Raw genomic sequence first — 57,671 nt, forward strand, 5'->3', positions numbered from 1 at the left:
TATGATGCGCCGATAGGTGAATCGGGAAACATTACACCCAAATATCACGAAGTACGCAATCTATTAAAAAATTACTTGCCGGAAGGGCAAACCTTGCCGGAAATCCCGGATTCGATACCGACAATAGCCATCCCGGCTTTCGAACTGACCGAAATCGCTCCATTGTTTGACAATTTGCCTGATGCCAAGGAAAGCGAAACAATCCAATCGATGGAATTTTTCGATCAGGGTTGGGGTAGTATCCTCTACCGGACAAAGCTCGAAGCTTCTGATGAAGAACAAACCCTGATAATAACCGAAGCCCACGACTGGACACAGGTATTCCTGAATGGCGAACGGATAGCTACTCTCAGCCGCCTGAAAGGTGAGGGAACAGTAAAACTACCTCCGGTAAAAGACGGGGCGCAACTCGACATTCTGGTGGAAGCTATGGGACGTATGAACTTCGGAAAAGGTATCTATGACTGGAAAGGGATTACAGAAAAAGTGGAGGTACAAACAAGAACCGAGACAACCGAATTGAAGAACTGGCAGGTATATAATATCCCTGTGGATTATGAATTTGCCAAGAATAAGCAATACAAGAGAGAACCGAATATCGCAAAGTTTCCGGCATATTACAGAGGCACATTTACGCTCGACAAGGTTGGAGATACATTCTTCGACATGACTAATTGGTCTAAAGGTCTGGTTTGGGTAAATGGTTATGCCATCGGGCGTTTCTGGGAGATAGGTCCACAACAGACATTGTATATGCCGGGGTGCTGGCTCAAGAAAGGAGAGAATGAGATAATCATACTTGATATGATTTCTCCTGAAAAGCCGAAAACGGAAGGATTGAGGAAACCAATACTCGACGTATTAAGAGGCAATGGGGCGTATGCGCATCGTAAGTTGGGAGAAAACCTAAATCTGACAGGCGAAACACCAGTATATAAAGGAGCATTCAAGCCGGGCAACGGCTGGCAACATATCAAGTTTGGTAAAACTGTCGATACCCGTTTCTTCTGTATCGAAGCATTGAACTCGCACGGAGGGGATGATTACGCATCGATGGCTGAACTGGAACTGTTAGGTGAAGATGGTAAACCTATATCGCGCCAGCATTGGAAAGTGGTTTATGCCGATAGCGAAGAGTTGGATGAGGCTAATAATATAGCAACCAATGTATTCGACTTACAGGAATCCACTTTCTGGCATACCAATTATTCGACCACAAAAGCTAAATATCCTCATCAATTGGTCATCGATTTGGGGGAAGACAAGAAAATCACAGGATTCTCTTATCTGCCACGGGCAGAAGCAAACAAGCCGGGAATGATTAAGGATTTTAAGGTATATGTTAAGATGTCATCATTTAAAGTCAAATGATATGTCTTAACGAAGTCTCCTTTGAAATACGAGACAATAAAAAAGTCTTCTAAATAATGTTTAGAAGACTTTTTTGTGTCTTTTAGAAGGGTCTTTTTAATTCTGTTCCTCAAGTGAACCTCCTGCAACTGTTCTCGAACCAATTTATAGAGGATATGAGTAAATTATATCATGATTCTCTTTTCTTATATATTGATGGAAGTTCTCCATAAACGTCCTTGAAATATTTGGCAAATTGTTTTGGTGATAACCCAATTTTATATGCAATCTCGGAGACACTAAGCTGGCTCTTCTCAAGCAATTGTTTTCCTCTTTTAATGCGTATGGTACGGATGAATTCAATTGGGGACTTTCCGGTTATCATCATAAGCTTTTTGTACAAATGACCTCTGGTCATTCCAATGGCAGAACTAAGGTCTTCAACAGAAAAGTCTACTTTATCAATGTTCTCTTCTACGAGTGTTATTGCTTTGCTAATTAATTGCTCATCCAAAGAGCTTATCGTAATCTCATTGGGTTCTACCTCTATTGTCTTGAATTTTTGATGGTTATTCTTACCCCATTCCAACAGTTTTTCGATCCGTAATAATAATATTTCGAGATTGAAAGGTTTGGTAATATAGTCATCAGCACCTTCTTTCAAACCGCTCAATACATGTTCGTCAGCAGTACGCGCTGTCAGTAAAATAACCGGAATATGAGAAAAACGAAGGTCCCCTTTAATTTTATTACAAAGCTCAAGTCCATCCATTACGGGCATCATTACATCACTAATTACCATTCTCACTTGCTGCTGAGCCATTATAGCCAGTGCTTTTTTGCCGTTTGGAGCAGCAATGACAGGATAATGATCTTTTAAACAATCAATAATAAATTGCCTGAAATCGTCATTGTCTTCCACCACCAGAATTGGATATTCATTGCTGAGGTCTTCAGTACCCTCTGTTTTGCTGTTCTCTTCGTTTTCGATACCTATATATTCTTCAACAGTTTCGGTAATTGGCAATGTTACAATGAAAACAGAGCCTTGGGGGGTATTATCTCTCACTTCTATATCACCGCCATGCATATTGACATATTCTTTTACGATATGTAGACCGATGCCGCTTCCTATATAAGCCGAAGCATTTGTCTCCTGATAAAATCTCTCGAAAATGTGGCTTTTAGTCTCTTCCCGAATCCCAATCCCAGTATCGGCTACTTGTATTCTTACACTTTCGCCAAGCGTACTTGTAACTTTATCCAGAGTAACAGTTATGCTTCCATTGTCAATATTGAACTTGAAGGCATTCGACAGTAAGTTCATAAAAATGCGTCGTATCTTATTCCTGTCAAAATCCATTTCAATAGACGAAGCTTTCGAAATCAGCTTGATTTGTATCCCTTTCTTATTAGAATATGGTTCAAATGAACTGCATATCTCTTTGATGAATTCCAATAAGTTGCCGTGAGAAAGATTAAGCTCTGCCTTCCCATTCTCAAGCCTTCTCAGGTCTAATAATTGATTCACTTCACTCATCAGGATCAAGGCATTGCGGTGCATCAATTTCAAGTCCTCTTTAGCTTGATTTTCGGACACAGGCGATGATATAAGCTTCTCCAAAGGGCTGATGATAAGGGATAATGGCGTGCGCAAATCATGGCTCACATTTGTGAAAAAACGCATCTTGGCTTCATCCATCTCATGTTGTTGAGCCATTTCCATTTCTAATTTTTGCATCCGTATTTTAAACTTATCTTTTCTGCGCATATATATTATTATGGCAATAATGATAACACAGAAGAGAATAACATACAAGATATAAGCTGGTACAGACAGCCAGAAAGGAGGGTTAATATGAATCAGTAATGAAGCGTGTTTATTATCCTGATGTCCGTTGTTATTAACTATTTTGACCTGTAGATCATAGGTGCCGGGAGATAGCTCATTGAAATGAATGGTATTTCCACTGAGCCTGATCCATTCGGCTTCATCTCCCAAACGGTATGCGAATATTGCCTTATGCAATGACTGATAGTCTAAAGATGAAACATCGAGCGAGAAATTATTATTGGAATAGTCCAGATAAATTTCGTCAAGGAGCTGAATATTCTTGTGCAATATAATGCCTCCGCCATTTATCGATTCACCAACTTCAATTCTCTTGTTTGCAATATATAATGCTGTAAATTCTACCTTGGCTCTATAGAGATTGTTGGGTATAGATTCGGGAAATGCTTCGATATAACCACCAATTCCTCCCATAAGTATCTCGCCGTTTTTGCTGCACCAGAGCGAATGGTTGTTAAAGGCAATATCACCCAGTCCATCTTCTTCGTAATAACGATAGCACCTGAAGGTAGGCATAGGCGACATCGGATCATTTATAACCACAACGTGTGTAACGCCCAGATCGGTTGTAATCCATATATTCTTATTGTGGTCTTCGGCAATCGCTTTGATAAAGTTGTGAGACAATCCATTATCGGTATTCAAATAGATAATCGAATCTCTTGCCTCATCAAAGACCGATATTCCTTTTTTACCTCCTATCCACAATAACCCCCTGCTATCCCTGTACAGGCAATTTATAAAAGAATCGGCAAGAGATTGCCTTTCATCGGCAGTACCCGATATCTGGGAAATCTGACGGGAATATGTATCCATTACGCAAAGTCCGGCAGAAGTACCTATATACAATTTTTGCCCATACTGGCAATATAGGTCTGTAATACTACTCGATTGTAGCGGCGTTCCCTCTACGGTATAACTCGAAAATGTTCCACTCGTATCGTAGCAATACAACCCCTTAACGACTGTCCCGATCCAGATATTGCCGGCTTTATCCTCATCGATACTCCGTATATATTTCATTGGGTTCTCTATTCCGTCCGTTTCATCATAGCTGAGATTCACAAATCTGCCTTTGTCATAGAAACAGACTCCTCCTCCATAAGTGCCAAACCAAATCCTTCCTTTAGAATCCAAGAAAGAACAAACGATAAGATTCTCGGGAATATCACCATTACGAAAATTAAAATTTATATGCCTCTCGGTAGAAGCTTCTACTTTAGTAATACCTTCGCCATCAGAGCCTAACCATAAATTGCCTTCCCGGTCTTCCAATACACAACTGATATCGTCTTGTTCGGATATATTATACCTTCTGAAAAAAGTATTGTCGAGAGATGCATAAGCAACACCTCTTTTACTTGTTCCTACCCACATAATGTTTTGTTTGTCGTGATAGAAACACTTTATATGGTTAGACGGTATCGAAAATTGCCTGTTTTGTTTATAAGTGATTGCCGAATATTGGTTGGTGCTAGTATTATAAACTGTTATACCTGCATTATCTGTTCCAATCCAGATGTTTCCTTTGCTATCGTCTATCACGCATGTTACAAAATTATAATCTCGATTATTCCTATCCTTGAAGGTTTTCAGCTTTTTTGCCTTTGGGTTGTAGTATTTCAGCGCATCCTCGGGAGAATGCTCGGTATAAAACCATAAATTATACGCATAATCGAGGTACATTCTGTGCCGCGAATAGGTTGACAATGGTATGGAAGTTTCATGCAATATTTTCCCCGATTCAAAATCAATCTTCTTTACCTGCCCATTTGTAAATAATATATAGGCATGGCCGTCGCGGCATTCTAACCATTTTATGCTTTCATCCACAGATAGTTGGAATCGGAGTTGCTTTTGTTTTGAATAATCATGGTAAATCAATGTACTTCCATCGGAGCACCACAAATTTTTATCGTGGTCGACAAATAATGTTGCTATTTTTTCAGCAATATTTAATTCTTGTAATACCGGGCTGATGTCTTTTTCTATTATATCCTTTTCGCGGTTGTACAGGAAATAGTTTTCACCAGCCTGTATCCACATATTCTTATTGGCATCCTCACTGATATAATAAGTATCGTTTCCTTGAGGAGCGATTGGATAGTACTTGAAATTATAGCCATCATAACGGCTCAGGCCATTCGTCGTAATAAACCACATGAAGCCATAATCATCCTGTAATACATCATGTATATAATTGTCATATACCCCGTTTTTCACATCCAGCGTGCTAAAGTTGACCCCTTCGTAAGGATAAATATATATGCATATGATGCTGAGGCATAAGATTGATATATATCTTTTCATGCGATATTAGTATGTGAATAATTATTACTGCAAATAAAGATAATATTTTAAAACATGATCAAACTTCCCTTGTGTATCAAAATACCTCTTGATTTGTATCAATTGCTTAGAAATATAAAATAAATTAGTATACCCCTGAACTTTTTTTCTACTTTAAATTCATTCAGAATCAAGATATCTCCTTTTGTATTCAATAACTATCTCTTTTGTATTCTGAAACATATAGGATACTTCTGTAATTCATTTGGGAAGTTAGATATGTGAAAAGTTATTCATATTTGTAATGGAATCATAATACTATGTCGAATCAAGTCTTGTACTTTGATCTTATAAGATAAGTCCGAGTATAGATATGATAGAAGAATAAAAAATTACATTGTTAATAGTTAATATCTACATTATGAACAAAATCCTTTATTTTTTAATCCTGTTTTGTGCTGTACCTGTCATGATAAATGCACAATCATTGGAAATTACAGGTAAAGTTACAGATGCACTCGACAATTCTCCTTTGCCGGGAGTAACCGTGCAAGTGCAGAACAAATCTGCAACCCAAACTAATTTGGATGGTACTTATGTCATTAAAGCAGATGCAGGTGACATCATTACCTATTCTTTTCTGGGTATGGCATCGCGCTCTGTTACAGTAAAATCCGAGAAAGTTATTAATATAGCTTTGTCGGAAGATAATGTTGCACTGGACGAAGTGGTGGTCGTTGGATATGGTACTGTAAAGAAAAGAGATCTTTCCGGTTCTGTAAGCCAGATTAAGACATCAGAGATCTTAAAAGGAAATCCATCGCCAAGTATCAATCAGGCTCTGCAAGGGCGATTGGCCGGAGTAGTAGTTAGTCAGAATGATGGTGCACCGGGTGCCGGTATCAGTATACAAGTGCGGGGTGTTAACTCTTTCTCTACAAATACGCAGCCTCTCTATATTGTAGATGGAATACCCTATGACGTAGCATCTATGCCATCGAGCAGTGCTAACGAAAACAACAATCAGACTTCTAATGCATTAGCCGCAATCAACCCGAATGATATTGAGTCTATTGAAGTGCTGAAAGATGCCTCTGCGACTGCAATATACGGTTCGCGGGGTGCAAATGGTGTCGTGCTTATCACAACGAAGAAAGGAGAAAAAGGAAATGATAAAATTGAATTTACCTCCAACTTCAGTGTATCTACGATTGGTAAAAAAGTCAAAATGCTGAATCCTTACACGTATGCCAACTACATCAACGAGCAAACCGTAAACAGTGCATATTATGAAGGTATTGCCTACTCCAATTTACCATATTCAGGGACATGGAATTATCAAAAAGATAATAGTGGTGCGATTATAACTTCGACCGGCAAATATAACCCGTCGCCGGACGATTTTAAGAATCCGGGTATCTATACAGATATATATGGAAATCAAACATCGGTTGAAGGAACAGATTGGCAAGATGAAATCTATCAAACAAGCTTTTCGCAGGAATATAATCTTTCTATCTCGGGAGGAAGTGACAAAGGCTGGCACTCATTTTCAGGGAACTTTTTAGATCAGCAGGGATTTATCAAAAACTCCGGATATAAACGTTACTCTTTGCGCACGAATATAGGACGCAGGGTTAGGAATTGGGTAGAGTTAGGCATGAATATCAGCTACACAAATTCGACTACCGACTTTTCCAAATCCAATTCTTATGACTATGGAATTATTCGTTCCGCATTAATATTCCCTCCGACATACGCATCGAATGTGGGACCGGATGTATCGGACGAATTGAACTGGCTGGCTTCCAATCCTTCTATATATGTAAATACAGCAAAAGACCAATTGAAGTCGAGCAATATATTCAGCTCTTCCTATGCCGAATTAAAGTTTACCGATTATTTGAAATTCCGTCAGAACCTCGGGCTTGGATATTCAAACAACAATAGAGGAACCTACTATAACCGGCACACGCAGGAAGGCCGCCCTCCTGTGAATGGCAGAGCGGGACAAAGCGATAGCTGGTGGCAAAGCACAACTGCCGAATCGATAGTGACCTTTAGCAAGACTTTCAAAGAAATACATTCAGTAAATGCAGTTGCCGGATTCACTTACGAACAATCGGACTATGGTGGCAAATCCATCACGGCATCTAATTTCCCTACAGATATTACACAGGATTTCGACATCTCTCAAGGTTTGTCTCAGGATACCCCTACAAGCAATAGAGGAAGAAGTTCGCTTGTGTCGCTTCTCGGACGCGTAAACTATTCGTACAAAGGGAAATATATTGCTACAGCATCATTCCGCCGCGATGGTTCAAGCAAGTTCATCACAGGAAACAAATTTGCCAACTTTGCATCCGGGGCGCTGGCATGGCGTGTATCAGACGAAGAATTTATTAAGAAACTCAATTTCTTCGACAACCTGAAATTACGCTTGAGCTACGGTCAGACAGGTAATCAAGGTATAAACTCTTACCAAAGTCAGGCTTATCTTGCTACAGCCAATTATCCTTACGGGGGTAGTCTCTCAAGCGGATTTGCAGAAGTCGATTGGAGGGGAGCATTGAATCCTGACCTGAAATGGGAAACAACCGACCAGTATAACATCGGATTAGATATTTCTATATTGAAAGGGCGCCTCAATTTTACAGCCGATTATTACTTTAAAAAGACGAATGACTTGCTGCAAAGTGTAAGCATCCCGTCGAGTACAGGGTTTGCCAATATGTGGGCCAATACCGGATGGGTTAAAAATGAAGGTCTGGAACTTAGTGCAAAATTCTATGCTCTCACCGGGCCAACATTCAAATGGGATATTGATGCCAATATATCGTTCAATAAAAATACCATTGGTGGATTAAAAGGAGATCAGTTCGCAGCACGTCTCTGGTATCAGAAGGAAGAGATATTTATCCAGCGAAACGGAAAGCCTATCGGAGCAATGTTCGGCTTTGTTGAGGATGGAATTTATAATAACGAGGCCGAAGTGATGGCAGATCCGGTGAATAAAGGATTATCCAATCCAACAAGTATGGTCGGCGAAGTTAAATATCGCGATATAAACGGAGATGGCGAGATAACAAATGCCGACAGGGTAATAATAGGTGATGCCAATCCTGATTATGTTTTTGGGATAACAAATAACTTCAGCTGGAAAAACTTTACATTGAGTTTCTTCCTTCAGGGAGTTGTGGGTAACGATATATTTAACGGTAACCTGCTCGATGTGACAATGGGTAACATTGGCAATATCCCGGTGTCGGCTTACAATAGCAGATGGACGCCCGAAAACAAAGCCAACGCTAAATGGCCTAAGGCAATCGCCTCATACAACCGCGTGTGGAGGGTATCGGACAGATATGTGGAAGATGGTAGCTATGTGAGACTGAAAAACATAAACATCGGTTATAATTTCAAACCTAAGTTCAAAGGTGTCGATAACCTGTATATATATGCCAGCGCAACAAACCTCTTCACAATAACAGACTATAGCTGGTTCGACCCGGATGTAAATGCTTTTGGCGGGGATGCTTCCAGACGAGGTGTCGATATATATTCGTATCCAAGTAGCCGTACATTCTCTCTTGGATTCAAAGTAGACTTTTAATAACCATAGAAATACACATAAACAATGAAAAATAAAATAATACATATATTCAAACTATTCTGTATAGCAGGATTGTTTGCCATAGTCTCCACTTCTTGTGAAGATATGATAGAAGAGAAAAAATATGATTTCATTCAGCCCGAAGATATAGAAGATTCTGACGATGGAGCCAACCAATGGGTGACAGGCGTTTACAGTAAGCTATCAGACGATATTTTCAGATGGTCGGTATTTCCATCGGTATTGGAATTCGATTGCGATTATATGACAGGTCCCGACTGGTCTTTCGGCTCGTTTGGTGCAGGAAACTTCCAGTCGTCGGAGCATGCAACTACTATGTGGGAGAAATATTACAACCTTATCCACCGGGCAAATTATGCATTGGAGAACATTGATAAGATGCAGCATGTCTCCGAGAGACATCGGAAAAATGTTGTTGGTGAATTGTATTTTCTTAAAGCCTATGCATACTTTTCTTTGGTGAGGGCTTATGGTGAAGTTCCTATTCGCAAAGCCTCTATCAATTCGGGGCTCGAAGATCCGAATCAGCCTCGCCAATCTATTGAAAATGTTTATACGCACATTATCGAGCTATTGGCAGAAGCCCAGGATATGATGTATAAAAACACAGATGCCGGATTTGTGGAAGGGAGAGCTTCAGCCGGTGCTGCTGCATCTTTGCTGGCGAAAGTATATATTACGATTGCATCTGCTTCCAAACCTGCGGGAGAACAAATAAAAGTACGAGGAGGGACACCTTTCGTAATGAACGCTAATGATAAAGTGTATACTAATCCTGTAACACTAATTGCTACCAAAGAACAGGTAAAGGGTTATGAAGGTTATGATTCGATGGAATATTTCAGACTCGCACGTGACAAAGCAAATGAAGTAATTACAGGAATATACGGGACATACGATTTATTACCTTTCGATGACATATGGACACAGTCGTCGAAAAATAAAGTGGAGCATATCTGGAGCCTGCAAACCATATCGGGCGATGCTAAATATGGAATGACATACCCGAATGCATATTGTGGAACAGTGAATGATGCTGGGTTCATCATTAACGGTCTATGGTGGGGATGTCGCGATCATTGGTACAAATTATTCGAGAGCAAAGACTTCCGTATAGAAAAAGGAGTAATGCACCGTTGGGTAAGAGAAGGTTCGGACAACACTTCCGATTGGAAAGGCGGATCATTCTATCCCGACAATGAAGAATGGCGTAAGAAAGCGGTTGGGTATACTGATGCATATGGTGTGTTTATACCACCGGTTGCACCATTCAATGATGGCAGAGAATACCGGAGTGATAAAAATGCAAGCTTCCTCGCATTCCTTACCAAATATTCTTATGTGACAGACAACAAGATAGAAAGAACCGATGCCAACTGGCCATTCCTGCGCTTTGCTGATGTACTACTTATATATGCTGAGGCTGCAAATGAGGCGAACAATGCCCCTACAAATGATGCTCTTGCCGCTTTGAATAAAGTACGTGTCCGTAGCAATGCTACTCCGAAAGTGTTGAGTGGAAGCGGGAATATAGGAACTCTTGTAGACTTCAGATCTGCTGTAATAGAAGAGCGGGCAATGGAATTGGCACTTGAGGGAGACAGACGATGGGATTTGATCCGCTGGGGAATATATCTGCCCGTTATGAATGCAATCGGTGGTGTAGATGAAGTCAATGTGATGAAGAGCAGGCAAACCAAACACCTGTTATTCCCATTGCCAAAATCGGAAATGGATGCCAACAGTGCAATTACAGAGAATAATCCGGGATGGTAAAATTAACCTAAAAACTAAAAACAAATGAAAATCAAGAATATAATATATGCATTATCTCTTACAGTTGTTGCTCTATTTGCAACCTCATGTAACGATATCGTAGATTACAATGATAATTGGGACAATCAGCTTTCATCTTATGGGTCTCCTTCGATAAGGAAAATAGCTACGCCTTACGATACTCTTACTGCTCTTTCTACGGGAGCATTAACCCAAATGATTATTATACAAGGAAATAACCTCACCGATGTGAAATCTATCTTGTTCAATGATGTAGAGGTCGATTTGTCTACAATCTATGCAATGAGGCATAAGATAACACTGTCTATTCCACGCATTTTACCCGAGAATGTAACCAATACCCTCACAGTAGAAACAGAAAAGGGTATAACTACATTTCCTTTCGAGGTAACGATTCCCCCTTTGGTAGTCAAAGGCTTTTATAATGAATTTGTTCAACCGGGAGATACGGCGCAGATAGTTGGAGATTTCCTCGACCTGTATGAAATAACAGAAGAACTTGGAACTTTCACCTTGAACGGCTCGGATGTCAAAGTCTTAGAATTTACAGACAAAAGCTTCAGTATAATCGTACCGGAGGGAACTCCTGATAATTCTGTATTCACATTATCCAGTCCGAAGCTTGATAATCCAATGAACTTTAAATACCGTGATTTCGGAATTCAAATATTGAACTATGAAGACTTGGGTAGCAATGGTATGTGGGCAGGTGGTGAATACGTTACTGACGGGACAAAGCCCGGAGACCCGGAACCTTTGGTTGGTAAATACACAAGATTTGCAGGTTCTTTCGGAGCATGGGCATGGACTAATGTATTTGGAGGTGGCTTCAACCTGAATGAAGCTGATATAGCCAATAACCCTCAGGATTATTATATAAAGTTCGAAATTCTGACAAAACAAGATAAGCCTATCAATGATTTCGAAAAAATCATTATGCAGAATTTAGATTGGTATCCGAGTAGCGGCGGTCTGTCTTTCAATACATACGGAAAATGGATGACTATAACGCTGGAAGCTACTGATGTATTCAAGGATAACAATGCTCCAACAAAATCGTCACTTGCCATGGGATGGAATGGTTTTGGCATAGTTCACCAGCCAGCTAATGAGGTATCACCGGATTTCAGTATATGTAACTTTCGTTTTATAAAGAAATAAAGTTTATTGGTTGTCATTATAGCCTCATTCTTTTGAGGATGAGGCTATAATTTTATAATTAAAGTATTATGTATAGGCTATTAAAAAAAAGAATTCCCTTCCTTAACAAGTGTTGTATAATAGGCCTGCTGCTGTCGCTATATTCATTTACAGCATGTGGAGAGAATAACGAGAGTGAAGACGGAGGTGAATTTATACCTGGCGTTTCAGACATTGTAAGATACGAAGCAGAAGAAGCTACTTTATTAAATGGCGCTGCAATAGAAAAAAACATTTCCGGATTTTCCGGTTCAGGTTATGTGAATCAAAAAGACGGCGATATTTCATTTACAGTCACTGTTGCCGAGGCAGGCGCATATTCAATGAATATATCTTATTTCAACGAGAACCAAAGGAAAGAAAACGATTTATATATCAACAATGCCAAGGTAGCAAACCTTACTTTCGAACCTGCTGGTAAATGGAATATCTTCTCATTGAACAAAGTGATATTGAACAAGGGTAGTAATACCATCACTATAAAGAAAAACTGGGGATGGACTTATTACGATTATATTGAAATCCTCCCACAAGGAGAAGAAACACCGTTCGATATAGCACCCAATCTTGTAACAAACAATGCTTCGCCTCAAGCCATAAAGTTATATGATTTCCTGAAAGATAACTTTGGGAAGAAGATTATTTCGGGAAGTATGGAACTTAAAGAAGCCGACTGGATATTCGGGCAAACGGGAAAGCAGACAGCCCTCATCGGATTAGATTTCATGAATTATACCCGTAACTGGAATTGGGTAGATTACACCGAAGTGGTAAATACATCAAATAGCTGGTGGAGCAATAATGGCATAGTCACAATCATGTGGCACTGGAGAGACCCGTCGCTTACGACAGACGAGTTTTATACAGAAAAAACGGCATTTGACGTATCGAAGATAAATAATCCTGATTCGGAGGAATACAAAGCCATGATAAGGGATATCGATATAGTTGCCGGCTACCTGAAACAACTGAAAGACGCAAACATCCCTGTGTTGTGGCGCCCGTTGCACGAAGCTTCGGGAGAATGGTTCTGGTGGGGAGCCAAAGGAGCCGAACCTTGCAAAAAAATATGGATGCTTCTATACGACCGCTTAACAAATTATCACGGATTAAATAACTTAATCTGGATTTGGACAAGCGACTCTGCAAACGATGCCTTAGAATGGTATCCGGGCGACAATTATGTAGACATCATAGGTATGGATATTTATCCGGGTGAAAATCAGCATGGTTCGCAATATATATCCTTCAACAAAGTAAAAGAACTATTTGGTGGAAAAAAACTCATTGCATTGACAGAATGTGGTTCTACTCCCGAAATAGAAAAAATGTTCGAATATGGTGACACGTGGTCGTGGTTTATGCCTTGGGGAGGAGAATACACCCGTTCGGACAAACACAACGGAGCTAATTATTTGAGGAAAATAATGCAAAACAGCAATGTTGTAACCCGCGATCAAATGCCGGACTTGAAGTAAAAACATAAAACATATTACTCAATTAATAAGAACAAAAATGAAGAATCTTACTTTTTTAATCATATTCCTATCCGTATCATTAAGCACCTTTTCTCAAAAAATTGAAGGGTTAGCTCCAACCCCTCAAATGGGATGGAACAGTTGGAACAAATTCGGGACAGATATAAATGAGCAGATGGTCAAAGAAATGGCTGATGCCTTAATCGCCACAGGGCTTAAAGATGCCGGATATAACCATATATTGCTCGATGATGGTTGGATGGCAATGGAACGCGATGCACAAGGCAATCTTGTTCCCCACCCTGAAAAATTCCCCAATGGTATCAAGGTGGTAGCCGATTATGTACATTCCAAAGGGCTAAAATTCGGTCTTTATAATTGTGCAGGTTCAAAAACTTGCGCAGGATATCCCGGCAGCCGTGGACATGAATATCAGGATGCGCTGAAATATGTGGAATGGGGAGTGGACTATCTGAAATATGACTGGTGCAGCACCGGCAAACTCAATGCCGAAGAGGCATATATCACTATGCGTGATGCTATTTATAAAGCTGGACGTCCTATTTTACTAAGCATCTGCGAGTGGGGAGAAAACAAGCCTTGGGACTGGGCTCAGCCGATAGGCCACAGCTGGCGTATAACCGGCGATATATATAATTGCTTCGAATGCGAACACGATCATGGGGGCTATTTTTCATGGGGCGCCATGAATATATTGAATATGCGCGATCAGGAAATGCTTCGCAAAGTAGCAGGCCCTGACCATTGGAACGATATGGATATGCTCGAAGTGGGTAATGGTGGTTTGACTCCAAACGAAGAAAAAACACATTTTGCATTATGGGCAATTCTGAACTCCCCTTTGTTGTTGGGCAACGATTTGCGAAATATGTCGAAAGAAACATTGGATATACTTACCAATAAGGAAATAATCGCAGTCAATCAGGATGCATTAGGCATTCAGGGATTCAAATACAAAACCGAAGGAACAGTTGAGATATGGGTGAAACCAATGGTAAATAATGAATGGGCTATATGTTTCTTCAATCGCTCGCAAGACCCGGTAGATTTTATTTTCAACTGGGAAGGTCAAACAATAAAAGACAATGTATTTGACAAGGAAATCACTTTTGATAAGGGTAATGTGTATAAAATCAAAGATTTATATCTGCACAAAGAGATTGGAAACACAAAAAAAGCTCTTAAACGAAAATTAGAAAAGAACCAATCATTGGTATTGAAAATATATAAATAAACGACATAAAACATACAACGACAATGAACACTCTATTTAGCCAACGCTTAGAAGCCGTAACTGCCGAATACGAAAATCTGATTACATTAAAGAATGAGCCCGTATTGCCCGGCAACGGCATCTTCGAACGATATAAGAATCCAATATTGACAGCTGCTCACGCACCTGTATTCTGGCGTTATGATATGAATCCCGAAACAAATCCTTATTTTATGGAACGTTTCGGCATTAACGGGACTTTCAACGCCGGAGCTATCAAATGGAACGGCAGATACATACTTGCTGTACGTGTAGAAGGCAACGACCGCAAATCATTCTTTGCCATTACCGAAAGCCCTAACGGAGTAGACAATTTCCGTTTCTGGGATTATCCGGTAACGATGCCCGAAACAGAAGATCCCGACACAAACGTCTATGATATGCGTCTCACGGCACACGAAGATGGTTGGATTTACGGCATTTTCTGTACGGAAAGGAAAGAGCCGAATGCTCCGGCAGGCGATTTATCTTCTGCCGTAGCAGCTGCAGGAATAGCACGTACAAAAGATTTGAAAACATGGGAACGCCTTCCCGACCTGAAATCGAAAAGCCAGCAACGCAATGTCGTACTGCATCCCGAATTTGTTGATGGAAAATATGCATTCTACACCCGTCCGCAAGATGGCTTTATTGATGCCGGAAGCGGCGGTGGTATCGGTTGGGGGTTAGTAGACGATATTAACAATGCTGAAATAAAAGATGAAAAAATCATCAACTTCCGCCATTATCATACAATCAAAGAACTGAAAAACGGCGAAGGCCCGCATCCTATTAAAACATCGAAAGGTTGGTTACACCTGGCACATGGGGTACGTGCTTGTGCTGCGGGACTTCGCTATGTGTTATACGTTTATCTGACAGATTTGGAAGATCCAACCAAATTGATAGCTGAACCTGCCGGACATATTCTGGCTCCAAGTGGTAAAGAAAGAGTGGGGGATGTGTCCAATGTCCTATTTACCAATGGCTGGATAGCTGATGAGGATGGGACGGTCTATCTCTATTATGCTTCTTCTGATACTCGTATGCATGTTGCGGTATCGTCTGTTGACCGCCTGCTCGATTATTGCCTGAACACAGCACCTGATGCTTATCGTTCGGCAGCTTTGGTGGAAATCTTAACGACTTTGATAAAAAAGAACCTCGAAAAGTAGGGATAAAAGCCGTTGGCTATTAGCTAATAGCTAACGGCTAAAAGCTTTTTGAATAAATGATACCATGAATACAACAAAAGTCACATTAAAAGAAAAGGTCGGCTACGGGCTGGGCGATGCAGCCTCTTCGATGTTCTGGAAGCTTTTCGGGATGTACCTGCTTTTCTTCTATACCGATATATTCGGGCTGGAAGCAGGGATAGTGGGTACTATGTTCCTCGTAACGCGTGTATGGGATTCGCTGTTCGACCCCATTGTCGGAGTACTGGGCGACCGCACAGAAACCAAGTGGGGAAAGTTCCGTCCCTATCTGCTATGGGTAGCTGTTCCGTTCGGGATATTGGGTGTGCTTACCTTTACCACTCCCGATTTTGGTGCAACAGGTAAGATTATTTATGCCTATGTCACCTATTCACTGATGATGATGATTTACTCCCTTATCAATGTGCCGTATGCATCACTGCTTGGGGTTATGTCATCCAATCCGAAGGAACGGACAGCTCTGTCATCTTACCGCATGATATTCGCTTTCTTGGGGAGCATATTGGCTTTGGTATTGATTGAGCCGTTAGTTAAGTTCTTTGGTAATGAAGGAAAAAACCTTCAATTCGGCTGGTCTATGTCGGCCATTGTATTTGCCATTATAGCCGTGACCTTCTTTCTGTGTACTTTCTCATGGACGAAGGAACGCATACGTCCGATAAAGGAAACCAAAAATCCATTGAAGGATGATGTAAAGGACTTATTCAAGAATAAACCTTGGTGGATATTATTGGGTGCAGGTATTGCAGCTCTGATATTCAATTCCATCAGAGATGGGGCTGCCGTTTATTATTTCAAATATTATGCAGTTGCCCCTGATACGTTCGATTTGGGTTTTATAGGTTCAGCACTATCATTAACAACTATCTATTTGGTTTTGGGGCAAGCTGCTAATATTTTGGGTATCCTGTTTGTAACTCCGGTTTCTAATAAAATAGGAAAGAAAAAGACATATCTGTTCGCTATGGTTTTTGCCACAGTTTTCAGTGTTGCCTTCTATTTTGTTGACAAAAGTAATATCGCAATGATGCTCATTTTGCAAGTGCTTATCAGTGCTTGTGCCGGAAGTATCTTCCCTTTATTGTGGTCTATGTATGCAGATATTGCCGATTACTCGGAATGGAAAACAGGACGCCGCGCCACAGGCTTGATATTTTCATCTTCATCTATGTCTCAGAAATTCGGTTGGTCGATAGGAGGAGCTTTAACAGGCTGGTTACTGGCATTTTTCGGGTTTCAGGCTAATGTGGCACAGACAGCAGAAGCACAGGAAGGCATCCGCCTGATGCTTAGTTTCCTCCCAGCGATAGGAACCTTACTATCGGTAATATTCATCTACTTCTATCCATTGACAGAAAAGAAACTAAGTGAGATAACCACAGAACTAAACACTAAAAGAGGATAACAAAATGGCTGGATTCAAAAAAGAACTGACCCAGAATATACTTCCTTTCTGGATGGATAAAATGCAGGATGTTGAAAATGGTGGATTTTATGGGTGTATAGATGGAAATAACGAACTGCATAAAAAAGCAAATAAAGGTTGTGTACTGAACGCTCGTATCTTGTGGACATTCTCTGCTGCATATCGTATTCTCCAAAAAGAAGAATACCTGACGATGGCAACACGCGCCTATCATTATATTAAGGAATATTTCATCGACTACGATTTCGGTGGTTTATATTGGGAACTCGATTATAAAGGAAACCCTGTAAATACGAAAAAGCAAGTCTATGCACAAGGATTTGCCTTATATGGATTCTCTGAATACCATCGGGCGACAGGTGATCGGGAAGCATTGGATTTAGCTATCGGATTATTTCATCTGATAGAAAAATATAAGGATAAAGAACATGGCGGCTATTTTGAAGCATTTACCCGCGAATGGCAGACAATAGAAGATATGCGCCTGAGCGACAAAGATGCCAACGAAAAGAAATCAATGAATACCCACTTACACATTCTTGAACCTTATACCAATCTGTTGCGCGTATGGGATAACGAGGAATTAAGAACGGCTCAAAGAGAACTGATCGATATTTTCTTGGATAACATATTAGACCATAAAACGTACTACCAGAATTTATTCTTTGGTGAAGATTGGACGGCGAAATCATCGGCGATTTCCTATGGGCACGATATAGAGGCATCGTGGCTCTTGTATGAGGCGGCCGATATATTGGGTGACAGACCGTTATTGAATAAAACAAAAAGCCTGTCTCTGACAATAGCCAATGCAGCAGCGGAAGGATTGGAGGCTGATGGCAGCATGATATACGAAAAAGACGGGCAGCATACAGACAAGGAACGCCACTGGTGGGTGCAGGCTGAAGCCGTAGTTGGTTTTATGTATGCGTATAAGAATACAAAAAATATAATATATAAAGAAAAAGCTACGAGACTGTGGCAATATATACAAAATCAAATAGTGGACACCGAACATGGAGAGTGGATATGGAGCCGGAACGAAGATGGTGCTATTAATCATATCGACGACAAAGCCGGATTTTGGAAGTGTCCTTACCACAACAGCCGTATGTGCATGGAAATGATAGAAAATTTTAATCTCAAATAAGAAATAAGACATAATATGAAAAGATATTTAATCGCTTTAGCTGCATGCGTAATACTGATATCATGTAATCAGAAAAAAGAAGAAATGTACCAACATATGCCGATAGATAAAGACGCTACGACAGAAACGGTAAAGCTATATAACCGGTTATTAGATTTAGCGGATAAGGGTATCATGGTGGGGCATCAGGATGCGTTGGCATATGGACATAGTTGGTATAAAGAGCCGGGACGATCGGACGTGAAAGATGTGGCAGGAGATTATCCTGCGGTCATCGGCTGGGAACTCGGGCATATCGAAATAGGGGCGGAATTTAACCTCGACTCTATCTATTTTTCGGATATGAAACAATATATAAAAGATACTTACAAAAGAGGAGGTATTACTACTGCAAGCTGGCATGGAGATAATATAGTAACAGGCAATACCGCTTGGGATTGTGCGCAGGATTCGGTTGTAAGAACAATCTTGCCGAATGGTTCGAACCATGAGAAATATCTGACATGGCTCGATCGTGTGGGGGATTTCTTCCTTGACCTGAAAGATGAAGAAGGTAAACTTATCCCGGTAGTGTTCCGTATGTATCACGAACATACAGGCGCTTGGTTCTGGTGGGGAAGCGAACAATGTACTCCTGAAGAATATCAGCAATTGTGGATAATGACAGTGAATCATCTTCGCAATGAAAAGAATGTACACAACCTGCTGTATGCCTACTCGCCGTCTGAAACAAAGGATGAAATCGAATTTCTGGAGCGTTATCCCGGAGATGAATATGTAGATATCGTAGGCTATGACTGCTATGCAACAGGCAGTGATTCGGTTGCTGTAGCCAATTATAAAACAGCGATGAATCGCAATCTGGAAATCATTACTGCTTACGCTCAAAAATCAGGCAAACTACCTGTTGTCGGGGAAACAGGAATGGAGGCAATACCTTATCCTACATACTTTACCGAAGCCGTGTATCCTATAATAAGCCAATATAAAATTGGTTGGGTATTATTTTGGCGTAATGCATGGGAAACGAATATGCCGAATCATTTTTATGTTCCGTTTGAAGGACACTCTTCTACCCCTGATTTCAAGGAATTCATAGCAAAGCCGGATATATTGATGAATGCGGATATAAAGTAAAATGTAAATTTGGAATATATGAAAAATCTATTTAACATATTCATTATAACTGTAGTACTTCTTTTCTCTAATCTGGGAGTAAGTGCCTATGCCCAAAAGCAGTTTAAAGTCACTTCTCCCGACGGAAAAATAACGGCCAATATATCAGTGGGAGATATGATCGAATATTCAGTGTCGCACAATGGCGATTTGATGTTGGCAAATTCCCCTATATCCATAATGCTCGCGGATGGTTCTTCATATGGGAAGAACTCGAAGTTCTCAAGATCATCTACCCAGACAGTGAATCAAACCATTGAGGCCCCTATCTATAAACGTAATACGATTATTGACAACTATAATGAATTGACACTTCAATTTAAAGATGGTTTTGACTTGTTGTTCCGCGCTTATGATGATGGAGTAGCCTATCGCTTTATCTCTAAATCGAAGAAACCTTTCGAAGTGAAAGACGAACAAGCGATATTCAATTTTCCATCCGACCAAAGAATATTTGTAGCGTATGTACAACATCAACGCAACTCACTCGAGGAGCAGTTCTACAATTCATTTGAGAATACTTACCAACATATCAATCTTTCGCAATGGGACAAAAACCGACTGGCTTTTTCTCCGCTGGTAGCCGAAGGCATAAACGGGAAGAAAATAGCAATAGTAGAATCCGACTTGATCAACTATCCGGGAATGTACCTCTATAATGGCGACGCTTCAAACAGCCTGAAAGGTGTTTTCGCTCCTTATCCAAAAGAAATTAAACAAGGCGGACATAATATGCTTCAGGGAGAAGTACAGAGTCGGGAAAACTACATTGCCAGATATGAAAAAGGAGTTAGTTTTCCTTGGCGGGCGCTGATTATTTCGGAAAACGATTTTCAATTAGCTGATAATGACATGGTATATAAGTTGGCGGCACCTGCCGATAAAAATACTGATTACAGCTGGGTAAAACCGGGGAAAGTAGCATGGGACTGGTGGAACGACTGGAATTTGTATGGCGTTGATTTCAAAGCAGGAATCAATAATGAAACATATAAATATTATATAGATTTTGCTTCCGAATACGGAATAGAATATGTGATTTTGGACGAAGGATGGGCCGTAAATCTGAAAGCAGATCTCTATCAGGTTATTCCCGAGATAAATTTGGAAGAACTGGTTTCATATGCCAACAAGAAAAATGTAGGGCTTATCTTATGGGCAGGATATTATGCTTTCAATAAAGACATTGAAGGTATATGCAAACACTATTCCGAGATGGGGATAAAAGGATTCAAAGTAGATTTTATGGATCGTGACGATCAGCCGATGGTAGATTTCCATTATCGAGCTGCCGGAATTGCAGCCAAATATAAAATGATGCTCGATTATCATGGATCGTATAAGCCAACAGGGTTGCAACGCACATTTCCTAATGTTATCAACTTTGAAGGGGTACATGGATTGGAACAAATGAAGTGGTCGGATAAATCGGTAGATCAGGTGACTTACGATGTTACTTTTCCGTTTATCCGTATGCTGGCAGGGCCTGTCGATTATACTCAGGGAGCCATGCGCAATGCGACTAAGTGGAATTATCATCCTGTTAATAACGAAGCCATGAGCCAAGGAACGCGTTGTCGGCAATTGTCGGAATATATTATTTTTGAATCGCCCCTTAATATGTTGTGCGACAGCCCATCCAATTATATGAATGAAGCCGAATGTGCTGAATTTATAGCAATGGTACCTACAGTCTGGGACAATACTATCGCTCTGAATGGAGAAATAGGGAAATATATAACCATTGCCCGTCAGAAAGATGATATATGGTATGTGGGCTCTCTAACAAACTGGGATGGACGTACACTGACGTTGGATTTATCATTCTTAGGAGAAGGTAATTTCAAAGCAGAAGTATTTAAGGACGGAATAAATGCGAATAAAGCTGCACGTGATTACAAAAAAGAAACTATAATAATTCCTGACAATAGACAATTACCAATTTCGATGGCTCAGGGGGGCGGTTTTGTAATGAAGATACACCGATAATCTTTATAATCAGTTATGTATAATCAAAGGAACGAAATCTTACCGAATGAGGATTGTTTCTATATAGAAGACCGCTATATTGATAAATTTGATGTTCCTATTCGTAGGTACTTTGACTATGAACTGAATCTTGTAGTCAATGCACCCGGCGCGAACCGGATTGTAGGCTGTTCTGTCGAGGCAATCGGAGATTACGACTTAGTGTTGATTACAAATAGAGATTTGGAATATAATTTGGAGCAATACAATAATAATCGGCATATACGCAGAATATCGATACAATTTTCTCCTGATATATTCGGGAACTTATTATGCCGAAACGCATTTAGTCCCATACCCAAGATGTTCGACAAAGCTTGCAAAGGGCTTTGTTTCCCTATGAATGCAATCCTGAAAACATATCATCAAATTGATTCTTTGACAAAAAAAGAGAAAGATTTTTATTTTGTTATCAATCTCTTTGCTGTTTTGTACGACCTTTCATCTTTCGTTGGGGAAACACAGGAATTATCGTCATCCGTTAATCTTTCCAAGATAGACAATATTCATTTAAGAAATAGCAGGATACAAAAAATACAGGAATACCTCAGAATATATTATAAAGACAATATACGCTTAGAGTATCTGGCAAGTTTAGTTAAAATGACACCTGTTTCGTTAAGCCGGTTTTATAAGCAAAAAACAGGAATAAATATATCAGACTATCTGATAGATATCCGGTTAACTCATGCATCACATTTATTGAAAGAGTCTGAACTACCCATACACATTATATGCCGTGATGCAGGATTTAATAATATATCCAATTTTAATCGCATATTCAAAAGGAGAATAAATTTATCGCCTAAAGCATTTCGTATGAAATTTCAGGAATAAAATTACTCAAATTTTCAGTAATTTTGCATTCTAAAAAAATGAGTTAATTGAAAACAAGAAAAAACTTAAAAAAAGATATAGCCAGCATATTTGCTTTCCGCAAATCAGAAAGACACTGGCATATCCCAATTTTAGCAGGAATCTCGGTGGGGATTCCTCTTTTTGCAGGCTATTTATTCGATAACCTACCCAATGGAATCTTGGCCAGTACATCCGGATTATTGATTCTGTATATCCGTTATACGGCTATCGTAAATAGAATGATAACATTAATGACATGTTCTTTTATATTCATTCTATCTTATTTTATTGGAGCTATCGGGGCTTTTAACGTTTGGACTGCTCCATTGGTGCTTTCTGTATATGTATTCTTTCTTAATCTTATCATCCGGTACTTTAAAGTTAGACCTCCCGGCAATTTCTTCTTTATTTTGATATTTTCTTTAGCCATATGCCAAAAGTTCGACCTGTCATCGTTGCCGGAGAGGGTTGGAATAATAACATTGGGAACAATCTCTACATGCGCATTAGCTTTCATATATAGTATTTTTACGATTAAGAACTATTCACTGTCAGATGAAGCAATTTTATTTGAAAAAGCAAAACGGATAGATGTTGGAGAGTCTGCCATCTTTGCTATAACCATAGGAATAGCTTTGTTAGCAGCAACTGTCCTGAAATTGGAGAATCCGTATTGGGTTCCTGTTTCCTGTGCAGCTGTTATGCAGGGTGGCACACGCAGGCATATCTGGGAGAGAGGGATAAACCGGGTTATAGGTACATTTGTAGGAGCCGGATTCGCATGGTTTTTGCTTGGCTTACAAATTTCGGGATTAGCAATTTGTATTGTAATAATATTGCTCCAGTTTATTGTAGAAGTATTAGTGGTCAGGCAATACGCCATGGCTGTGATTTTCATTACAGCTTTAACTATCTTTTTAGCTGAAGGGGGACAGGCTAATCATTCGGAGGAACAATCTATTTATATCCGTTTCTTCGATATTGTATTGGGATGCCTTATTGGTGCGGTTGGTGGGTATATCCTCCATAGCAATAAGATAAGATGTAAGTTGGGACAATCCTCCTGATAGAAATGAAATGCCTGCGACGAACAACTACACAAGCCATGCTGCTAAGCTGGAAAGAGATTATTCGGCGGAATCACTTTATTCGGAATAATTGTTCTTTTGGGCATTCTGTTTACCTCTTATATGAAGCCAACATTCCATCAATTGCCCAAACTAAAGAATATATGGAAATATATGTGGGGAAAAGCATATAATAAATCCTGACCTAAAAAGAATAGCAAATTAAGGATATTAATATTGGTTTGAAATTCTTATATTTACAGGATGAAAACAGAACGTTCAATCTCTGAGTTCAATAACGAACTTAAACTAAAAGGCTTCAAGGCATTTCAGATCGACGATGACTGTAACGAGACACGTACATACAGTCGCAAAGATTTCTATAAGATTTGTCTTACCACCGGCAAAAGTATTATCAACTATGCCAATAGAAGTTTTGAGCAGGAAGGAACAATTCTGTTTTTCGGCAATCCGCATATCCCTTATTCATGGGAAACCATATCGACTACTTACAAAGGTTATACCTGTCTTTTCTCAGAAGATTTCCTGAAACAATCAGACCGTTCAGAGAGTCTGCTTCAATCGCCATTCTTCAAAATCGACGGAACGCCTGTTTTGGAAATATCAGAGGAACAAAGACTATTTTTAAACTCTCTCTTCCAAAAGATGATTGAAGAACAAGAGAATGACTATACTTTTAAAGATGAGCTTATCCGCAACTATATCAGCCTGATTATTCATGAGGCATTAAAGCTGCAACCCTCAGAACATTACCATCAAGCTAAAAAAGCCACAGCCCGGATTACCTCCGTATTCCTTGAATTACTGGAAAGACAATTCCCTATTGAGACATTCGACAGTCCATTGCAACTGCGGACAGCTCAGGACTACGCTAACTACCTGAATGTACACACCAATTATCTGAACCGTGCGGTAAAAGAAATCACAGGTAAGTCAACCACTGCACATATTACCGAACGGATTATTGCAGAAGCAAAAGCCTTGTTGCAGCATACTGACTGGAATATCTCGGAAGTTGCTTATGCCCTCGGTTTTGAATATCCGACTTACTTCAACAACTTCTTCAAGAAACAAACGGGTACAAACCCGAAATCACTTCGGGAAGCAATGGTTTGAATTTCTTAATTATCAGTTTGAATATCGTTAACCGATAAGCCTCATTAGTCCCGATCTTTGCACTAAATAATGCAAAGATGGATAAGATGGATATTTTCGAGCGGCTAAGAAATGGAGAAACCATTCCTGCTAATGACCCTCAAGGGTATAGAATGCGGGAAGCTTCATACAGTACGAAAACACTGTTGATGAAGATGAATAACTCAGCCGACCCGGCAGAAATCAGAAGTTTATTAAGCCAGATAACGGATAGTGTTATCGATGAGAGCGTAGCGGTATTTACTCCCCTGTATATCAATTACGGGAAGCATACCAAGATCGGCAAAAACGTATTTATCAATTTCAACTGTACCTTTTTAGATTTAGGCGGTATCACCATTGATGACAATGTGTTGATAGCTCCTAATGTCAGTCTATTATCCGAAGGTCATCCACTTTCGCCCGAAAACAGGCACTCACTTATTCCAAAGCACATTCACATCAAAAGGAACGCATGGATTGGTGCGGGAGCAACTATCCTGCAAGGAGTAACGGTTGGAGAAAATGCCGTTGTAGCCGCAGGAGCAGTCGTATCAAAAGACGTTCCCGACAATACCATAGTCGGTGGTATTCCTGCGAAAGTCATTAAAGCAATCTAAAAATAGAAGTTATAGAAGAAGAAAACAGATAAAAACATCATAGAAAAATGGAAAAGAAAATTGTTATGGTCACAGGTTCGGCAATGGGTATCGGGCTTGCCTGTGCAGAAGCATTTGCTCATGCGGGTGCAACCGTTGTAATGGCTGATATCCAAAAACCGGATGAACAGGCTCAAAAACTGGTTGATGCCGGATACAAAGCTGTTGCTTATCAATGTGACGTTTCGGATGTTCAGGCTGTCAAGGAAATGATAGATTGGATTGTTTCAACTTACGGACGTTTAGATGCAGCACTTAATAATGCAGGTATCCAGACTCCGCAACGTCCGATGGCAGAAATTACGAATGATGAATTTGACCGCACAGTCGCTGTCGACCTTAAAGGAGTATGGAATTGTATGAAATTCGAAATTGAGCAAATGCTGAAACAAGGCGGTGGAGCCATTGTTAATACATCTTCACAGGGTGGAGTAACCGCTTTTGCCGGACAGGCTGCCTATATTGCCTGTAAACATGGTGTAATTGGTATGACACGTACGGCAGCTATGGATTATGCGGCAAAAGGGATTCGCGTAAATGCTGTTTGTCCGGGTGTAATACTTACTCCGATGGCAGAAGATTTGATACGCAGGAATCCGAAATTGGAGGAAGAACTTGTCCGTGATATTCCGGCTGGTCGTTTGGGTAAACCCGAAGAAATAGCTGATGCCGTATTGTGGCTTTGCAGTCCACAGGCAAGTTTTGTTCATGGTCATGCTTTACTGGTAGACGGAGGATTTACCATACATTAAATTTGAACAAAAATATAGCATATGAAAAAAGTAGCAGTAATGGCTTTGCTTGTGAGCGGAATGTTCACGGCATGCGTAAACAATAAGACGACCGACAATAGTCAAACAAATGATAAGAATATGGAAAAGTTAGAGCTAACAACAGCATGGGATAAAGTATTCCCCAAAAGCGATAAAGTCAATCACAGTAAGGTAACCTTCCGCAACCGTTACGGCATTACACTCGCCGCCGATATGTATGTGCCAAAGAATGCCAGCGGTAAGTTGGCAGCTATTGCCGTAAGCGGGCCATTCGGCGCAGTGAAAGAACAGCTTTCCGGCCTATACGCACAAACAATGGCCGAACAAGGTTTCCTGACTATTGCTTTCGACCCATCCTATACAGGAGAAAGTGGTGGTGAGCCTCGCTATGTGGCTTCGCCCGATATCAATACGGAAGATTTCTGTGCAGCCGTAGATTTTCTTACTACATTGGATAACGTAGACCCGGAGCGTATCGGGATTATCGGTATTTGTGGCTGGGGTGGTTTGGGCATCAACGCCGCTGCTATGGATACCCGTATCAAGGCGACGGTGGCTTCTACTATGTACGATATGAGCCGCGTCAGCGCCAACGGCTATTTTGATTCAATGGATGCGGATGCCCGCTATAAACTTCGCGAGCAACTCAATGCCCAGCGTACAGCCGATGCCAAAAACGGCACGTATGCGTTGGCTGGTGGTGTGATTGATCCACTGCCGGAGGATGCACCGCAATTTGTGAAAGACTATCACAGCTACTATAAAACAGAACGTGGTTATCACAAACGTTCGCTCGGCTCAAACAATGGTTGGAATATAACATCATCTCTTTCTTTTATCAATATGCCGCAGCTTTCCTACGCCGGAGAAATCCGCAATGCTGTATTGATTATACATGGAGAGAAAGCCCATTCACGTTATTTCAGTGAAGATGCTTTCAAAATGCTCAAAGGAGATAACAAAGAACTAATGATAATCCCGGGCGCCAGTCATGTGGACTTATACGACCGCACCGACATTATTCCATTTGATAAGTTGGAGTCTTTCTTTAAAGAGTACTTGAAATGAAATCTCTATTTTGCTTATTACTAATCGTAACGATTTCAACAACAACGATTATGGCACAGACTAAAGTAAAACAAACAGCGGGGAGGGAGCAGTTGGGCGATTTCGCACCCAAGTTTGCTGAATTGAACGATGATGTTCTTTTTGGCGAAGTATGGAACCGTACAGATAAACTCGGTTTACGCGACCGAAGTATGATTACCGTAACCGCCCTTGTCAGCATGGGTATTACCGATACATCGCTAAAATATCATCTCCAGTCGGCTAAGAACAATGGGATTACACGTACAGAGATTGCTGAAGCATTAACTCATATCGGCTTTTATGCCGGATGGCCGAAAGCGTGGGCAGCATTCCGTTTGGCGAAAGAAGTCTGGACAGACAATACAGATGCTGCCGATGCAAAAGCCGCATTTGAGCAGGAGATGCTGTTTCCCATCGGCAACCCTAACGATGCCTTTGCACAGTATTTCATCGGTCAAAGTTATCTTGCTCCGTTATCGCAGGAGCAGGTCGGTATTTATAACGTAACCTTCGAACCTCGCTGTCGCAATAATTGGCATATACACCACGCCACCAAAGGCGGTGGACAGATACTTGTCTGCGTAGCCGGAGAGGGTTGGTATCAAGAGTGGGGCAAACCCGCGCAATTACTTAAACCCGGCGATGTGGTCAACATACCGCAAGGTGTAAAGCATTGGCACGGAGCGACAGCCGACAGTTGGTTTGCCCATCTGGCTATCGAAGTGCCGGGCGAGAAGGGAAATAACGAATGGCTGGAAGCCGTAAGTGATGAGGAATATGATAAATTAACAAGCAATGAATAATATGAAGAATATTTTAGTAGCCTACTTCTCTTGTAGCGGGACAACAAAGAGGGCAGCAAATAAATTGGCGACGGATATGGATGCCGACCTTTACGAAATAGTACCCGAAATACCCTATTCGGCAGCAGACCTGAACTGGAACGACCGGGCGAGCCGCAGTTCCGTAGAGATGCGCGACCCGTCATCACGTCCGGCCATAGCGGGAAGACTTGACAATGTAGAGCAATACGATACAATTTATATCGGATTTCCTGTATGGTGGTACATTGCGCCGACCATTATCAATACGTTTATTGAGAGCTACGACCTTTCGGGCAAGACTCTTATACCCTTTGCTACTTCCGGAGGCAGCGGAATTGAGAACTGCGAGAAGAATCTTCGCAAAGCCTATCCCCAGCTCGGCTGGACAGCAGGCAAACTCCTGAATGGATAACTGTTTTTTACGCGAATGTAACCTCTGGTAGAACAATATATGTATTACCTTTTCCCTAAGCTTTTCCGTTTATAAGTAAAACTTTCATCGTTGTTTTGGTTGATCTTTATTTACGAAGATATTCAATGTTGCGAAAACAAGTTTATCTTTGTGCTTCAATTTTAAAACAGAAAAACGATATGAAAAATTTAGTAGAAAACTTGAATCAATTATTTGCAGAATTCGCAAAAGATGCAACAGCACAAGTAGAAAATGGAAACAAAGCAGCAGGGACAAGAGCGAGAAAAACATCTCTGGCTATCGAGAAAGCTTTGAAAGAATTCAGAAAAGTGTCTATCGAGGATTCTAAGAAATAAAAAAAGGTGCATTTGCACCTTTTTTATTTAGCCCACTTTCAGATTTATCCTTTTCGATAAGTCCTCCATGTCTTTACTTATATCCCGCTTCCTTAGGGAAATAGGACAATAAAAAAGTCTTCTAAACTAATGCTTAGAAGACTTTTTTGTGTCTTTGGCGTCGAACTGTCATTTTAGTTCTGTTCCTCAAGTGATCCGACCAGGATTCGAACCTGGGACCCTCAGCTTAGAAGGCTGATGCTCTATCCAGCTGAGCTACCGGACCTCACCATCTTTGCAAAATTGCGAATGCAAAGATAATAGTTTTTTTAGAATATGAAAAACTATGATTGTAAAACTTTGCAAGAAGAATAATAGCGCCGTTAAAAACTTTTAATGTTGAAAACTTTAAAAGGGAAGATTTCAGCGACTGGCTATAAAGCTTTAACTTTAAACTCTCAAAAATGTATTTTCTGATATGGCAAACTTTGTTCATTTACACGTTCACTCCCAATATTCATTACTCGATGGTCAGGCCAGTATACAAAAACTTGTAGACAAGGCACACGATGATGGTATGCGGGCCTTGGCCCTCACCGATCATGGGGCGATGTTCGGGGTGAAAGAATTCTATAACTACGTAAAAAAGAAGAATTCGAAAGTCGAAGGAGCAATCAAAGAACTGAAAGCAGAGCTTAAAAAACTCGATGCTTCTGCTGCTGCTGATAAGGATGCCCAGATAGATGCTTTGAAGCTGAAAATCATTGAGCAGGAAACGAATCGTTTCAAGCCTATTATAGGGTGCGAATGCTACGTTGCCCGCCGTGCTCGGAAACTGAAAGAAGGCAAGCCCGATATGAGTGGCTGGCACTTGGTGGTACTGGCTAAGAATAAACAAGGGTATAAGAACCTGATTAAAATGGTTTCTGTCAGCTGGACGGAAGGCTATTATATGCGTCCGCGTATCGATAAGGAACTGCTGGAAAAATACCACGAAGGACTAATTGTCAGTTCGGCATGCTTGGGAGGAGAAATTCCGAAAAAGATACAAGCAGGCGATACCGAAGAGGTAGATAAGGCTATCGAATGGTTTAAGAACCTTTTCGGGGATGATTTCTATCTCGAACTGCAGCGCCACGAGACCACCCGTCCCGATTCCAATCTCGAAGCTTATCCGTTGCAGCAGAAGGTGAATGCCGAGCTTATCCGTTTGGCAGAGAAGCACAATGTGAAACTGATAGCGACCAACGACGTCCATTTCGTGAACGAAGAAGATGCCGATGCGCATGACCGGCTGATTTGCCTCAGTACAGGTAAGGATTTGGATGATCCCAAGCGTATGCGCTATACGAAACAGGAATGGCTGAAAACTACGGCCGAAATGAACCGCATCTTCGCTGATGTTCCTCAAGCTTTGGCAAATACGTTGGAAATAGCCGATAAAGTGGAATATTACTCTATCGATTCCGATGCGTTGATGCCATTCTTTACGATCGACGAATCGTTCGGCACAGAAGCACAATATAAAGAGAAGTTCGCTGAAGCAGATTTAATACAGGAATTTGGCGAACAGGCCTATAACCGCCTTGGTGGATACGATAAGGTAATCCGTATCAAGCTCGAAGCCGATTATTTACGTTATCTGACGGAAATTGGGGCTAATAAACGATACGGCGCAGAGCGTGACGAGGAGCTGACCGAACGCATCGAATTCGAGTTGGAAACCATGAAAACAATGGGTTTTCCGGGATACTTCCTCATTGTGCAGGATTTCATTGCTGCAGCCCGCGAAATGGGTGTTTCCGTAGGGCCGGGACGTGGTTCGGCTGCCGGTTCGGTAGTTGCCTATTGCCTCGGTATTACCGATATAGATCCGATAAAATATGATTTGCTGTTCGAGCGTTTCCTGAATCCCGATCGTATATCCATGCCCGATATCGATATCGACTTCGATGATGACGGGCGCGGGAAGGTACTGGACTGGGTGACGCAAAAGTATGGTAAAGAGCGTGTAGCTCACATTATAACATACGGAACGATGGCGACAAAGTCGGCTATTAAGGACGTGGCACGCGTGCAAAAGCTCCCGTTAGCCGAGTCGAACAGGCTTGCCAAGTACGTTCCCGATCGTATACCGGATAAGAAAAAAGTGACTTTGAAAGATGCTATCGAGTATGTTCCCGAACTGAAAGAAGCGGCCGTAGGTCACGATCCTATTGCACGCGATACGTTGAAGTATGCCCAGATGCTCGAGGGGAATGTGCGCAACACGGGAGTACATGCCTGCGGCATTATTATCGGGCAACAGGATATTTCGGACGTAGTGCCTGTAAGTACGGCGGAAGATAAAGAAACCGGCGAAACAATGCTGGTTACACAATACGAGGGTTCGGTAATCGAAGAAACCGGCCTTATCAAGATGGACTTTCTGGGATTGAAAACCCTATCCATCATCAAAGAAGCTATTGATAATATCAAAGATACAACAGGTGAGGCGATAGACATCGATAATATTTCGCTCGAAGATCCCAAAACGTATGAGCTTTATAGCCAAGGGAAAACGACCGGAACGTTCCAGTTCGAGTCCGCCGGTATGCAGAAATACCTGAAAGAGCTTCAACCGACTAAGTTTGAAGACCTGATTGCCATGAATGCCTTATACCGTCCGGGGCCGATGGACTATATCCCATCGTTTATTGCCCGTAAGCATGGACGCGAAGAAATCACCTACGATATCCCCATTATGGAGCGCTATCTGGAAGATACCTATGGCATTACGGTCTATCAGGAGCAGGTCATGCTTCTATCGCGCCTGCTTGCTAATTTTACGCGCGGCCAGTCTGACGAGTTGCGTAAAGCAATGGGTAAGAAGCTTATAGATAAGATGAATGCCTTGAAAGAGAAGTTCCTCGCAGGGGGAGCGGCTAACGGGCACGACAAAAAGGTGCTGGAAAAAATCTGGGCAGACTGGGAAAAATTTGCATCCTATGCCTTCAACAAATCGCATGCGACTTGTTATTCGTGGGTGGCCTACCAAACGGCTTGGCTCAAAGCGAATTATCCGTCCGAATATATGGCTGCTACTCTCTCGCGCAACTTATCCAATATCACGGAAATCACCAAATTTATGGATGAGTGTAAGGCGATGGATATCAATGTTCTCGGGCCGGATGTGAACGAGTCGGTGCTCAAATTCTCCGTCAACAAGGAAGGACATATCCGCTTCGGTATGGCTGCCATAAAAGGAGTAGGAGAGGGCGCTGTGGCCAGTATCATTGCCGAGCGCACTCAAAATGGCCCGTTCAAAAGTATTTTCGATTTTGTAGAGCGTGTCAGCCTGAGTTCGTGCAACAAGAAGAATATAGAATCGTTGGCATTGGCGGGAGCTTTCGACAACTTCGCCGAAATTACCAGGGAGCAATTCTTCGGTTTGAATAGCAAAGGCGAAACTTTTATCGATCAGCTTATCCGTTATGGAAATAAATTCCAGACAGACAGGGATCAGGCACAAAACTCCTTGTTCGGGGGAAATGAATCGGTCGAGATAGCCCATCCTGAAATCCCTAAGGTAGAGAGATGGTCAGACCTCGAACGTCTTGGAAAAGAGCGCGATTTGATAGGTATCTACCTTTCGGCACATCCGCTGGATGAATATTCGATCGTCCTCAATTATGTGTGCAACATGAAAATGTCGGAACTGGAGGATAAAGATGCTTTCAAAAATAAGGAGGTAAAACTCGGCGGTCTGGTGACAGGCATGCGCGAAGGGTTCACCAAGAACGGAAAGCCGTTTATGATTATCAAGGTGGAGGACTTTACCGGTAGCGGCGAATTGCCTCTCTTTGGCGACGACTACGTCAATTTCGGCAAATACGGACGTCCGGGATTATACCTTTTTATTCGCGGGCGTGTGCAGCCAAGGCGTTATAATGAGAATGAATTCGAGCTGAAAATAAATACGATCGATTTGCTTCCGAATGTGAAAGATAAACTGATAGAGAAGATAACGATACAATTGCCTCTGCATGAGATGAACAAGCAAATAGTAGAGGAATTATCGTTGCTGACCAAAAACAATCCAGGTAATTCGTTGTTATATTTTGAAGTGATAGATGGCGAAAGAAATATGAAAGTAGACTTGTTTTCGCGTTCTATCAAAGTGGATGTAAAGAAGGAATTGATAGACTATATAACCGATAGCGAAAATCTATTGTTTAAAATAAATTAATCCTTTATTATCCGAAACCATTTTTGTACTTTTGCGCACAGAAAAGATAGAAATATTAACTAACTAAAATATATTTATTATGGCACTTGCAGTAACAGATGCAACAATAGAAGAAGTATTGAATTCGGGAAAACCTGTTGTTCTCGATTTCTGGGCAGAGTGGTGTGGTCCATGCCGGATGATAGGCCCTATCGTCGATGAGTTGGCTACCGAGTACGAAGGAAAAGTAATCATCGGTAAAGTAGATGTTGACAACAACGATGATGTGACTTCAAAATATGGCATCCGCAATATCCCTACTATCCTTTTTATCAAAAATGGTGAAGTAGTGGACAAACAAGTAGGCGCTGCACAAAAGGCAGCATTAGTGGAAAAAGTAGAGAATTTGCTGAAATAAAATTTCTCCAGATAAATGATGGAAATAGCTTTCTTTTCGAAGAAAGCTATTTTTTTGATCGCCGGTAAATTATTCTTTTTCTGTCTTTTCTCTAGCTATCTCTTCCAACACAGCGCAGGCAGCCTCGACTGTTTCTACATGCAGAATGGTGACCGAACGCTTGCCGTTTTTCTCTTTCAGCTCGCAATTGCGCGGATACTGCTGGATATAATTAAGCAGTTTGTCGAACGCTTTGGATTGATAATAAGGCGATTCGGGGTTGGAGACAAGGAAAAGGTTCATCCGCTTGTTTTTGAGCGTTACCTTTTCTATTCCTAATGCGCGGGCAAGCATCCGCAGGCGGACTACGCGAATCAGTTCGCGGCCTTCGGGCGGAATCTTACCAAAACGGTCTTCCAGACGCATTACAAACTGTTGAATATCCAATTCGCGCGTCATATTGTCCAACTCGCGATATAGCGTGATACGCTCCGAATCGTTCGGAATATACGTTGCCGGGAATAGTAACTCGAGGTCGCTCTCTATCTGTACATCGTCAACGAAGTTGTCGCCTTCGATTTTCTCGCCTTCCTCGGCTGTATGGTAAACGTCGGCAAACTCTTCATTTTTGAGTTCGGCAACTGCTTCGGTGAGGATTTTCTGATACACTTCATATCCCAAGTCGGCTATAAATCCGCTTTGTTCCGCTCCCAGCATATTTCCTGCCCCGCGGATATCGAGGTCTTGCATAGCGATGTGGATACCATGTCCCAAATCCGAAAAATTCTCGATCGCCTGCAAACGACGGCGTGCTTCGGGTGTAAGGCTACTCAACGGAGGGGCAAGCAGGTAGGCAAAAGCTTTCTTATTGCTGCGCCCAACGCGTCCGCGGAGTTGGTGCAAGTCGCTCAATCCGAAATTTTGAGCATTGTTTACGATGATAGTATTGGCATTTGGGATGTCTATTCCCGATTCGATGATAGAAGTCGCCACCAATACATCATATTCGTGATTGATGAAGTCTACGATGATTTGTTCCAGCTTGGCAGGTTCCATTTGTCCGTGACCGACCACTACGCGGGCATCAGGAACTTCGCGTCGAATCAGTTCGGTTAATTCTTCGATATTCTTAATGCGGTTGTTGATGACGAATACTTGTCCGTTGCGGCTCATTTCGAATTCGATAGCCTCGCGGATAACATTCGGGTCGAAGGTGTGTACCTCCGTCTGTATCGGGTACCGGTTGGGTGGGGGAGTGGTGATGGACGAAAGGTCGCGCGCTCCCATCAGTGAGAATTGAAGCGTTCGCGGTATCGGGGTGGCAGTCATCGTGAGCGTGTCTACGTTGGTTTTCACCTGTTTCAGCTTCTCTTTGACGGCTACTCCCAGCTTTTGCTCCTCGTCGACGATGAGTAGTCCTAAATCTTTAAATTCTACGTCCTTGCCCACAATGCGGTGTGTGCCGATAAGCACATCGATTTTGCCTTCTTTCAGGTTGAGCAGGATGTCTTTGATTTGCTTATTGGTACGGGCACGGCTGATATAATCGACCCGGCAAGGGAAATCCTTCAACCGCTCTTTGAATGTCTGGAAGTGCTGATATGCCAGTACGGTTGTCGGCACCAATACAGCAACTTGTTTATTGTCTGTTACCGCTTTGAAGGCGGCACGGATAGCCACTTCCGTTTTTCCGAAGCCTACATCGCCGCAGATAAGCCTGTCCATCGGCTTGATGCTTTCCATATCCTGCTTCACGTCGGCGGTAGCCTTCATCTGATCGGGAGTGTCCTCGTAGATGAAAGAGGCTTCCAGTTCGTTTTGCAGGAAAGAGTCGGGAGAGAATTTGTACCCCTCTTCGTGTTGCCTTTCGGCATATAGTTTGATAAGGTCGCGGGCGATATCCTTGACCTTCGATTTAGTCTTTTCCTTGATGCGTTCCCATGCGCCTGTCCCGAGCTTGTTGATACGCGGTGTTTCGCCTTCCTTGCCTTTGTATTTGGATATTTTGTGCAGGGAGTGAAGCGAGACGAAGATGATATCGTTGTTCTGGTAAATGAGCTTGATAAGCTCCTGCATCTTGCCATTCATATCGGAACGGACAAGCCCGCCGAATTGCCCGATACCGTGATCGATGTGGACGATATAGTCCCCGATCTGGAACTGTTGCAATTCTTTGAGAGACAGGGCAAATTTACCTGAACGCACGTGGTCGGATTTCAGGTTGTATTTGTGGAAACGGTCGAATATCTGGTGGTCGGTAAAACAGCATATCTTCAGGCTTTCTTCGTAAAAGCCTTCGGATAAGGTACGGTCTATCGGCGTGAAGGAAATATCGTCCTCTCTGTCCTCGAAGATAGCTTTGAGGCGCGACTGCTGTTTAGCGCTGTCGCTCAGGATGAATATCCGGTATTGCTTGTCTAAGAAGTCGCGGAATGTTTCACTTATCAGGTCGAAGTTCTTATGAAATTCGGGCTGCAATCCGGTCGAAAATTCAAGTGTAGCCTCGGGTGTACCGTATGCTTTTGCACCGAAATGGATTTGCCGGAATGAGGCTATCTTGTCCAAGAATTGTTGCTTATCTATCAGTTTTTGTTGGAAATCGGCGAGGTATTCGGGATTGTCGAGTATCGGCGTATCGGTGTAAATGGCATCGATTCGCTCTGCTACCCAAGTCAAATCCTTGAACCCAGTCAGCGTGTTTTCGGGTAATAAAGACAGAAGCGATTCCCTGTCCATATCCATGCGCTGCATGTCAGGTATTATCTGGATGTTTTCCAATTTCTCTTTCGAAAGTTGGGTGTCGACCTCGAAGGTACGGATGGTGCTTATCTCGTCTCCGAAAAAGTCGATGCGGTAAGGGTATTCGCTCGAAAAGGAAAAGACGTCGATAATGCTTCCGCGTATGGCATATTGCCCCGGCTCGTATACATAGTCGACATATTCGAACTGGAAAGACAACAATACTTCGTCGATAAACTGGCGGTCGATTTCCTGTCCTGCATACAACTGCAGGGTGTTTTTCTCCAGCGATTCCTGCGAAGCTACCTTTTCGGCAAGGGCATCGGGATGCGTGACGATGATGAAGTGTTTATTTTCGGTTTGCAGCTTACTTAATACTTCGGTGCGCAGTATCTCAAGGGCGCTGTCTATCTGTCCGTATTTGATAGCCCGTTTGTATGCCGAGGGGAAGAAGAAGACATTCGTATTGCCCAGTATCTGGCTGAGGTCGTGGTAGAAATAGCCGGCACTTTCGGCATCGTTCAATACATACAGGAAGCTTCCCTTGATTTTATTAAACAAGGAGGCGGCAAACATGGCGTCGGATGAGCCTTGTAGGCCTTTGATATAAATATTTCGAAACTTGGATAGAATATCTGCTGCAGCAGGGATATTCTTGTGGTTGTCAAAAAGTTGTTGTAATTCGGATAGTTTCAATGTCGTAGCCTTATTTTTTAGGCTACAAAATTAATAAAAATACAGCGATAATAATCATTAAAATTACTGAATAGTTACGAAGGGAATTATCTATGTTTATTTAGGGGGGGGGCAAGTTTATTAGTTACGAGTTTACAAGAAATAAGTATACTTGTGTTACTTTTTTGTCATGTCGACGATAGGAGGCATCTCTTCCCGATATACAAGGAAGAAAGAGGTAAACACTGAGTTTCACAGAGGAGGCACTGAGGTACACGGAGAAAAGTAACTCTACAAAAATGCTCAAAATGAATATACCTTTGTTACTTTTTAGTTGTCACTTCGAACGGATGTGAGAAGTCTCTTTTCAATTGTGCGATGAGATGTTTCGTTTCACTCAACATGACAAGAGAACAGCTAAATACAAAAAAGTAACTCAATGAAAAAATGTCGTTTCTTTGTACCGGTTTTAAAAATTCAAAGCGTTGACAGTCAGGTGAATGAGATTTTAAAGGCGCTAAAAAAAGTAACAAAAAGTAATACAAAAAAGCGACACATTTGTGTATTATCTGTTACGCGGATTAGGATGTACTGATTATTTTATACCTTTGTCCGTCTATAACTTCAAACAAAAAAGAATATGTCTACTTATAACGAAAATATACGCAAAGTCACTACACTTCACCTGCGTGAGATGAAGCAAACCGGAGAGAAAATATCTATGCTCACCGCTTACGACTATTCGATGGCGAAAATTATCGACGAAGCGGGAATGGATGTGATCCTTGTCGGTGATTCGGCCGCTAATGTTATGGCAGGATATACAACAACTCTTCCCATGACTATCGAACAAATGATTTATCATGCGCAATCGGTTGTGCGAGCGACCAAAAGAGCTATGGTGTTGGCGGATATGCCTTTCGGTACATGCTCGGGAAATCCCGAAAAATCGCTCGAGTATGCTATCTGCATCATGAAAGAAACAGGTGTGGATGGATTAAAGATAGAAGGTGGAGAGGAAATTATCGCCGATATCAGAAAGATAGTGGATGCCGGTATACCTGTGATGGGGCATCTTGGGCTGATGCCTCAATCTATCAACAAATACGGTTCGTATGGTATTCGCGCGAAAGGCAATGAGGAAGCGGCTAAATTACTGAAAGATGCGCAGTTGCTCGAAGAGGCAGGTTGTATAGGAGTGGTGTTAGAGAAGATTCCGGCGCAATTAGCCAAGGAAGTGACTGAAAAAATCTCTGTCCCGACTATCGGTATCGGGGCGGGCGCTCATACCGACGGACAGGTATTGGTGATGCAGGATATGCTGGGAATCAATAAAGATTTTGCACCCAAATTCCTTCGTCGCTATGCCGATTTGCATACCGTCATTACGGAAGCGGTCGGAAACTATATTAAAGATGTAAAAGAGAATACTTTTCCGAACGAAAAGGAAAGTTATTAGATTCTATGAAAAAGTTTCTTTTCCTGTCATTCTTATTTGCCTATACACTTTATGCAACTGCTCAGGATAAGGATCTTTTCTATGCCATTGACGGAAGTGAATGGTTGACTGAAGGATTGCGCGATGATAGAGAGAATACGCTGTGGGAAGAACTGCATCTGAATATCCGCTATCTTCGTGTTGCGGATAAAGAAACTGATATACAGGTTGATAAAGAGTCTCTCGCGGCCTCACTTCAAGAGCTTGCTGTAGTGGTGGAGGAGGCAATAAGATATTCGCGCCAACAAGATCAGACGTTGAATGAATTATTGACGCCGGAAGTGCGGAAATATCTGGAAGAGAAAGATATACATTTTGTCACGTCTGCGGCAGCCAATAAAGAACGCTTTATTATGAAGGAGTTATGTGAGCTGTATAATATATACCTGGAAGGATTTGATTATCTATATAAGAAAATAGCATTTATCGCCGACCCTTTGTCTGAAAAGTTTTATTTCACTGTTTTAGGCGATGGCTGGCTGAATACTTTTGTCAGTGAGATAAATACGAGGACAAAGAATTTTAAGGATAAAGCTTATTTCATTCGGGAAACAACAATAGAATAAAACTATGCGCATAGATATTATAACCGTATTGCCGCAGATGCTTACAGGACCTTTGGACTGTTCCATCCTCAAACGGGCACAGGATAAAGGGCTGGCTGAAATTGTCGTCCATAATCTGCGTGATTATACGACCAACAAACATAAGCGGGTAGACGATTACCCTTTCGGCGGAGAGGCGGGAATGGTTATTCAGATAGAGCCCGTTGATAATGCTATTGCTGCATTGAAACAGCAACGCGAATATGACGAGGTGATTTTTACTTCGCCCGACGGAGAATTATTCGACCAGCCCATGGCAAACCAGATGTCTACCTTGCAGAATATTATTATCCTCTGCGGGCACTACAAAGGGATCGATTACCGCATACGCGAACATCTGATAACCAAAGAAATATCCATAGGCGATTATGTATTGACAGGCGGCGAGATGGCTGCAGCTATCATTGCCGATGCCGTAGTGCGCCTTATACCCGGAGCTATCGGTGATGAACAGTCGGCGCTTTCAGATTCTTTTCAGGACAATCTACTGGCTCCTCCCGTATATACCCGTCCGGCAGAATATAAAGGCTGGAAAGTACCCGATATACTACTGTCGGGGCATCAGGCAAAAATAGATGAATGGAAGTTGCAGCAGGCTATGGAACGCACCAAAGCGTTGCGCCCCGACCTCCTGAAAGAAGATTAACAGCCTTATTATTTACTTTTGGATTGATAACGTTCGAAATCCTTTTCGGGAACGTAAATAGATATAACAGCAGTAGAATCCTCGGTTGAGGTAATCAGTTCTGTTGTGAAGTTATCCTTTTCTATATCAGCTTTGTGCTGCTCATAGACCATATCGGGGATGTAAATGGTCATGACCGATTTCTTCTCGTCCGAAAGAATTTCGCGTTCGCCCGGTGTAATGGTTGCGCTAACCTTTTCGTCAATCCTGAACGGCTCGATATAAGCTTTCAATACACTCTTGGTCTCGGCGTTCTTTTCGGCGATAATAGCACTGTTTTCCACATAGAATTCCTCCGGAACGTAAATGTCGATCAACAGGATTGGCGTTTCCTGCGCCACCAATTGCGAACGTTTTTCGTCCACGAACAAATATCCTCCCAGCCCGAAAACAAGCAGGAGAATGGCAGCAGCGGCTTTCCATGCAGGATGCATTCCGCCCGAACGTTTCGATTTAGACTGGATCTGTTTCTGCAGGCGGAGTATGTTCTGCACATGATTGTCTTCTATGCTATCGTATCCTTCGATAGCATCAGCAAGAAAAGGATCGCTAAGGGCTTCCCGCTCCGTGCGGTGGGCGTCCTTTCCTTTCCGGTTACCTTTTATATAGTCAATCAAGCTCATAAGTTCAGTTTTTTCTCAACACAAATCTTTAAATTACGCTTCCCGTTCTGCAGGAAGCTCTTTACACTTTTCAGGTTGAACCCCGTGTCATCTGCGATATCGGCATACGACTTTTCTTCGTAGAAGAACATGCGTATCGTTGTTCGCTGCGGATCAGGAAGGCGGTTCAAGCATTCACGCAAAGCCGCTTCTTTATCCTTGTCAGGAGTTTCTTCACTGAATAGATCCAAAACAGTGTCGGATTCCATAATCTGCGAATCGAAATCTACAACAATTTCTTTTTTGTTCTCTCGCAGGATATGAAAACAATGGTTCTTGGCTACGCTGTATATCCAGTTTTTAAAGACTTTTATCTCGTATGTGGTAATCTTCGGCGATAATGTTTCGAAGATGTCTATAACGGCATCCTGAGCCTTTTCGGTATCTTGCAGGTATTTCAGGCAAAGCCCGTAGACGAGCGGTATATATCGTTCATACAATTCGTTGAAATGGCTGACATCGCCAGTCTCCCTGAGTAGTGAGAGCAACTGGTCGTCATCCAGATTCTTTACATTGCTTTTCCTATTTAAACTAAAAAATGCCAAACGATATATTTTTCTGCAAATCTAACTGATTTTTGCCCACCTCACAATGAAAAGGCTAAACAAATCGCATATTAATACATTAAAAGCAGGAATAAGAAACCATACAAGATATCGAAAAAATGTTTGTGTATTTTGCTGTGGAAACAAAATATGTCTTACATTAGTGTTTTGTTTTTAAGTTAAAAAATATCAAAAAATAATGTATTGTTACAGCCAAATGTCATTCTAATCGCGCTCTTTGGCAGAATATGATTATTTTTGCATGATGGATAGACTAACATTATTTAAAAATTTTGACTCATTATGAAAGAAAAAATTGGAACAAACGCCGGAGCTATCTGGGCTTATCTGGATGCTAACGGAAAGAAAGGATTAAAAGAGATTAAGAAAGCATGTAAACTGACAGAGAAAGATATGTATGCTGCTCTGGGCTGGTTGGCTCGCGAAGGAAAAATCGCTTTCAACGAATTGAAAGACGATGTTGAAGTGGCTTTGATTTAAAGGCTACTCGAAAGAAATTGAGAAAGAGGTATGTTTTTTACATGCCTCTTTTCGCTTTTAGTCCGATAGATGAATTACCCCATCTTTGTAATAATAAATAATAGGGAAGCGATCACTCCATGCAGGAGGTGCTGCCGGCTGAATTCCTCCATCATATATCATGCGCGGATATTGGATATACTCGATATATCTTTCCGAAAATTCAGGGAGTTTTATCCTTGTCAAAATATCCTCTCCTGCTTCCTCCTTTTCTTGTTCCGTGCATTTAACCTTAGGTGAGATGAAATCCCAGATGAATGACAAGTGATTACCGTTGGATGAAGTATTGCTTTCTGCCAAAAATATCACATCTCTCCCGTCTTTCTTGCTACAGCCCAACACCCGATAATTGTGCTCCATAAATATGTAGCTCGAAATACTGTTCGCCCAACCTCCGTAGCAATTCAGGTATATACTATCCTTTTCTTTTCTGAAAAGTACGGTGAGTACGGTTTCTCTGGGTTCTTCCCCGCGTTGCTGCAGTTGAGAGTCATAGTTGTTTAAGCTTTGAGTGAAAATGTTTAGCAACGAATCGAGCTGTGTATCTTTGATTTCAAACTCCTGTAAATAAAGCCCGTCTTTATCTTCCGAACAAGAGAAGAAAAAGGAAATGATAAGTAAGAGGAGTAAATATAATCTGTTATGCATAGAAGATAAAATTATCTATATATTATAATGAGCTACTAATATTGCAAATTCCATAAAAAGATAATTAGCAGATGATAAAATAATTTGTAAACAGGCAGAAATAGCCGTTTAATAATTTTGTTAATTCGGCATCTCTCGCTATATTTGTAACAATTTAGTTGTTTATGACAGAGAACGGTAAAAAACTTCTGGCTGAGTTCGAAATAAGGATGAAGCAACTAATGTATTTATGCGATACGCTTCGCGATGAAAATCGCCAACTTAGAGAGGAATTGTCGCAGAAGAATATACAGTTAGAAGACTTATCGGGACAAGTAGAGCAACTGAAAGCAAAATATGACAACCTGAAATTTGCCAAAACGCTCTCGTCGCAAGATAAAGAAGCGGCGCAGGAAACCAAACGACGGTTGTCAAAATTAGTGCGGGATGTAGATAAATGCATCACCATGTTGAAAGGTTAATTAGAAAAGAATTTCGGTAATGGATGAGCATTTAATCATAAATCTTCCGGTAGCGAATACGAAATATCCTCTGCGTGTCAAAAGAGACGACGAAGCTATATTCCGTAACGCCGCCAAGGAAATAAATTATAAACTGAGTCGATATAAAGAACATTTTACCGGCACCTCAGATTCTCCGTTGCAAGACACCGATTATATGGCCATGACAGCCATACAGGCGGTAGCAGAGAAAGAAGAGCAGAAGGAAAGAGCAGATATGTTCGAAGAGAAAATCAACCAATTCGTAACTGAGTTGGATGATTACCTTAGAAAGAGATAACTTTCCGAAAAGGAAAAGCAGAAATCGAATATCAGATTTAATAAATACTATTTCGGCACTAATTTTGAATAAGTTTATTATTCAGGATTGGTGTTTTTTTTTGTTTTTAACTGATTGATAAAGAGGCTTAAACGCAATTGTAATAACAACAATAACAAAATGTAAATTATGGATATATTATTTTATGTCATACCCTTTCTGGCCGGGGTTTTGCTTACGTGGGTCATCCTGACGCTCGTAGCGAAAGCCAAGGTTAAAAGGCAAATGGAAGAGGCTGCTAAAGAAGCAGATGTGATAAAGAAAAATAAGTTGCTCGAAGTAAAAGAGAAAGAATTGCATATGAAAGCCGAGTTCGAGAAAGAAGTATCGGCTCGCAATGCGAAACTGCAATCGGCTGAAGCTAAGATGAAACAACGCGAAATGACCATCAATCAACGGATGGAAGAGATTCAGCGTAAGAAATCGGAAGCGGATGCCGTGAAAGCAAACTTAGAGACGCAGCTGGAAGTAGTAGAGCGCAGGCAACAAGATTTAGAGAAGCTTCATAAACAAGAAGTTGAACGCTTGGAAGCCCTCTCGGGACTATCTGCTGACGAGGTGAAAGAGAAATTGGTGGAGGCGTTGAAAGACGAAGCTCAAACAAATGCTCAATCCTACATCAACGAGATGATGGAAGAAGCGAAGATGACAGCCAATAAGGAAGCGAAGAAAATCGTTATCCAGTCTATTCAGCGAGTAGCTACCGAAACAGCTATCGAAAATGCAATTACCGTATTCCACATCGAATCGGATGAAATAAAAGGACGCATCATCGGTCGCGAAGGACGTAATATCCGCGCGCTGGAAGCGGCAACAGGTGTTGAAATCGTGGTTGACGATACGCCGGAAGCGATTGTCCTTTCGGGCTTCGACCCGGTACGCCGCGAGGTTGCCCGTATGGCGCTTCACCAGTTGGTATCGGACGGACGTATTCACCCTGCCCGCATCGAAGAGGTAGTAGCCAAAGTGCGTAAGCAAATCGAAGAGGAAATCATCGAAACAGGTAAACGTACGACTATCGACCTCGGTATTCATGGATTGCATCCTGAATTGATTCGTCTGGTCGGAAAAATGAAATACCGTTCATCATATGGTCAGAACCTTTTGCAGCATGCCCGCGAAACAGCCAACCTTTGTGCTATTATGGCAGCTGAATTGGGACTGAACGTGAAAAAGGCAAAACGTGCCGGATTGCTTCACGATATAGGTAAAGTGCCTGATGATGAGCCGGAATTGCCTCACGCATTGCTCGGTATGAAACTGGCCGAGAAGTATAAAGAAAAGCCGGATATCTGCAACGCTATCGGGGCTCACCACGATGAGGTGGAAATGACTACCTTGCTTGCACCTATCGTGCAGGTATGTGATGCTATCTCGGGAGCACGTCCGGGAGCACGTCGCGAGATTGTCGAGGCATATATCAAACGTTTGAACGACCTCGAGCAATTGGCCGCTTCGTATCCGGGTGTATTGAAAACCTATGCGATACAGGCCGGCCGCGAGTTGCGCGTTATTGTAGGAGCAGATAAAGTGAACGATGTAGAAACTGAAAAGCTCTCTACGGATATTGCCCGCAAAATTCAGGATGAGATGACTTATCCGGGACAAGTGAAGATTACGGTAATCCGTGAGACGCGCTCTGTCAGCTTCGCTAAATAGCAGGTTACACTAAATCGAGAATACAAGAGAGACACTTCGGTTTTTTATCCGGCAGGTCTCTCTTTCTGCTTACAGGTCAGAAAAGGGTTGGAATGTTTGATGCAACATTTATTTTTAACTAAATTTGTAGCGTGAATTAATTGATTGAGTTATCTATAAATAGAATTAATTATGGCAAAAAGGCTCGCAGTATTCGATTCGAAACCTTACGACATTAAAATGTTCGAAGAGGTGAATAAAAGTTATGGTTACGAACTTGTCTTTTTCAAAGAACACTTAGACAAGCATAATGTGATACTTGCATCGGGATTCGATGCTGTGTGTATTTTTGTGAATGCGGTGGTAGATAAAACCGTTATCGACAGCCTGCAATCGTATGGCGTTAAGTTGATAGCGTTGCGCTGTGCCGGATTCAATAACGTCGATATTGCTTATGCCAAAGATAAAATAACCGTCGTTCGTGTTCCCGACTATTCGCCGCATGCCATTGCCGAGCATACGCTGGCGTTGATGCTTACGTTGAACCGACGGATACATCGGGCTTTCAACCGTACACGCGAAGGAAATTTCTCGTTGAACGGATTGCAAGGATTCGATATGTACGAAAAGACTGTCGGAGTAATTGGTACGGGACGCATCGGGAAGGTCGTTATCGGACTGATGAAAGGCTTAGGGATGAACGTATTGGCGTACGATGTATATCCCGATGAGAAAGCTGCCGAGACGATGGGTTATACCTATGCTTCGCTGGACGAAATATATGCCAAATCGGATATAATTACCTTACATTGTCCTTTGACCAAAGAAACCGAGCATCTTATAAATGAGAACTCGATAGCCAAGATGAAAGACGGAGTGATGATTATCAATACGGGTAGAGGAAAGCTTATTAATTCCAAGCATCTGATAGACGGTTTGGTTTGCTGTAAGGTTGGCTTTGCCGGGCTCGATGTTTACGAAGAAGAAGGCAACTATTTCTACGAAGACTATTCGGATACGGTGATGACGGACGAAGTGCTTGCCCGCTTGTTGTCTTTCAACAATGTTATCATTACATCTCATCAAGCCTTCTTTACGCATGAGGCATTTTCGAATATTGCGCATACAACATTCAACAATATATCGGACTTCTTTGCCGGAAAAAAGCTTGCGAACGAGGTCGTGTATAATGGATAATATATGAAAAGAGCATTTTTATTACTATGTAGCATCTTGTTTTTGTACGGGTTTGTATATCCGGACAATTCGAAGTTTGTGGTAGTGATAGATGCCGGTCACGGAGGACGCGACCCGGGTGCTGTACGCGGAAAGGTAAAGGAGAAAGATATTAATCTGGCTGTTGCATTGGAGTTGGGCAACCTGATAAAGAGGAACATGAGCGATGTGAAGGTTGTGTATACGCGGGACAAAGATGTCTTTGTGGAACTTGCCGACAGAGCAAAGAAAGCGAATAAAGAAAAGGCCAACCTTTTTATCTCGGTCCATACTAACTCTACCGATGCGAAAAAGACTACGGCCAGCGGTGCCGATACCTATATTCTGGGGTTAGCTCGCAGTGCAGAGAACTTAGCTGTAGCCAAGCGCGAGAATGCGGTAATCTTATTGGAAGAAGATTATTCGGTCAAGTATGAGAGTTTCGACCCCAATTCGACGGAGTCTTATATCATATTCGAGTTCATGACCAATAAATATATGGAGCAGAGCTTGAATGTCGCTACTCATATACAAGATAAATTCAGGACAAAAGCTAAGCGTGCGGACAGAGGTGTTCGTCAGGCCGGGTTCCTCGTTTTGCGCAATACGAGTATGCCGAGTATTTTGATTGAATTAGGCTTTATCAATAATGCTACAGAAGCGACTTATCTCGCTTCCAAAAACGGACAGAAGGTTATGGCCGAATCTATTTACGAAGGATTCAAGAAATATAAGGAAGACTTCGATAAGCGTGATTCGAAATCCAAGCCGGTAGAAGTTCCGGCAATATCGGTTTCCGAACCGGTGGCGGTCGTAGACGTCCTTCCTGCAATAGCCGACCAAGTGGAGTACCGTATACAATTTATGTATTCGCCAAAGAAGTTGCCCGGTAATTCATCCGAATTCAAAGGCTTGTCGCCTGTAGACTCATATTACGAAAATGGCTATAAATATACATATGGCTCTACAACAAATTATGACGAAATTCAGAAACAATTAAAAGAAGTAAAAACCAAATTTAAAGATGCTTTTGTTATCCGCTTTAAGGATGGTAAACGCGTAAAATAACTACATGATAATATTATGGAAAAAGGGTCAAAAGAAATAAAAATAGGAATCGCTTTTATACTTTCGATATTTTTACTCTATTTCGGAATCAGCTTTCTGAAAGGGATTAATATATTCTCGCCATCCCATTCGTATATCCTTGTCTTCGACGATGTATCCGGACTTACCAAATCGGCACCCGTGACGTTGAACGGTCTTCAGGTGGGACAGGTTTATGCCATCAAGATGGATCCTAACAATCCGAAGCGTGCGGTGGTTGTCATCAATATGAATGATGAAATCAATATCCCTGTGGGAAGCAAGTTCGAAATGGACAATCCTATGCTGGGAAGTACTTATATCGCGTTAGACCTTAACTTGTCCGAAAGCCGCTATATCGAAGCTACCGATACAATAGTCGGTCTTCGCCAGAAAGGGACAATGGCCTCGGCAAATGAGATGATTCCTCAATTCTCGTCGTTGATACCTAAACTCGATTCGATTTTGACAGGATTGCAATACCTGACCAACCATCCGGGATTGGATAATTCTATATCGAATGTGAATGAAATAACGTCAAGTCTGAATAAATCAACGAAAGACCTTAACGATTTGTTGGAAGCATTAGGCAAGGATGTGCCTGTCATAACAAATAACCTGGCATCAGTATCGAACGATATGAAATCGATGGATATCAAATCTACCTATCAGTCTATCGATTCTACGGTGAAAAATATTCAATATCTGACTGACCGCCTGAACAGTAAGGATGGTACGGTTGGTTTATTATTGAATGATCGCCAACTATATGATAGCCTAAATACAACGCTTAATAATGCGTCTTTACTACTCAAAGATGTGAAAGAAAATCCATCCCGTTATATCAATGTAAAGGTATTCTAAAAATCGTCTTATTTAGAATTGTTCTAAAAATCGAAAAAAGTTTATTTTTACCCGAAGTTGCCGAGTATTAGGTTGTTTGGAGGCGCAAAAAAGTACTCCGGGCGATTTCAGAAATTTAGGATTGTCGTGCAAAATCGTGGTTACCCGTGGTTTGTCGGGATATAAAAAAGAGGACAAAGGCAAACTTTAATAATCGGCTGGCTTCTAAAAGGATATAACATTAAATGAAAAAACAAATTATAGGCCGTTTTTTTTTATAAAAATATATTCCCAATTTTGTAATAAGGAAATAGGGATTGATGAGATCCTACATTCACACTTTAGGACAAAAGAATAACCTCTTAATAATTTAATGAACTCAGATATTCGACATTTATGGAGCAACTGTTTGAACGTAGTCAAGGATAATATCCCTGATTCGGCTTTCAAAACATGGTTCTTGCCTATCGTACCGCTCTCATATGAGAATAAGGTGCTTACGATACAAGTGCCCAGCCAGTTCTTCTATGAATATCTGGAGGAGAAATTTGTCGATTTACTTCGTTTTACCCTTCACCGCGAAATAGGTCCCGATACGGTATTGCAATATCGCATTCTGATGGAGAACACTACTAATACGGTGGTAAACTATCGGGGGGAGACGAAATCCCAAACAGCCGAAAAGCTTGTTCAGCATAATGCTCACAAAATCCCAAGCCCGTTTGCCAAGGTGGTGAATGACGACTTGGATTCGCAGCTGAACAGGAAATATACCTTCGATAATTTCTACGAAGATGTGAGCAACAAGCTTGCCCGTACTGCCGGAGAGACAATATCCAACAACCCGGGAAAGACAGCTTTCAATCCGTTGTTTGTACATGGAGCGTCGGGTGTAGGAAAAACGCATCTGTGCCATGCAATAGGCAATAAGATAAAAGAGTTGCATCCTGAGAAACGTGTGTTGTATGTTTCGGCGCACCTCTTCAAAGTGCAATATGCCGAAGCCGGACGAAACAATACGACTAACGATTTCATCAACTTCTATCAGGGGATAGACGTCCTTTTGATTGATGATATTCACGAGTTAGCAGGCATCGAAAAGACACAGAATACCCTCTTCCATATCTTCAATCATCTGCATCAGAATAACAAGCAATTGATTCTGACATGCGACAAAGCTCCTTCCGAACTGAAAGGTGTAGAAGAACGCTTACTAACCCGCTTCCGCTGGGGATTGACTACTAAGGTAGAGCATCCGAGCAAAGCTTTACGTCTTAAAATCTTACAGAATAAGATATTGCAGGACGGACTTTCTATACCGGAAGATGTGGTAGACTATATTGCCGAGAATGTGACGGAGAATGCCCGCGACCTCGAAGGGGTAATCGTTTCCATTATGGCTCACTCGTTGGTGTACGACCGCGAGATTGACATGGCGCTTGCTCGCAGGGTTATCGACCAGGCAATAAAGAAGATAGAGAAAAAGAAAATAACTGTTGATACTATACAAGATACTGTTTGTGAATACTATAACCTGAAACCTGAATTGATTCATACAGCTTCGCGGAAGCGGCAGATAGTTCAGGCGAGACAGATAACCATGTACCTCTCCAAGCAATATACCGAGATGTCATTGGCTCAAATAGGTTCACTGATAGGCAAAAAGAACCATGCGACCGTATTGCACGCGTGCCGGATGGTCAAGGAACAAATGGAAGTGGATAAGTTGTTCAGAGATGAAATTAGTGAGATAGAGAAGAAGCTGAAACTTTAACGGGTTTCAGTTTTTTCTTTTCTATGCCTCTTGTATTGCAGATAATCCACAATGACCGATACAACTATCAGTATTTCGAACGGAAAGCTAAACCGCGAATTGGTTCCGTAAGTGACTATCGCCTGTAGGACCGAAGCAGCCAATACAACCAAACTGATAACCAATTGCGGAGACAATTCCCGCCTTCTTATATAGCGGACGATGTGTAACGGTATAATCAGCACAAATACGAACTTGATTAATTGCAGTATAATACGTTCGGCGTAGCAAAGATATTGCATCTCTGTAGCCCCTCGAACCTTATCGGATTCCCAATACAGGGACGTTTTCCAGAAATCCCTCCACGAGATAAAGACTTGCTTGGCATAAGCTGCCGGATTCTTTTGGATGGTAGCTATGCTATAATCGTACATCCGTTCGGATAAGTCCGGAAAAGACAGCCCTGTCTGTTCCTTCAACTCGGGATATGCTTCCCAGACGGTCATAGCCAGCTCGTAGCGGCTGGTGTCGTTTGCATCCCTGTATTTGGCGTAGATGTTCCCTATCTTCTGGTATTCGGGAGTTGTTTTCTCGGCAAAGGAGACACAATTCTGGGCTAAGTTGAAACCGTAATAGGTGGTCGACACGAAGTGCCCTGTATTCAGCTTATTGACATAAGACCAACCAAAGAAAACCAGTAACGGAAATAGAGCCAACCACATAGAGTGCTTTATAGGCATCTTCCTGATGAGCAGAGCCCCGGACAGTATCAATGGCAGGAATATATAGAACGGCTTTATCAGGACAAGGAAAGACACTAAAAGAGCGAGTAATATATACTTACCGATAGGGTTGTTTTCACCTTTGAACAGCCGAAAGAAGAGATAGAAACTCAAGACTATCACAAACAACGTGAGGCTTTCGGTTAGTATAGTCAATTCGAAGAAGATAGTCGGCAGGTATGCTGCAACAACAATAGTTGATAGTAACGCTATACCCTCCCTTACATCCAAGAGTACCAATGTCTTATGCAGATAGATGAGTGTCAGTATGCCTAAGAGCATCTGTATGACGACTGTGGCTATTGTCGATATGTTGCATATGGCAAGCAGCAACGGATAGCCGGGCGAGCGTTGCCCTTCGTAACCCGAAAGGTCGAAGGCTAACAATCTCGCTGATAAGTCGATATATCCTTCGCTGTCGGGGTATATGGTGATATGCTGATAGATGAATACTACCAGTAGCCGGAAGAATACTCCTGTCAGGATGATTGTCGGGATAGGGTATTTCTTCGCCAAAGACCAGATATGGGTTTCTTTGCTCAAGGCACGATATTTTAGTCAAAGATAGTTATTTAGCAAATCAATAGCTCCTTTCATATGCCTAAAAAGTGACAATTGAAAATCAAGGAACAGATAATACACAAATGTGTTACTTTCTTGTCACCCTATTGTTACTTTTATGTAGGTTTTTCTTTGTTCATTATGAGGGAGTTAATGTGTTTTTATGCAGAAAAGTATATATTCATTGTTGTATTTTTTATTGAGTTACTTTTAGCCCCTCCAACCTCCCCAAGGGGAGGCTTATTCTTCCCTGTCATACCGAGTGAATACGAGGTATCTCGACACATTATTGAGAAAGCTTGACAGAAAAAGTAACAAAGGTATATTCATTTTGAGCATTTTTGTAGAGTTACTTTTCTCCGTGTACCTCAGTGCCTCCTCTGTGAAACTCAGTGTTTACCTCTTTCTTCCTTGTATATCGGGAAGAGATGCCTCCTATCGTCGACATGACAAAAAAGTAACAAAACTCTACTTATTTTCGATATTTTCTATCAAGTCACTTTTTCTTGTAACTTGTAACTGCCCGTAGGGCAAAGTAACTCGTAACTAATAAACTTGTCTACTTGTTTACTTGTTAACTATTTCAATATAGATAAACTTGCAATGAAATAATAGCCACCAATTCACATTATTACAGGTTAATCTTCATAATTATCCGGATTAACCTTATTTTTAGGGGATTTTGTTATAATTTTGCTTTCTCAAAACCAGATGCATAAGATGAATATTGTTGTTATTATTGTTACCTATAACGGAATGAAATGGTATCAGCGCTGTTTCGATAGCTTGCGGGCATCTTCCGTGCCGGTTAAGGCTGTCGTTATAGATAACCTTTCGAGTGACGGCACGCGGGAATATATCAAAGAAAATTATCCCGAAATTCATCTTATCGAGAGCGAAAGCAATCTCGGTTTTGGCAAGGCTAACAATATCGGGTTCAAGTACGCTATAGAGCAGCATGCCGACTATGTTTTCCTGCTTAATCAGGATGCGTGGGTAATGCCCGACACATTTGAAATCCTTTGCCGGCAATTGCAAAAGAACCCCGAATACGGCATTCTTAGCCCGATTCATCTTAATGGTACGGGGAAAGAGTTGGATTTCAATTTCTCCTACTATGTCATCGACGAATGGTGTCCTGACCTTGTTTCAGACTTCGTACTGAAAGGGAAAGCCGAAGACCGTATATATCCCGTGAAGTTCATCAATGCCGCTCTGTGGATGATGTCGCGCGAATGTGTCGACAAGATTGGCGGCTTTGACCCGCTATTCCCGCATTACGGAGAAGATGTCAACTATATTGAACGCCTGCAGTTTCACGGCTATAAATTGGGGATATATCCTCATACTTTCGGGGTACACGACCGCGTGAGAGGCGCAGGTAAGACACCCACTACCAAACAAATAAAGAGCCGCGAGATAGCATCGCTGATGACGCACTTGACCAATCCGTTTGCTTCTTTTTGGCCGAATACTATACGGACATTGATTAATTACAGCCTCCAATCGGGAGTAAACAATCTTTTACGGCTGTCTTTCAGAGGATTGTGGATAAATACCTGTGTTACATTCAAAGTATTGGCATTACTTTCTAAAGTAAAGAGAAACAGGGATATAGCAAAGCAGAAAGGGCAATCTTTCCTCTAATTATTGCTTCTCCAATATTGCTTGAAGTTCTTCATCCGTCAGCTTGTCACCTACTTCGTCAAAAGAGAGGCGGAATGCGCATCCGGCTTTCCAGTTGGAACAACCGTATGCCGTTTTACCTCGTAATATCTTGCCTTCCTTACATGCTGGGCAGATTAATTCAGGAGTCTTTTTCTCTATGGCTTTCTCCTTGGGCGCTTTAGGTTTTGGTTCTCGCTTTTTCTTAGCTGCTTTTTCCTTTTCTACTGTAACCTGCTCGGCAAGGCTGATAGAGCCTTCGCGGTCTTGTTTCACATTCACCACTATCTGGTTGAGCATCTCCTTCAACTCGTCGATAAACTGGCGAGGTTCGTATTCGTTACGCTCTATCTGGCGAAGCTTCTTCTCCCAAAGTCCGGTCAATTCAGCTGATTTCAGCAATTCCTCATTAATTGTCTGAATGAGTTGCACGCCTGTCGGAGTAGCATACAGGCTTTTTCGCTCCTTACGGATATAGTTCCGTTTAAACAGCGTTTCGATAATCGCCGCCCGCGTAGAAGGTCGCCCGATGCCATTTTCTTTCAAAGCATCGCGCAATTCGTCATCCTCTACAAGCTTACCCGCAGTTTCCATAGCGCGTAGAAGGGTTGCTTCGGTGTAGTATTTAGGAGGCTGCGTCCATTTCTCGTTCAATGTCGGTTCATGGGGGCCTCTCTCTCCCTTTTCGAAAGCAGGAAGAATGTTTTCTTCGTCTGCATTCTCTTTGCTGTCCTCGTCCTGCGTATTGGTCTGTTTATCAAAGACAACCCGCCAACCCGGATGCAGAATTTGTTTTCCGGTAGCTTTGAAGCCTATTTTGTTGACATCGCCCAAAACAGTAGTCGTGGAAATCTGGCAGTTCGGATAAAAGACGGCGATAAAGCGTCTGGTTACTAGGTCATAAACCCTGCGTTCCGCTTCCGAGATATTGTTTGCCCGCACGCCGGTAGGGATAATGGCATGGTGGTCGGTGACTTTGCTATTGTCGAAAACTTTCTTCGATTTCTTTATCTTCTCGGCCAGAACAGGCTTCGTCAGTTCCTCATATCCGGCCAAACCTCGCAATATAGAAGGTACTTTCGGGAAAATATCGTCGCTCAGAAAAGTAGTATCCACACGCGGATAAGTCGTCAGTTTCTTTTCGTAGAGCGATTGTATTGTTTTCAATGTGTCTTCAGCCGAAAGAGAGAATTTTTTGTTACATTCCACCTGCAAAGCCGTGAGGTCGAACAAACGCGGTGGCGCTTCTTCCCCTTTTTTGGTCGTGACATCTGTTATTTCGAAGTCGGATTCCTTTATCTCCTCCAGAAATTTCTCGCCTTCCTCTTGTGTCGAAAAGCGTCCTTTAGTTGCCGAAAAGGTGGTATTCCGATATATCGTTTTCAGTTCCCAATAAGGTTCGGGAACAAAGTTTTCTATCTCTAATTGCCGGTTGACAATGAGGGCGAGGGTAGGGGTTTGCACGCGCCCGATGGACAATACCGACCTGTTTTGCCCGTATTTGACAGTATAGAGGCGGGTAGCATTCATGCCGAGAAGCCAGTCGCCTATTGCACGCGACAAGCCAGCTTCGTATAGCTTGTTGAACTCATTTTGGTCACGTAGCTTTTCGAATCCTTCGCGGATAGATTCTTCTGTAAGTGAGGAAATCCAAAGCCGCTTGACCGGGCATTTGCATTGGGCTTTTTGCATTACCCAGCGCTGAATCAGTTCCCCTTCTTGTCCGGCATCACCGCAGTTTATTACTTCGTCGGCTTTTGCTATGAGTTGTTCGATAACGGCAAACTGCCTCTTAACGCCGTCGTTCTCAATCAATTTGATGCCAAAGCGCATAGGTATCATCGGCAGTACATTCAACGACCAGCGCTTCCAATCGGGAGTATATTCGTGAGGTTCTTTAAGTGTGCAGAAATGGCCGAATGTCCATGTCACCTGATAGCCATTTCCTTCGAAATAGCCATCGTGGCGCGATGTTGCCCCTAATACAGTGGCAATTTCGCGGGCGACGCTTGGTTTTTCGGCTATGCAAACTTTCATCTGATTTTCAATTCTGTTTTAGCAAAAAAGTAACAAAAGTATACTGATTCTCGACGTTTTTTGCTGGGTTACTTTTTCTCGTAACTTGTGATTGCCCGTAGGGCGTAGTAACTTGTAGCTAACAATAGAAATATAGCAGAGGAATCAGGCGAATAAGATTGTCTTGTTCTTATATACCAACACGCGCCTGTCGATATGCGATTCGATGGCATGCGAAAGGACAATCTTTTCCAGATCCTGCCCCTTGCGAACCAAATCGCTGATAGTATCGCGGTGCGAGATGCGGGTGATATCCTGCTCGATAATGGGGCCGGCATCCAGTTCGGCTGTAACATAATGACTGGTAGCTCCGATAATCTTCACTCCACGCTCGAAAGCTGCATGATAGGGTTTTGCCCCTACAAAAGCAGGCAAAAATGAGTGATGGATATTGATGATCTTATTCGGATAGGCCTCGATAAAGTTATCCGTAAGAATTTGCATATAGCGGGCAAGAACCACAAAGTCTATCTTTTTTTCTTCGAGTAATGCCATTTGTCTGGCCTCTATTTCGTCTTTGTTGTCCTTCTCTTTTTCTATTCGCAGTACGTGGTATTCAATCCCGAATTTATCGGCTACCCAGCGCAAATCTTCGTGATTGCTGACGATGACAGGTATTTCCACATTCCATTCTCCGGCTGTGTAGCGCGCCAGAATGTCGAACAGGCAATGAGACATCTTCGACACGAAAACAGCCATGCGTGGCGTATAGTCATTGAAATACAATTTGAAAGTCATATTGTATTTCTGTGCATACATTGTTTCGAAATAATCCTGAATCTTTGTCTTAGGGATGCGGAAAGTTGTCAAATCCCACTCGATGCGCATGAAAAAGATATTCTCCTGACGATCGACATGCTGTTCGAGATTGATAATATTTCCGCCATTCTCATTGATGAAATCCGTTACTGCCGCAACTAATCCGGGCTGATCGGGCGAATAGATGAGAATGATGGCCGTATCTATATCTTTTTTCTTCATTAATTTATTCGTCTATTTCGACAACGAGGTTTTCGATAATAAACTCCTGTCTTTCAGGGGTGTTTTTACCCATATAGAAATTCAGCATTTCTTTTACGAGGTCTTCTTTCTTCATCGTAACAGGGTCGAGGCGTATATCTTTTCCTATAAAATGCACAAATTCATCCGGCGAGATTTCTCCCAACCCTTTGAAGCGGGTTATCTCGGGATTTGTACCCAGTTTCTTTATCGCATTGATTCGCTCTTCCTCCGTATAACAGTATATCGTTTCCTTCTTGTTACGCACACGGAAAAGCGGCGTTTGCAGGATATATACGTGGCGTTTCTTAATCAAATCGGGGAAGAATTGCAGGAAAAATGTCAATATCAGCAAACGGATATGCATCCCGTCGGTATCGGCATCGGTGGCTATGATAATCTTGTTATAGCGCAACCCTTCGAGGCCATCTTCGATGTTCAAAGCTGCCTGCAAGAGATTAAACTCTTCGTTCTCGTACACGATTTTCTTCGTCAGCCCAAAGCTATTCAACGGTTTCCCACGCAAGCTGAAAACAGCTTGTAGATTCGGATTTCGGCTCTTGGTGATAGAACCGCTCGCCGAGTCACCCTCGGTGATGAAAATAGATGTTTCGTCGCGGCTATCGCCTTTTGAATCATTGTAATGCAGACGGCAATCGCGCAACTTTTTATTGTGTAAGTTCGCTTTCTTTGCACGCTCGCGAGCCAGCTTCGTGACGCCGGCTATGGCTTTGCGCTCTTTTTCGGAATCCTGTATTTTCTTTAAAAGGATATCGGATGTCTCTGAATTTTTGTGCAGATAATTATCCAGTTCCTTTTTAAGGAAATCTCCGATAAACTTCTGGACAGTAGGCCCGTTAGGCCCCATATCCCTCGAGCCGAGCTTTGTTTTCGTTTGCGATTCGAAAACCGGCTCTTCTACCTTTATACTGATGGCTGCCACCAATCCGTTACGGATATCGGCATAGTCGAAATTTTTGTTGTAATACTCTTTGATGACGCGCGAAACAGCTTCGCGGAAAGCAGACTGGTGCGTACCTCCCTGCGTGGTATGCTGCCCGTTTACGAAAGAGTAGTAATCTTCACCATATTCGTTGGTGTGCGTGATGACAACCTCTATATCGGTATCGGTGAAATGAATAACCGGATACAACGGTTCGGAAGTCATATTTTCGTTTAACAAGTCTGCCAGACCGTTTTTCGAAATAAACTTCTTACCGTTATAGTTGATTGTCAGTCCTGTATTGAGATAAGTGTAGTTGCGCAATAAGGCTTCTACATATTCGTCTTTGAAGTAATAATTGGTGAAAATCGAAGCGTCGGGAATAAATTCGATAAATGTCCCGTTGGCCTCGGTGGTAGATTCTTTTTTGCTTTCGGCAACAACGATTGCCTTGCTGTACTCTACCGATACCGTTTCCCCATCGCGGAAACTCTGCATATAAAAATAGGTGGAAAGGGCATTGACGGCTTTGATACCGACACCATTCAACCCGACTGATTTCTTAAATGCTTTGGAGTCGTATTTGGCTCCTGTATTCATTTTGGAAGATACATCCTTTACTTTCCCGAGCGGAACGCCGCGTCCGTGGTCGCGGACTGTGACTTTTCCTTCCTCTATCGTAACTTCGATAGATTTACCGAAGCCCATCATATATTCGTCGATGGAGTTGTCGAGTACCTCTTTCAGCAGCACATAAATACCATCGTCCGAAGACGTACCGTCTCCGAGCTTACCGATATACATCCCCGGACGGCGACGGATATGCTCCTGCCAGTCTAAGGTCTTGATATCATCGTCCGAATAATTCGCTTCGGGTATATTATCTAAAATCTCCTCACTCATAATTCGTTATCTCCCTCCTGAAATATTATCAGCTTATTGTATTTTTTTCGAGTATGCCCGCCTTGTTTTGTGGTGTTCGGCTTCGAATCCGTCCCAGAGAGAAACCATTTTGTTGTTTTGTTCCAACTCGGGATTCGTTTCGACG

44 protein-coding genes and 1 tRNA gene (2 of these 45 only partly in view) are annotated in these 57,671 nt (G+C 41.9%); 34 read left to right on the top strand and 11 right to left on the bottom strand.

What is annotated here, in order from left to right:
• Nucleotides 1-1,371: the 3' portion of a beta-galactosidase gene (locus D0T66_RS04330; protein WP_163355976.1), read on the top strand. It extends 960 nt beyond the left edge of the window; 1,371 of the gene's 2,331 nt are visible here — the last part of the coding sequence; its start codon lies off the left edge, out of view; it ends in the stop codon at nucleotides 1,369-1,371.
• A 169-nt stretch (nucleotides 1,372-1,540) separates the two neighbouring features.
• Here D0T66_RS04330 and D0T66_RS04335 read toward each other — a convergent pair whose 3' ends face one another.
• The gene (locus tag D0T66_RS04335) at nucleotides 1,541-5,512 is read right to left on the bottom strand and encodes a hybrid sensor histidine kinase/response regulator transcription factor (protein WP_163355978.1); all 3,972 of its coding nucleotides are present in this window, start codon (nucleotides 5,510-5,512) and stop codon (nucleotides 1,541-1,543) included.
• A gap of 400 nt (nucleotides 5,513-5,912) precedes the next feature.
• Here D0T66_RS04335 and D0T66_RS04340 point away from each other — a divergent pair, with 400 nt between their 5' ends.
• The 19 genes from D0T66_RS04340 (at nucleotide 5,913) to D0T66_RS04430 (ending at nucleotide 29,063) form a co-directional block, all read left to right on the top strand.
• Nucleotides 5,913-9,104 (top strand): TonB-dependent receptor, encoded by a 3,192-nt coding sequence (locus D0T66_RS04340; protein ID WP_163355980.1) that lies wholly within the window; start codon nucleotides 5,913-5,915, stop codon nucleotides 9,102-9,104.
• Between the two features lie 24 nt (nucleotides 9,105-9,128).
• Nucleotides 9,129-10,901, top strand: a complete 1,773-nt coding sequence (locus D0T66_RS04345) for a RagB/SusD family nutrient uptake outer membrane protein (RefSeq protein WP_185154817.1) — start codon at nucleotides 9,129-9,131, stop codon at nucleotides 10,899-10,901.
• Between the two features lie 24 nt (nucleotides 10,902-10,925).
• Nucleotides 10,926-12,083, top strand: a complete 1,158-nt coding sequence (locus tag D0T66_RS04350) for a glycan-binding surface protein (protein WP_163355982.1) — start codon at nucleotides 10,926-10,928, stop codon at nucleotides 12,081-12,083.
• A 68-nt stretch (nucleotides 12,084-12,151) separates the two neighbouring features.
• Nucleotides 12,152-13,600, top strand: a complete 1,449-nt coding sequence (locus D0T66_RS04355; protein WP_163355984.1) for a glycosyl hydrolase — start codon at nucleotides 12,152-12,154, stop codon at nucleotides 13,598-13,600.
• A gap of 37 nt (nucleotides 13,601-13,637) precedes the next feature.
• Nucleotides 13,638-14,855 (top strand): glycoside hydrolase family 27 protein, encoded by a 1,218-nt coding sequence (locus D0T66_RS04360; RefSeq protein WP_163355986.1) that lies wholly within the window; start codon nucleotides 13,638-13,640, stop codon nucleotides 14,853-14,855.
• Nucleotides 14,856-14,878: 23 nt separating this feature from the next.
• Nucleotides 14,879-16,048 (top strand): glycosidase, encoded by a 1,170-nt coding sequence (locus tag D0T66_RS04365; RefSeq protein WP_163355988.1) that lies wholly within the window; start codon nucleotides 14,879-14,881, stop codon nucleotides 16,046-16,048.
• 64 nt (nucleotides 16,049-16,112) lie between these two features.
• Entirely contained in the window at nucleotides 16,113-17,495 is a 1,383-nt protein-coding gene (locus D0T66_RS04370; protein ID WP_163355990.1) for an MFS transporter, read from the top strand.
• 4 nt (nucleotides 17,496-17,499) lie between these two features.
• Nucleotides 17,500-18,666, top strand: a complete 1,167-nt coding sequence (locus D0T66_RS04375; protein WP_163355992.1) for an AGE family epimerase/isomerase — start codon at nucleotides 17,500-17,502, stop codon at nucleotides 18,664-18,666.
• A gap of 15 nt (nucleotides 18,667-18,681) precedes the next feature.
• Nucleotides 18,682-19,803 (top strand): glycoside hydrolase family 26 protein, encoded by a 1,122-nt coding sequence (locus D0T66_RS04380; protein ID WP_163355994.1) that lies wholly within the window; start codon nucleotides 18,682-18,684, stop codon nucleotides 19,801-19,803.
• Between the two features lie 18 nt (nucleotides 19,804-19,821).
• Nucleotides 19,822-21,831: a glycoside hydrolase family 97 protein gene (locus D0T66_RS04385; RefSeq protein WP_163355996.1), complete on the top strand. Its 2,010-nt coding sequence runs from the start codon at nucleotides 19,822-19,824 to the stop codon at nucleotides 21,829-21,831.
• Between the two features lie 15 nt (nucleotides 21,832-21,846).
• Complete coding sequence (locus D0T66_RS04390; RefSeq protein WP_163355997.1) at nucleotides 21,847-22,707, top strand: AraC family transcriptional regulator; 861 nt, start codon at nucleotides 21,847-21,849, stop codon at nucleotides 22,705-22,707.
• Between the two features lie 47 nt (nucleotides 22,708-22,754).
• On the top strand, nucleotides 22,755-23,795 hold the full coding sequence (locus D0T66_RS04395) for an FUSC family protein (RefSeq protein WP_163355999.1): 1,041 nt from the start codon (nucleotides 22,755-22,757) through the stop codon (nucleotides 23,793-23,795).
• A gap of 264 nt (nucleotides 23,796-24,059) precedes the next feature.
• Entirely contained in the window at nucleotides 24,060-24,932 is an 873-nt protein-coding gene (locus tag D0T66_RS04400; protein ID WP_163356001.1) for an AraC family transcriptional regulator, read from the top strand.
• Nucleotides 24,933-25,009: 77 nt separating this feature from the next.
• Nucleotides 25,010-25,570, top strand: coding sequence for a DapH/DapD/GlmU-related protein (locus tag D0T66_RS04405; protein WP_163356003.1), 561 nt, complete (start codon nucleotides 25,010-25,012; stop codon nucleotides 25,568-25,570).
• Between the two features lie 47 nt (nucleotides 25,571-25,617).
• A complete protein-coding gene (locus tag D0T66_RS04410; RefSeq protein WP_163356005.1) occupies nucleotides 25,618-26,361 on the top strand; it encodes an SDR family NAD(P)-dependent oxidoreductase in 744 nt (247 codons plus the stop codon).
• A gap of 60 nt (nucleotides 26,362-26,421) precedes the next feature.
• Nucleotides 26,422-27,450, top strand: coding sequence for an alpha/beta hydrolase (locus D0T66_RS04415; RefSeq protein ID WP_255489726.1), 1,029 nt, complete (start codon nucleotides 26,422-26,424; stop codon nucleotides 27,448-27,450).
• Nucleotides 27,447-28,274: a carboxymuconolactone decarboxylase family protein gene (locus D0T66_RS04420; protein WP_163356009.1), complete on the top strand. Its 828-nt coding sequence runs from the start codon at nucleotides 27,447-27,449 to the stop codon at nucleotides 28,272-28,274. Before D0T66_RS04415 ends, D0T66_RS04420 begins: the two co-directional genes overlap by 4 nt.
• The gene (locus tag D0T66_RS04425) at nucleotides 28,267-28,707 is read left to right on the top strand and encodes a flavodoxin (RefSeq protein ID WP_163356011.1); all 441 of its coding nucleotides are present in this window, start codon (nucleotides 28,267-28,269) and stop codon (nucleotides 28,705-28,707) included. Before D0T66_RS04420 ends, D0T66_RS04425 begins: the two co-directional genes overlap by 8 nt.
• 179 nt (nucleotides 28,708-28,886) lie before the next feature.
• Complete coding sequence (locus D0T66_RS04430) at nucleotides 28,887-29,063, top strand: histone H1 (RefSeq protein ID WP_163356013.1); 177 nt, start codon at nucleotides 28,887-28,889, stop codon at nucleotides 29,061-29,063.
• 191 nt (nucleotides 29,064-29,254) lie between these two features.
• On the opposite strand, the gene D0T66_RS04435 is transcribed toward D0T66_RS04430, so the two are convergent.
• Nucleotides 29,255-29,328 (bottom strand) — tRNA-Arg (locus tag D0T66_RS04435).
• 192 nt (nucleotides 29,329-29,520) lie between these two features.
• On the opposite strand from D0T66_RS04435, the gene dnaE reads away from it, so the two are divergent.
• On the top strand, nucleotides 29,521-33,270 hold the full coding sequence (dnaE, locus tag D0T66_RS04440) for a DNA polymerase III subunit alpha (RefSeq protein WP_163356015.1): 3,750 nt from the start codon (nucleotides 29,521-29,523) through the stop codon (nucleotides 33,268-33,270).
• A gap of 79 nt (nucleotides 33,271-33,349) precedes the next feature.
• A complete protein-coding gene (gene trxA / locus D0T66_RS04445) occupies nucleotides 33,350-33,667 on the top strand; it encodes a thioredoxin (RefSeq protein ID WP_163356017.1) in 318 nt (105 codons plus the stop codon).
• A gap of 69 nt (nucleotides 33,668-33,736) precedes the next feature.
• Here the strand turns inward: trxA and mfd are convergent, their stop codons facing one another.
• Nucleotides 33,737-37,081: a transcription-repair coupling factor gene (gene mfd / locus D0T66_RS04450; protein WP_370520760.1), complete on the bottom strand. Its 3,345-nt coding sequence runs from the start codon at nucleotides 37,079-37,081 to the stop codon at nucleotides 33,737-33,739.
• Nucleotides 37,082-37,700: 619 nt separating this feature from the next.
• Here mfd and panB point away from each other — a divergent pair.
• Genes panB through trmD form a run of 3 tightly spaced genes read left to right on the top strand, consistent with a single transcriptional unit; the run spans nucleotide 37,701 to nucleotide 39,809 of the window.
• Complete coding sequence (gene panB / locus D0T66_RS04455) at nucleotides 37,701-38,519, top strand: 3-methyl-2-oxobutanoate hydroxymethyltransferase (protein ID WP_163356019.1); 819 nt, start codon at nucleotides 37,701-37,703, stop codon at nucleotides 38,517-38,519.
• Nucleotides 38,520-38,524: 5 nt separating this feature from the next.
• Nucleotides 38,525-39,124: a hypothetical protein gene (locus tag D0T66_RS04460; protein ID WP_163356021.1), complete on the top strand. Its 600-nt coding sequence runs from the start codon at nucleotides 38,525-38,527 to the stop codon at nucleotides 39,122-39,124.
• A 4-nt stretch (nucleotides 39,125-39,128) separates the two neighbouring features.
• Nucleotides 39,129-39,809: a tRNA (guanosine(37)-N1)-methyltransferase TrmD gene (gene trmD / locus D0T66_RS04465; protein WP_163356023.1), complete on the top strand. Its 681-nt coding sequence runs from the start codon at nucleotides 39,129-39,131 to the stop codon at nucleotides 39,807-39,809.
• 8 nt (nucleotides 39,810-39,817) lie between these two features.
• Here trmD and D0T66_RS04470 read toward each other — a convergent pair whose 3' ends face one another.
• Both D0T66_RS04470 and D0T66_RS04475 read right to left on the bottom strand, forming a co-directional pair.
• Nucleotides 39,818-40,471, bottom strand: coding sequence for a hypothetical protein (locus D0T66_RS04470; RefSeq protein ID WP_163356025.1), 654 nt, complete (start codon nucleotides 40,469-40,471; stop codon nucleotides 39,818-39,820).
• A complete protein-coding gene (locus tag D0T66_RS04475) occupies nucleotides 40,468-41,055 on the bottom strand; it encodes an RNA polymerase sigma factor (protein ID WP_163356027.1) in 588 nt (195 codons plus the stop codon). The genes D0T66_RS04470 and D0T66_RS04475 overlap by 4 nt, the downstream gene beginning before the upstream one ends.
• A gap of 303 nt (nucleotides 41,056-41,358) precedes the next feature.
• Between D0T66_RS04475 and D0T66_RS04480 the strand changes: the two genes are divergently transcribed.
• Complete coding sequence (locus tag D0T66_RS04480) at nucleotides 41,359-41,556, top strand: winged helix-turn-helix domain-containing protein (protein ID WP_163356029.1); 198 nt, start codon at nucleotides 41,359-41,361, stop codon at nucleotides 41,554-41,556.
• A 57-nt stretch (nucleotides 41,557-41,613) separates the two neighbouring features.
• Here the strand turns inward: D0T66_RS04480 and D0T66_RS04485 are convergent, their stop codons facing one another.
• Nucleotides 41,614-42,243 (bottom strand): hypothetical protein, encoded by a 630-nt coding sequence (locus D0T66_RS04485; RefSeq protein ID WP_163356031.1) that lies wholly within the window; start codon nucleotides 42,241-42,243, stop codon nucleotides 41,614-41,616.
• Between the two features lie 164 nt (nucleotides 42,244-42,407).
• On the opposite strand from D0T66_RS04485, the gene D0T66_RS04490 reads away from it, so the two are divergent.
• From D0T66_RS04490 to dnaA, 7 genes are all read left to right on the top strand, one after another.
• Nucleotides 42,408-42,704 (top strand): hypothetical protein, encoded by a 297-nt coding sequence (locus D0T66_RS04490; RefSeq protein WP_163356033.1) that lies wholly within the window; start codon nucleotides 42,408-42,410, stop codon nucleotides 42,702-42,704.
• A gap of 19 nt (nucleotides 42,705-42,723) precedes the next feature.
• Nucleotides 42,724-43,023, top strand: a complete 300-nt coding sequence (locus D0T66_RS04495; RefSeq protein ID WP_163356035.1) for a cell division protein ZapA — start codon at nucleotides 42,724-42,726, stop codon at nucleotides 43,021-43,023.
• Between the two features lie 168 nt (nucleotides 43,024-43,191).
• Complete coding sequence (gene rny / locus D0T66_RS04500; protein WP_163356037.1) at nucleotides 43,192-44,721, top strand: ribonuclease Y; 1,530 nt, start codon at nucleotides 43,192-43,194, stop codon at nucleotides 44,719-44,721.
• 171 nt (nucleotides 44,722-44,892) lie between these two features.
• Nucleotides 44,893-45,897 carry a 2-hydroxyacid dehydrogenase gene (locus tag D0T66_RS04505; RefSeq protein ID WP_163356039.1) on the top strand — a complete coding sequence of 335 codons (1,005 nt, stop codon included), beginning with the start codon at nucleotides 44,893-44,895 and terminating at the stop codon, nucleotides 45,895-45,897.
• Between the two features lie 3 nt (nucleotides 45,898-45,900).
• A complete protein-coding gene (locus D0T66_RS04510; RefSeq protein ID WP_163356041.1) occupies nucleotides 45,901-46,983 on the top strand; it encodes an N-acetylmuramoyl-L-alanine amidase in 1,083 nt (360 codons plus the stop codon).
• Between the two features lie 15 nt (nucleotides 46,984-46,998).
• Nucleotides 46,999-47,865, top strand: coding sequence for an MlaD family protein (locus D0T66_RS04515; RefSeq protein WP_163356043.1), 867 nt, complete (start codon nucleotides 46,999-47,001; stop codon nucleotides 47,863-47,865).
• Nucleotides 47,866-48,217: 352 nt separating this feature from the next.
• The gene (gene dnaA, locus D0T66_RS04520; protein ID WP_163356045.1) at nucleotides 48,218-49,618 is read left to right on the top strand and encodes a chromosomal replication initiator protein DnaA; all 1,401 of its coding nucleotides are present in this window, start codon (nucleotides 48,218-48,220) and stop codon (nucleotides 49,616-49,618) included.
• Here dnaA and D0T66_RS04525 read toward each other — a convergent pair.
• Nucleotides 49,615-50,922, bottom strand: coding sequence for a hypothetical protein (locus D0T66_RS04525; protein ID WP_163356047.1), 1,308 nt, complete (start codon nucleotides 50,920-50,922; stop codon nucleotides 49,615-49,617). The genes dnaA and D0T66_RS04525 overlap by 4 nt on opposite strands.
• 738 nt (nucleotides 50,923-51,660) lie before the next feature.
• Here D0T66_RS04525 and D0T66_RS04530 point away from each other — a divergent pair.
• A complete protein-coding gene (locus D0T66_RS04530; RefSeq protein WP_163356049.1) occupies nucleotides 51,661-52,587 on the top strand; it encodes a glycosyltransferase family 2 protein in 927 nt (308 codons plus the stop codon).
• Here D0T66_RS04530 and D0T66_RS04535 read toward each other — a convergent pair whose 3' ends face one another.
• The 4 genes from D0T66_RS04535 to D0T66_RS04550 form a co-directional block, all read right to left on the bottom strand.
• Nucleotides 52,588-54,642, bottom strand: a complete 2,055-nt coding sequence (locus D0T66_RS04535) for a DNA topoisomerase 3 (RefSeq protein ID WP_163356051.1) — start codon at nucleotides 54,640-54,642, stop codon at nucleotides 52,588-52,590.
• A gap of 144 nt (nucleotides 54,643-54,786) precedes the next feature.
• Nucleotides 54,787-55,662 (bottom strand): formyltetrahydrofolate deformylase, encoded by an 876-nt coding sequence (gene purU, locus D0T66_RS04540; protein WP_163356053.1) that lies wholly within the window; start codon nucleotides 55,660-55,662, stop codon nucleotides 54,787-54,789.
• Between the two features lie 4 nt (nucleotides 55,663-55,666).
• A complete protein-coding gene (locus D0T66_RS04545) occupies nucleotides 55,667-57,526 on the bottom strand; it encodes a DNA topoisomerase IV subunit B (RefSeq protein WP_163356054.1) in 1,860 nt (619 codons plus the stop codon).
• 33 nt (nucleotides 57,527-57,559) lie between these two features.
• A protein-coding gene (locus D0T66_RS04550) for a hypothetical protein (RefSeq protein WP_163356056.1) crosses the window boundary here: on the bottom strand, nucleotides 57,560-57,671 show its 3' portion. 1,034 nt of this gene lie beyond the right edge of the window; 112 of the gene's 1,146 nt are visible here — the last part of the coding sequence; its start codon lies off the right edge, out of view — the gene reads right to left on this strand; it ends in the stop codon at nucleotides 57,560-57,562.

The sequence above is a fragment of the Dysgonomonas sp. 25 genome (genome assembly GCF_010501075.1).
Taxonomy (GTDB): Bacteria; Bacteroidota; Bacteroidia; order Bacteroidales; family Dysgonomonadaceae; genus Dysgonomonas.

What these genes read in the sequence shown, in the direction of transcription:
- D0T66_RS04505 (WP_163356039.1), top strand. Translation starts at nt 44,893, where the DNA reads ATGGCAAAAAGGCTCGCAGTATTCGATTCGAAACCTTACGACATTAAA.
- panB (WP_163356019.1), top strand. Translation starts at nt 37,701, where the DNA reads ATGTCTACTTATAACGAAAATATACGCAAAGTCACTACACTTCACCTG.
- D0T66_RS04485 (WP_163356031.1), bottom strand. Translation starts at nt 42,243, where the DNA reads ATGCATAACAGATTATATTTACTCCTCTTACTTATCATTTCCTTTTTC.
- trxA (WP_163356017.1), top strand. Translation starts at nt 33,350, where the DNA reads ATGGCACTTGCAGTAACAGATGCAACAATAGAAGAAGTATTGAATTCG.
- dnaE (WP_163356015.1), top strand. Translation starts at nt 29,521, where the DNA reads ATGGCAAACTTTGTTCATTTACACGTTCACTCCCAATATTCATTACTC.
- D0T66_RS04460 (WP_163356021.1), top strand. Translation starts at nt 38,525, where the DNA reads ATGAAAAAGTTTCTTTTCCTGTCATTCTTATTTGCCTATACACTTTAT.
- D0T66_RS04375 (WP_163355992.1), top strand. Translation starts at nt 17,500, where the DNA reads ATGGCTGGATTCAAAAAAGAACTGACCCAGAATATACTTCCTTTCTGG.
- D0T66_RS04510 (WP_163356041.1), top strand. Translation starts at nt 45,901, where the DNA reads ATGAAAAGAGCATTTTTATTACTATGTAGCATCTTGTTTTTGTACGGG.
- D0T66_RS04380 (WP_163355994.1), top strand. Translation starts at nt 18,682, where the DNA reads ATGAAAAGATATTTAATCGCTTTAGCTGCATGCGTAATACTGATATCA.
- D0T66_RS04515 (WP_163356043.1), top strand. Translation starts at nt 46,999, where the DNA reads ATGGAAAAAGGGTCAAAAGAAATAAAAATAGGAATCGCTTTTATACTT.
- D0T66_RS04495 (WP_163356035.1), top strand. Translation starts at nt 42,724, where the DNA reads ATGGATGAGCATTTAATCATAAATCTTCCGGTAGCGAATACGAAATAT.
- D0T66_RS04400 (WP_163356001.1), top strand. Translation starts at nt 24,060, where the DNA reads ATGAAAACAGAACGTTCAATCTCTGAGTTCAATAACGAACTTAAACTA.
- D0T66_RS04365 (WP_163355988.1), top strand. Translation starts at nt 14,879, where the DNA reads ATGAACACTCTATTTAGCCAACGCTTAGAAGCCGTAACTGCCGAATAC.
- D0T66_RS04370 (WP_163355990.1), top strand. Translation starts at nt 16,113, where the DNA reads ATGAATACAACAAAAGTCACATTAAAAGAAAAGGTCGGCTACGGGCTG.
- purU (WP_163356053.1), bottom strand. Translation starts at nt 55,662, where the DNA reads ATGAAGAAAAAAGATATAGATACGGCCATCATTCTCATCTATTCGCCC.
- D0T66_RS04345 (WP_185154817.1), top strand. Translation starts at nt 9,129, where the DNA reads ATGAAAAATAAAATAATACATATATTCAAACTATTCTGTATAGCAGGA.
- rny (WP_163356037.1), top strand. Translation starts at nt 43,192, where the DNA reads ATGGATATATTATTTTATGTCATACCCTTTCTGGCCGGGGTTTTGCTT.
- D0T66_RS04350 (WP_163355982.1), top strand. Translation starts at nt 10,926, where the DNA reads ATGAAAATCAAGAATATAATATATGCATTATCTCTTACAGTTGTTGCT.
- D0T66_RS04490 (WP_163356033.1), top strand. Translation starts at nt 42,408, where the DNA reads ATGACAGAGAACGGTAAAAAACTTCTGGCTGAGTTCGAAATAAGGATG.
- D0T66_RS04355 (WP_163355984.1), top strand. Translation starts at nt 12,152, where the DNA reads ATGTATAGGCTATTAAAAAAAAGAATTCCCTTCCTTAACAAGTGTTGT.
- D0T66_RS04385 (WP_163355996.1), top strand. Translation starts at nt 19,822, where the DNA reads ATGAAAAATCTATTTAACATATTCATTATAACTGTAGTACTTCTTTTC.
- trmD (WP_163356023.1), top strand. Translation starts at nt 39,129, where the DNA reads ATGCGCATAGATATTATAACCGTATTGCCGCAGATGCTTACAGGACCT.
- D0T66_RS04360 (WP_163355986.1), top strand. Translation starts at nt 13,638, where the DNA reads ATGAAGAATCTTACTTTTTTAATCATATTCCTATCCGTATCATTAAGC.
- D0T66_RS04405 (WP_163356003.1), top strand. Translation starts at nt 25,010, where the DNA reads ATGGATAAGATGGATATTTTCGAGCGGCTAAGAAATGGAGAAACCATT.
- D0T66_RS04535 (WP_163356051.1), bottom strand. Translation starts at nt 54,642, where the DNA reads ATGAAAGTTTGCATAGCCGAAAAACCAAGCGTCGCCCGCGAAATTGCC.
- D0T66_RS04410 (WP_163356005.1), top strand. Translation starts at nt 25,618, where the DNA reads ATGGAAAAGAAAATTGTTATGGTCACAGGTTCGGCAATGGGTATCGGG.
- dnaA (WP_163356045.1), top strand. Translation starts at nt 48,218, where the DNA reads ATGAACTCAGATATTCGACATTTATGGAGCAACTGTTTGAACGTAGTC.
- D0T66_RS04545 (WP_163356054.1), bottom strand. Translation starts at nt 57,526, where the DNA reads ATGAGTGAGGAGATTTTAGATAATATACCCGAAGCGAATTATTCGGAC.
- D0T66_RS04415 (WP_255489726.1), top strand. Translation starts at nt 26,422, where the DNA reads ATGTTCACGGCATGCGTAAACAATAAGACGACCGACAATAGTCAAACA.
- D0T66_RS04420 (WP_163356009.1), top strand. Translation starts at nt 27,447, where the DNA reads ATGAAATCTCTATTTTGCTTATTACTAATCGTAACGATTTCAACAACA.
- D0T66_RS04480 (WP_163356029.1), top strand. Translation starts at nt 41,359, where the DNA reads ATGAAAGAAAAAATTGGAACAAACGCCGGAGCTATCTGGGCTTATCTG.
- D0T66_RS04335 (WP_163355978.1), bottom strand. Translation starts at nt 5,512, where the DNA reads ATGAAAAGATATATATCAATCTTATGCCTCAGCATCATATGCATATAT.
- D0T66_RS04340 (WP_163355980.1), top strand. Translation starts at nt 5,913, where the DNA reads ATGAACAAAATCCTTTATTTTTTAATCCTGTTTTGTGCTGTACCTGTC.
- D0T66_RS04470 (WP_163356025.1), bottom strand. Translation starts at nt 40,471, where the DNA reads ATGAGCTTGATTGACTATATAAAAGGTAACCGGAAAGGAAAGGACGCC.
- D0T66_RS04425 (WP_163356011.1), top strand. Translation starts at nt 28,267, where the DNA reads ATGAATAATATGAAGAATATTTTAGTAGCCTACTTCTCTTGTAGCGGG.
- D0T66_RS04430 (WP_163356013.1), top strand. Translation starts at nt 28,887, where the DNA reads ATGAAAAATTTAGTAGAAAACTTGAATCAATTATTTGCAGAATTCGCA.
- D0T66_RS04390 (WP_163355997.1), top strand. Translation starts at nt 21,847, where the DNA reads ATGTATAATCAAAGGAACGAAATCTTACCGAATGAGGATTGTTTCTAT.
- D0T66_RS04530 (WP_163356049.1), top strand. Translation starts at nt 51,661, where the DNA reads ATGAATATTGTTGTTATTATTGTTACCTATAACGGAATGAAATGGTAT.